Origin of the sequence: Anoxybacteroides tepidamans, from assembly GCF_014201465.1 — a bacterium.
Classification (GTDB): Bacteria; Bacillota; Bacilli; order Bacillales; family Anoxybacillaceae; genus Anoxybacteroides; species Anoxybacteroides tepidamans.
The window spans coordinates 1-57,425 of the sequence record NZ_JACHEP010000002.1 but is presented as its reverse complement, the minus strand read 5'-3'; the positions used below and the strand labels follow the sequence as shown (position 1 = coordinate 57,425).

Annotated in this window: 59 protein-coding genes and 1 pseudogene (1 of these 60 running past the window's edge); 45 read left to right on the top strand and 15 right to left on the bottom strand. The window is 42.7% G+C overall.

Going from position 1 to position 57,425, the window contains the following annotated elements:
- Positions 1-896, top strand: the 3' portion of a protein-coding gene (gene glnA, locus HNQ34_RS03175) for a type I glutamate--ammonia ligase (protein WP_183251456.1). Its footprint begins 439 nt before the window's first position; the window shows 896 of its 1,335 coding nt (coding positions 440-1,335); the start codon falls outside the window, past its left edge; its stop codon occupies positions 894-896.
- 40 nt (positions 897-936) lie between these two features.
- On the opposite strand, the gene lexA is transcribed toward glnA, so the two are convergent.
- Complete coding sequence (lexA, locus tag HNQ34_RS03170; RefSeq protein WP_183251454.1) at positions 937-1,560, bottom strand: transcriptional repressor LexA; 624 nt, start codon at positions 1,558-1,560, stop codon at positions 937-939.
- A gap of 154 nt (positions 1,561-1,714) precedes the next feature.
- On the opposite strand from lexA, the gene yneA reads away from it, so the two are divergent.
- The 7 genes from yneA (at position 1,715) to HNQ34_RS03135 (ending at position 6,302) form a co-directional block, all read left to right on the top strand.
- A complete protein-coding gene (yneA, locus tag HNQ34_RS03165) occupies positions 1,715-2,014 on the top strand; it encodes a cell division suppressor protein YneA (protein WP_183251452.1) in 300 nt (99 codons plus the stop codon).
- A gap of 18 nt (positions 2,015-2,032) precedes the next feature.
- Positions 2,033-2,677, top strand: coding sequence for a YneB family resolvase-like protein (locus HNQ34_RS03160; RefSeq protein ID WP_183251450.1), 645 nt, complete (start codon positions 2,033-2,035; stop codon positions 2,675-2,677).
- A 65-nt stretch (positions 2,678-2,742) separates the two neighbouring features.
- A complete protein-coding gene (locus HNQ34_RS03155) occupies positions 2,743-2,973 on the top strand; it encodes a DUF896 domain-containing protein (RefSeq protein WP_183252200.1) in 231 nt (76 codons plus the stop codon).
- A gap of 131 nt (positions 2,974-3,104) precedes the next feature.
- Positions 3,105-5,111 (top strand): transketolase, encoded by a 2,007-nt coding sequence (gene tkt / locus HNQ34_RS03150; RefSeq protein WP_183251447.1) that lies wholly within the window; start codon positions 3,105-3,107, stop codon positions 5,109-5,111.
- 136 nt (positions 5,112-5,247) lie between these two features.
- On the top strand, positions 5,248-5,688 hold the full coding sequence (gene sirA / locus HNQ34_RS03145; RefSeq protein WP_183251445.1) for a sporulation inhibitor of replication protein SirA: 441 nt from the start codon (positions 5,248-5,250) through the stop codon (positions 5,686-5,688).
- Positions 5,689-5,775: 87 nt separating this feature from the next.
- A complete protein-coding gene (locus tag HNQ34_RS03140) occupies positions 5,776-5,988 on the top strand; it encodes a YneF family protein (RefSeq protein ID WP_183251443.1) in 213 nt (70 codons plus the stop codon).
- 158 nt (positions 5,989-6,146) lie between these two features.
- Entirely contained in the window at positions 6,147-6,302 is a 156-nt protein-coding gene (locus tag HNQ34_RS03135; protein WP_183251441.1) for a hypothetical protein, read from the top strand.
- Positions 6,303-6,329: 27 nt separating this feature from the next.
- Here the strand turns inward: HNQ34_RS03135 and HNQ34_RS03130 are convergent, their stop codons facing one another.
- On the bottom strand, positions 6,330-6,509 hold the full coding sequence (locus tag HNQ34_RS03130; protein ID WP_183251439.1) for an aspartyl-phosphate phosphatase Spo0E family protein: 180 nt from the start codon (positions 6,507-6,509) through the stop codon (positions 6,330-6,332).
- A 166-nt stretch (positions 6,510-6,675) separates the two neighbouring features.
- On the opposite strand from HNQ34_RS03130, the gene HNQ34_RS03125 reads away from it, so the two are divergent.
- The 3 genes from HNQ34_RS03125 (at position 6,676) to HNQ34_RS03115 (ending at position 8,432) form a co-directional block, all read left to right on the top strand.
- Positions 6,676-7,383 carry a cytochrome c biogenesis CcdA family protein gene (locus HNQ34_RS03125; RefSeq protein ID WP_183251437.1) on the top strand — a complete coding sequence of 236 codons (708 nt, stop codon included), beginning with the start codon at positions 6,676-6,678 and terminating at the stop codon, positions 7,381-7,383.
- A gap of 128 nt (positions 7,384-7,511) precedes the next feature.
- Entirely contained in the window at positions 7,512-7,871 is a 360-nt protein-coding gene (locus HNQ34_RS03120) for a response regulator (protein ID WP_183251435.1), read from the top strand.
- A gap of 72 nt (positions 7,872-7,943) precedes the next feature.
- Positions 7,944-8,432: a CcdC family protein gene (locus HNQ34_RS03115; RefSeq protein ID WP_409978348.1), complete on the top strand. Its 489-nt coding sequence runs from the start codon at positions 7,944-7,946 to the stop codon at positions 8,430-8,432.
- A 31-nt stretch (positions 8,433-8,463) separates the two neighbouring features.
- Here the strand turns inward: HNQ34_RS03115 and HNQ34_RS03110 are convergent, their stop codons facing one another.
- Positions 8,464-8,892: a DUF2621 domain-containing protein gene (locus HNQ34_RS03110; protein WP_183251431.1), complete on the bottom strand. Its 429-nt coding sequence runs from the start codon at positions 8,890-8,892 to the stop codon at positions 8,464-8,466.
- 260 nt (positions 8,893-9,152) lie between these two features.
- Here HNQ34_RS03110 and HNQ34_RS03105 point away from each other — a divergent pair, with 260 nt between their 5' ends.
- A complete protein-coding gene (locus tag HNQ34_RS03105; RefSeq protein ID WP_183251429.1) occupies positions 9,153-9,809 on the top strand; it encodes a cell wall hydrolase in 657 nt (218 codons plus the stop codon).
- 400 nt (positions 9,810-10,209) lie between these two features.
- On the opposite strand, the gene HNQ34_RS03100 is transcribed toward HNQ34_RS03105, so the two are convergent.
- Positions 10,210-10,356, bottom strand: coding sequence for a small acid-soluble spore protein P (locus HNQ34_RS03100; RefSeq protein ID WP_183251427.1), 147 nt, complete (start codon positions 10,354-10,356; stop codon positions 10,210-10,212).
- Between the two features lie 119 nt (positions 10,357-10,475).
- Between HNQ34_RS03100 and HNQ34_RS03095 the strand changes: the two genes are divergently transcribed.
- Positions 10,476-10,733 carry a hypothetical protein gene (locus tag HNQ34_RS03095; protein WP_183251425.1) on the top strand — a complete coding sequence of 86 codons (258 nt, stop codon included), beginning with the start codon at positions 10,476-10,478 and terminating at the stop codon, positions 10,731-10,733.
- Positions 10,734-10,807: 74 nt separating this feature from the next.
- Here HNQ34_RS03095 and sspO read toward each other — a convergent pair whose 3' ends face one another.
- On the bottom strand, positions 10,808-10,957 hold the full coding sequence (gene sspO, locus HNQ34_RS03090) for a small acid-soluble spore protein O (RefSeq protein WP_183251423.1): 150 nt from the start codon (positions 10,955-10,957) through the stop codon (positions 10,808-10,810).
- 202 nt (positions 10,958-11,159) lie between these two features.
- Here sspO and acnA point away from each other — a divergent pair, with 202 nt between their 5' ends.
- Positions 11,160-13,871, top strand: coding sequence for an aconitate hydratase AcnA (gene acnA / locus HNQ34_RS03085; RefSeq protein ID WP_183251421.1), 2,712 nt, complete (start codon positions 11,160-11,162; stop codon positions 13,869-13,871).
- 53 nt (positions 13,872-13,924) lie between these two features.
- Here the strand turns inward: acnA and sspL are convergent, their stop codons facing one another.
- Positions 13,925-14,059: a small, acid-soluble spore protein L gene (sspL, locus tag HNQ34_RS03080; protein WP_183251420.1), complete on the bottom strand. Its 135-nt coding sequence runs from the start codon at positions 14,057-14,059 to the stop codon at positions 13,925-13,927.
- Positions 14,060-14,133: 74 nt separating this feature from the next.
- On the opposite strand from sspL, the gene HNQ34_RS03075 reads away from it, so the two are divergent.
- A complete protein-coding gene (locus tag HNQ34_RS03075; RefSeq protein WP_183251418.1) occupies positions 14,134-14,595 on the top strand; it encodes a divergent PAP2 family protein in 462 nt (153 codons plus the stop codon).
- A gap of 63 nt (positions 14,596-14,658) precedes the next feature.
- Positions 14,659-14,934, top strand: coding sequence for a DUF6123 family protein (locus HNQ34_RS03070; protein ID WP_183251416.1), 276 nt, complete (start codon positions 14,659-14,661; stop codon positions 14,932-14,934).
- Positions 14,935-14,979: 45 nt separating this feature from the next.
- Here HNQ34_RS03070 and HNQ34_RS03065 read toward each other — a convergent pair whose 3' ends face one another.
- Entirely contained in the window at positions 14,980-15,891 is a 912-nt protein-coding gene (locus HNQ34_RS03065) for a DMT family transporter (protein WP_183251414.1), read from the bottom strand.
- 24 nt (positions 15,892-15,915) lie between these two features.
- Positions 15,916-16,296: a reverse transcriptase-like protein gene (locus tag HNQ34_RS03060; protein WP_183251412.1), complete on the bottom strand. Its 381-nt coding sequence runs from the start codon at positions 16,294-16,296 to the stop codon at positions 15,916-15,918.
- A 186-nt stretch (positions 16,297-16,482) separates the two neighbouring features.
- Between HNQ34_RS03060 and HNQ34_RS03055 the strand changes: the two genes are divergently transcribed.
- Both HNQ34_RS03055 and HNQ34_RS03050 read left to right on the top strand, forming a co-directional pair.
- Positions 16,483-17,163, top strand: a complete 681-nt coding sequence (locus HNQ34_RS03055; RefSeq protein WP_183251410.1) for a ribonuclease H family protein — start codon at positions 16,483-16,485, stop codon at positions 17,161-17,163.
- The gene (locus HNQ34_RS03050; RefSeq protein ID WP_183251408.1) at positions 17,156-17,371 is read left to right on the top strand and encodes a zinc-finger domain-containing protein; all 216 of its coding nucleotides are present in this window, start codon (positions 17,156-17,158) and stop codon (positions 17,369-17,371) included. The genes HNQ34_RS03055 and HNQ34_RS03050 overlap by 8 nt, the downstream gene beginning before the upstream one ends.
- 37 nt (positions 17,372-17,408) lie before the next feature.
- Here the strand turns inward: HNQ34_RS03050 and HNQ34_RS03045 are convergent, their stop codons facing one another.
- On the bottom strand, positions 17,409-17,669 hold the full coding sequence (locus HNQ34_RS03045) for a DUF2564 family protein (RefSeq protein WP_183251406.1): 261 nt from the start codon (positions 17,667-17,669) through the stop codon (positions 17,409-17,411).
- 126 nt (positions 17,670-17,795) lie between these two features.
- A complete protein-coding gene (gene cspD / locus HNQ34_RS03040) occupies positions 17,796-17,996 on the bottom strand; it encodes a cold-shock protein CspD (RefSeq protein ID WP_027408825.1) in 201 nt (66 codons plus the stop codon).
- Between the two features lie 351 nt (positions 17,997-18,347).
- On the opposite strand from cspD, the gene HNQ34_RS03035 reads away from it, so the two are divergent.
- From HNQ34_RS03035 to glpK, 4 genes are all read left to right on the top strand, one after another.
- Positions 18,348-18,599: a hypothetical protein gene (locus HNQ34_RS03035; protein ID WP_183251404.1), complete on the top strand. Its 252-nt coding sequence runs from the start codon at positions 18,348-18,350 to the stop codon at positions 18,597-18,599.
- Positions 18,600-18,859: 260 nt separating this feature from the next.
- The gene (locus HNQ34_RS03030; RefSeq protein WP_183251402.1) at positions 18,860-19,258 is read left to right on the top strand and encodes a sporulation protein; all 399 of its coding nucleotides are present in this window, start codon (positions 18,860-18,862) and stop codon (positions 19,256-19,258) included.
- Positions 19,259-19,430: 172 nt separating this feature from the next.
- Positions 19,431-20,255 carry an MIP/aquaporin family protein gene (locus tag HNQ34_RS03025; RefSeq protein WP_183251400.1) on the top strand — a complete coding sequence of 275 codons (825 nt, stop codon included), beginning with the start codon at positions 19,431-19,433 and terminating at the stop codon, positions 20,253-20,255.
- A 15-nt stretch (positions 20,256-20,270) separates the two neighbouring features.
- The gene (glpK, locus tag HNQ34_RS03020; protein WP_183251398.1) at positions 20,271-21,761 is read left to right on the top strand and encodes a glycerol kinase GlpK; all 1,491 of its coding nucleotides are present in this window, start codon (positions 20,271-20,273) and stop codon (positions 21,759-21,761) included.
- 33 nt (positions 21,762-21,794) lie between these two features.
- Here the strand turns inward: glpK and HNQ34_RS03015 are convergent, their stop codons facing one another.
- A complete protein-coding gene (locus tag HNQ34_RS03015; protein WP_183251397.1) occupies positions 21,795-24,359 on the bottom strand; it encodes a sensor domain-containing protein in 2,565 nt (854 codons plus the stop codon).
- Positions 24,360-24,852: 493 nt separating this feature from the next.
- Here HNQ34_RS03015 and HNQ34_RS03010 point away from each other — a divergent pair, with 493 nt between their 5' ends.
- The 10 genes from HNQ34_RS03010 to HNQ34_RS02965 all read left to right on the top strand — a co-directional run bounded on the left by HNQ34_RS03010 (position 24,853) and on the right by HNQ34_RS02965 (position 37,540).
- Positions 24,853-25,839: a sugar-binding protein gene (locus HNQ34_RS03010; RefSeq protein WP_183251395.1), complete on the top strand. Its 987-nt coding sequence runs from the start codon at positions 24,853-24,855 to the stop codon at positions 25,837-25,839.
- Positions 25,836-27,272 carry a sensor histidine kinase gene (locus HNQ34_RS03005; protein ID WP_183251393.1) on the top strand — a complete coding sequence of 479 codons (1,437 nt, stop codon included), beginning with the start codon at positions 25,836-25,838 and terminating at the stop codon, positions 27,270-27,272. Before HNQ34_RS03010 ends, HNQ34_RS03005 begins: the two co-directional genes overlap by 4 nt.
- A complete protein-coding gene (locus HNQ34_RS03000; protein WP_183251391.1) occupies positions 27,265-28,506 on the top strand; it encodes a response regulator in 1,242 nt (413 codons plus the stop codon). Before HNQ34_RS03005 ends, HNQ34_RS03000 begins: the two co-directional genes overlap by 8 nt.
- 259 nt (positions 28,507-28,765) lie before the next feature.
- The gene (xylF, locus tag HNQ34_RS02995) at positions 28,766-29,848 is read left to right on the top strand and encodes a D-xylose ABC transporter substrate-binding protein (protein ID WP_183251389.1); all 1,083 of its coding nucleotides are present in this window, start codon (positions 28,766-28,768) and stop codon (positions 29,846-29,848) included.
- Positions 29,849-29,920: 72 nt separating this feature from the next.
- A complete protein-coding gene (locus tag HNQ34_RS02990; protein ID WP_183252198.1) occupies positions 29,921-31,429 on the top strand; it encodes a xylose ABC transporter ATP-binding protein in 1,509 nt (502 codons plus the stop codon).
- 2 nt (positions 31,430-31,431) lie between these two features.
- Positions 31,432-32,604 carry a sugar ABC transporter permease gene (locus HNQ34_RS02985; protein WP_183251388.1) on the top strand — a complete coding sequence of 391 codons (1,173 nt, stop codon included), beginning with the start codon at positions 31,432-31,434 and terminating at the stop codon, positions 32,602-32,604.
- A gap of 522 nt (positions 32,605-33,126) precedes the next feature.
- On the top strand, positions 33,127-33,615 hold the full coding sequence (locus HNQ34_RS02980) for a PaaI family thioesterase (RefSeq protein WP_183251386.1): 489 nt from the start codon (positions 33,127-33,129) through the stop codon (positions 33,613-33,615).
- 101 nt (positions 33,616-33,716) lie between these two features.
- Positions 33,717-34,976 (top strand): PucR family transcriptional regulator, encoded by a 1,260-nt coding sequence (locus HNQ34_RS02975; RefSeq protein ID WP_246363770.1) that lies wholly within the window; start codon positions 33,717-33,719, stop codon positions 34,974-34,976.
- 89 nt (positions 34,977-35,065) lie between these two features.
- On the top strand, positions 35,066-36,613 hold the full coding sequence (gene pruA, locus HNQ34_RS02970) for an L-glutamate gamma-semialdehyde dehydrogenase (protein ID WP_183252194.1): 1,548 nt from the start codon (positions 35,066-35,068) through the stop codon (positions 36,611-36,613).
- 12 nt (positions 36,614-36,625) lie between these two features.
- Positions 36,626-37,540 (top strand): proline dehydrogenase family protein, encoded by a 915-nt coding sequence (locus HNQ34_RS02965; RefSeq protein WP_183251384.1) that lies wholly within the window; start codon positions 36,626-36,628, stop codon positions 37,538-37,540.
- Between the two features lie 501 nt (positions 37,541-38,041).
- On the opposite strand, the gene HNQ34_RS02960 is transcribed toward HNQ34_RS02965, so the two are convergent.
- Together HNQ34_RS02960 and mscL are read right to left on the bottom strand one after the other, a co-directional pair.
- The gene (locus HNQ34_RS02960) at positions 38,042-39,394 is read right to left on the bottom strand and encodes a M23 family metallopeptidase (protein ID WP_183251382.1); all 1,353 of its coding nucleotides are present in this window, start codon (positions 39,392-39,394) and stop codon (positions 38,042-38,044) included.
- Between the two features lie 669 nt (positions 39,395-40,063).
- On the bottom strand, positions 40,064-40,444 hold the full coding sequence (gene mscL, locus HNQ34_RS02955; protein WP_183251380.1) for a large conductance mechanosensitive channel protein MscL: 381 nt from the start codon (positions 40,442-40,444) through the stop codon (positions 40,064-40,066).
- Positions 40,445-40,809: 365 nt separating this feature from the next.
- Here mscL and hyi point away from each other — a divergent pair, with 365 nt between their 5' ends.
- Both hyi and HNQ34_RS02945 read left to right on the top strand, forming a co-directional pair.
- Positions 40,810-41,604, top strand: coding sequence for a hydroxypyruvate isomerase (gene hyi / locus HNQ34_RS02950; RefSeq protein WP_183251379.1), 795 nt, complete (start codon positions 40,810-40,812; stop codon positions 41,602-41,604).
- A gap of 22 nt (positions 41,605-41,626) precedes the next feature.
- A complete protein-coding gene (locus tag HNQ34_RS02945; protein ID WP_183251377.1) occupies positions 41,627-42,523 on the top strand; it encodes an NAD(P)-dependent oxidoreductase in 897 nt (298 codons plus the stop codon).
- Between the two features lie 47 nt (positions 42,524-42,570).
- On the opposite strand, the gene HNQ34_RS02940 is transcribed toward HNQ34_RS02945, so the two are convergent.
- Complete coding sequence (locus HNQ34_RS02940) at positions 42,571-42,876, bottom strand: zinc ribbon domain-containing protein (RefSeq protein ID WP_183251375.1); 306 nt, start codon at positions 42,874-42,876, stop codon at positions 42,571-42,573.
- 400 nt (positions 42,877-43,276) lie between these two features.
- Between HNQ34_RS02940 and HNQ34_RS02935 the strand changes: the two genes are divergently transcribed.
- The 4 genes from HNQ34_RS02935 (at position 43,277) to HNQ34_RS02920 (ending at position 47,288) form a co-directional block, all read left to right on the top strand.
- Positions 43,277-43,684, top strand: coding sequence for an AbrB/MazE/SpoVT family DNA-binding domain-containing protein (locus tag HNQ34_RS02935; protein ID WP_246363765.1), 408 nt, complete (start codon positions 43,277-43,279; stop codon positions 43,682-43,684).
- A complete protein-coding gene (locus HNQ34_RS02930) occupies positions 43,671-44,015 on the top strand; it encodes a type II toxin-antitoxin system RelE/ParE family toxin (RefSeq protein ID WP_183251373.1) in 345 nt (114 codons plus the stop codon). Before HNQ34_RS02935 ends, HNQ34_RS02930 begins: the two co-directional genes overlap by 14 nt.
- Positions 44,016-44,335: 320 nt before the next feature.
- Positions 44,336-45,304, top strand: coding sequence for an Rpn family recombination-promoting nuclease/putative transposase (locus HNQ34_RS02925; RefSeq protein WP_183251371.1), 969 nt, complete (start codon positions 44,336-44,338; stop codon positions 45,302-45,304).
- 478 nt (positions 45,305-45,782) lie between these two features.
- On the top strand, positions 45,783-47,288 hold the full coding sequence (locus HNQ34_RS02920; protein WP_246363761.1) for a malate:quinone oxidoreductase: 1,506 nt from the start codon (positions 45,783-45,785) through the stop codon (positions 47,286-47,288).
- 171 nt (positions 47,289-47,459) lie between these two features.
- Here the strand turns inward: HNQ34_RS02920 and HNQ34_RS02915 are convergent, their stop codons facing one another.
- Positions 47,460-48,413: a transcriptional regulator gene (locus tag HNQ34_RS02915; protein WP_183251367.1), complete on the bottom strand. Its 954-nt coding sequence runs from the start codon at positions 48,411-48,413 to the stop codon at positions 47,460-47,462.
- A 198-nt stretch (positions 48,414-48,611) separates the two neighbouring features.
- Here HNQ34_RS02915 and HNQ34_RS02910 point away from each other — a divergent pair.
- From HNQ34_RS02910 to HNQ34_RS02880, 7 genes and pseudogenes are all read left to right on the top strand, one after another.
- Positions 48,612-48,785: pseudogene (locus tag HNQ34_RS02910) on the top strand (PD-(D/E)XK nuclease family transposase); the annotation flags it as partial.
- A gap of 160 nt (positions 48,786-48,945) precedes the next feature.
- A complete protein-coding gene (locus HNQ34_RS02905; RefSeq protein WP_183251366.1) occupies positions 48,946-50,085 on the top strand; it encodes a conserved virulence factor C family protein in 1,140 nt (379 codons plus the stop codon).
- Positions 50,086-50,501: 416 nt separating this feature from the next.
- A complete protein-coding gene (locus HNQ34_RS02900; protein WP_183251364.1) occupies positions 50,502-52,430 on the top strand; it encodes a sigma-54-dependent Fis family transcriptional regulator in 1,929 nt (642 codons plus the stop codon).
- A gap of 220 nt (positions 52,431-52,650) precedes the next feature.
- Positions 52,651-53,637: a thiamine pyrophosphate-dependent dehydrogenase E1 component subunit alpha gene (locus HNQ34_RS02895; protein WP_183251362.1), complete on the top strand. Its 987-nt coding sequence runs from the start codon at positions 52,651-52,653 to the stop codon at positions 53,635-53,637.
- Positions 53,638-53,662: 25 nt separating this feature from the next.
- Positions 53,663-54,682 (top strand): alpha-ketoacid dehydrogenase subunit beta, encoded by a 1,020-nt coding sequence (locus tag HNQ34_RS02890; RefSeq protein ID WP_183251360.1) that lies wholly within the window; start codon positions 53,663-53,665, stop codon positions 54,680-54,682.
- A 28-nt stretch (positions 54,683-54,710) separates the two neighbouring features.
- Complete coding sequence (locus HNQ34_RS02885) at positions 54,711-56,084, top strand: dihydrolipoamide acetyltransferase family protein (RefSeq protein WP_183251359.1); 1,374 nt, start codon at positions 54,711-54,713, stop codon at positions 56,082-56,084.
- A 313-nt stretch (positions 56,085-56,397) separates the two neighbouring features.
- Positions 56,398-57,336 (top strand): LacI family DNA-binding transcriptional regulator, encoded by a 939-nt coding sequence (locus HNQ34_RS02880; protein ID WP_183251357.1) that lies wholly within the window; start codon positions 56,398-56,400, stop codon positions 57,334-57,336.
- Positions 57,337-57,425: the final 89 nt, after the last annotated feature.

The window sequence follows — 57,425 nt, the reverse complement described above, 5'->3', positions numbered from 1 at the left end:
CGCTTGAATTAAACGACAACGGCGGTTATTTCGATTTAGCGCCAACCGATTTAGGGGAAAATTGCCGTCGCGATATCGTATTGGAACTGGAAGAAATGGGCTTTGAAATCGAAGCATCTCACCATGAAGTAGCGCCTGGTCAACATGAGATCGACTTTAAATATGCAAACGCAGTGAAAGCGTGCGACGACATTCAAACGTTTAAACTCGTCGTTAAAACGGTGGCGCGCAAGCATGGTTTGCACGCAACGTTCATGCCAAAACCTTTGTTCGGTGTGAACGGTTCAGGTATGCATTGTAACTTATCGCTATTTAGAAACAATGAAAACGCGTTCTTTGATCCAAATGGTGATTTGCAGTTGAGCGACGTTGCTCGCCAGTTTATTGCCGGCGTGTTAAAACACGCACCGAACTTTACCGCAGTAACGAATCCGACCGTAAACTCGTACAAACGCCTTGTTCCTGGATATGAAGCGCCTTGCTATGTTGCGTGGTCGGCCCGCAACCGGAGCCCGCTCATTCGCATTCCAGCATCGCGCGGCATGAGCACACGAATTGAAGTTCGCAGCGTCGATCCTGCAGCGAACCCATATTTAGCGATGGCGGTATTGCTTGCGGCTGGATTGGACGGAATTAAAAACAAACTTACTCCTCCTGCTCCGGTTGATCGCAACATCTACGTGATGACAAAAGAAGAGCGCTTAGAAGAAGGAATCGTTGATTTACCATCGACATTAGCGGAAGCATTGGAAAACTTAAAATCAGACGAAGTGATTGTGAACGCATTAGGAAAACATTTATTCGAACACTTTGTCGAAGCGAAAGAAATCGAATGGGATATGTTCCGCACAGCCGTTCATCAATGGGAACGCGACCAATACATGGCTTTATATTAAAAAACAAAAGGCTATCTCGGCAGCAGCGAGATAGCCTTTTTTATTGAATCATGCGATAAACACCAATCACTTTTCCAAGAATCGTCACATCGTTCACGATAATGGGCTCCATATGGGAGTTTTCCGGCTGGAGGCGAATGTAACCTTGTTCTTTAAAAAATCGTTTGACCGTCGCTTCATTTTCTTCCGTCATAGCCACGACGATATCCCCGTTATTAGCTGATTGTTGCTGACGAACGATCACATAATCCCCATCTAAAATGCCTGCCTCAATCATGCTGTCGCCCATTACTTCAAGCATAAATACGTAGTCTTCTGCAGAGACGAATCGTTCTGGAAGCGGAAAATAATCTTCGACGTTTTCGATGGCGGTAATCGGTTGCCCAGCCGTCACTTTTCCGATGACCGGAACGTTGATGATGTCGCTTGGTTGCATGAACGAAACAAAGTCAGGATCCAATATTTCGATGGCGCGAGGTTTCGTTGGATCGCGGCGAATATATCCTTTGCTTTCGAGTCGTGCTAAATGTCCGTGCACTGTGGAGCTAGAGGCAAGTCCGACCGCTTCGCCAATCTCACGAACGGAAGGAGGATACCCTTTTGTTTTCACTTCTTTTTTAATGAAATCCAAAATTTGTTGTTGGCGTTTAGAGAGTTTGGTCATGTTACACACCTCTTACTCATCGTTTTTTTCATTATAGCATGGAGGATATAAAAAAACAAACATAAGTTCGAAAAAAACGGTTGACACAAACAAACGTTCTATCTATAATAAAAAACAAAAAGGCGAACAAACATTCTTAAGAGGGGGCTAGAGGATGAAACTCATTCATTATCTCGTATTTTCTTGTCTTTTGTTTATGTTATTGGCTGGCTTTTTCTATGCAAGCGATCCGGTTCAAAAAGAAAAATATATCGAAATTACGGTTACATCTGGCGATACGCTTTGGGGGTTAGCGAATGAATATCGATCTTCACATCATCTCTCAACGAAAGAGTTTATTGAATGGGTAATGGACGTTAATCATTTATCAGACGAAAAAATTGTGGCAGGTGAAAAGTTAGTCATTCCCGTGTTAAAATCAGAAGCGGACCAAACGTTAGTCGTCAGTAAATAGCGATGGAGATGGTTTTCAATGAAAGCAATCATTTATTGCCGGGTCAGCACGACAAAAGAAGAGCAAGAAACGTCGCTCGAACGGCAGCGGGAAGAGCTCGAGCGCCTTGCTGAACAATATCGCTTTGAAGTCGTCAAAGTGATCATGGAACAAGCAAGCGGATATGAAATCGAGCGGGATGGATTGTTGGAACTTTTAGATGCATTGAAAGAAGAAAAGGTCGATGCCGTCTTGATTCAAGACGAAACACGGCTTGGCCGGGGAAATGCGAGAATTGCTCTGCTTCACTGCATTCAAAAAGAAGGAGCGAAATTATATACCGTTAGTCACAATGGAGAAATGCAGCTGTCTGAAGCGGATTCAATGGTATTAAATATCCTCAGCATTGTCGAAGAATATCAACGAAAAATACATAATTTGAAAATTAAGCGCGGCATGCAAAAAGCAGTAGAACGCGGTTATCGGCCGGAACGAAATTTAAAAAACATCGGTGAACATGCTGGGAGAGAACGGATCGAATTGCCGATCGAAGAAATTGTACGCCTTCGTCATAACGGATTGACGTTTGAAGAAATCGCTGTTACATTGCGCGGTTTCGGTTACGATGTATCGAAAGCGACCGTTCATCGCCGTTACCAAGAATATGTTCGTCAAGATGTGTAGGTTGCTAATTACTCTTTTCTCTAGTAAGATGAAAGCGTAAATTGCTAAAGAAATTAGGTGAAACGATGTTATCGAAACAAAAAATTGCGCGCATTAATGAGTTAGCGAAAAAAGCAAAAACAAGCGGCTTAACAGCAGAGGAGCGGATCGAACAGCAGCAGCTTCGGACCGAATATCTTCAAGCGTTTCGCCAAGCGATGACCGATACGCTTCACTCGGTGACGATTATCGATCCGAACGGCAACGATGTTACCCCGAAAAAATTAAAAGAAAGACAGAAAAAGCGGTTTCATTAATATTGTGAAAGAAAGAAAGAAAGCATTCTAAGGAATAGATGCTTTCTTTTTTAAAAGAAACGTTGTACATTTTTCCTCCTTTTCTATATGATAGAGATGATAGAATGTTTTGAACGAAAGGATGAATACACATGTCACAGACGATCGATCACTTAGCGATCACGACGATTCGAACATTGTCGATTGATGCAATCGAAAAAGCGAATTCGGGACATCCCGGGATGCCAATGGGCGCTGCACCGATGGCGTATACGCTTTGGACAAAATTTATGAACCATAACCCAAGCAATCCAAAATGGTTTAACCGCGACCGTTTTGTATTATCTGCAGGGCACGGTTCGATGCTTTTGTATAGCTTGCTTCATCTAAGTGGCTATGACGTATCAATGGAAGACATTAAACAATTCCGCCAATGGGGAAGCAAAACGCCAGGACACCCGGAATACGGCCATACACCGGGCGTGGAAGCAACGACAGGTCCGCTTGGTCAAGGAATTGCGATGGCCGTTGGAATGGCAATGGCGGAACGCCATTTGGCAGCTACATATAACAAAGACAACTTTGAAATTATTAACCATTACACATATGCCATTTGCGGAGATGGCGATTTAATGGAAGGGGTCGCTTCTGAAGCAGCTTCATTAGCAGGACATTTGAAGCTTGGCCGCTTAATTGTTCTTTACGATTCAAACGACATTTCCCTCGACGGAGAATTAAACCTATCGTTCTCCGAAAATGTCGAACAACGTTTCAAGGCGTACGGTTGGCAATACATTCGTGTAGAAGATGGCAATAATATCGAAGAAATTGCCGAAGCGATTGCCGAAGCACAAAAAGATTTAGACCGTCCGACATTAATTGAAGTCAAAACAACGATCGGCTACGGTTCGCCAAACAAAGCGGGCACTTCGGATGTTCACGGTGCTCCGCTCGGTGCGGATGAACTAAAATTAACGAAAGAAGCATATAAATGGACGTTTGAACAAGATTTTTATGTGCCGGAAGAAGTATATGCCCACTTCCGTCAAGCCGTGCAAGAAGCAGGCGCGAAAAAAGAAGCGGAATGGAACGAATTGTTTGCGGCCTATAAAAATGCCTATCCAGAGCTCGCTAACCAATTAGAACTCGCTATCGAAGGCAAACTTCCTGAAGGATGGGAAGCAAGCTTGCCTGTTTATCCGGAAGGAAAAAGCTTGGCGACGCGCGCTTCATCTGGAGAAGTGTTAAATGCAATCGCCAAAGCCGTTCCGCAATTTATTGGCGGTTCTGCCGACCTTGCGGGTTCGAACAAAACGCTCATTAAAGGCGCAGGCAATTTTATGCCGGAAAGCTATGAAGGGCGCAACATTTGGTTCGGTGTTCGCGAGTTTGCAATGGGTGCGGCGATGAATGGCATGGCGCTCCACGGCGGCGTCAAAGTGTTCGGCGGCACATTCTTCGTGTTCTCTGATTATTTGCGCCCTGCGATTCGTTTGGCGGCATTAATGGGCCTTCCAGTCACATACGTTTTGACGCATGACAGCATCGCCGTCGGTGAAGACGGGCCAACGCATGAGCCGATTGAGCAATTGCCATCATTGCGTGCGATGCCAAATTTATCCGTCATTCGTCCAGCAGATGGAAATGAAACGGCAGCAGCGTGGCGCTTAGCGTTAGAATCAACAGATCGCCCAACAGCGCTTGTGTTAACAAGACAAAACCTTCCAACGCTTGCAACCACAGCAGAGCGGGCGTACGAAGGTGTGAAAAAAGGTGCGTATGTCGTGTCGGAAGCTGAAAACGGCAATCCAGAAGCACTGTTGCTTGCGTCCGGCTCTGAAGTCAACCTAGCTGTCAAAGCGCAAAAAGCGTTAGCTGCTGAAGGCATTCATGTTTCTGTTATCAGCATGCCATCGTGGGATCGCTTTGAACAACAACCGCAAGACTATAAAGAGCAAGTATTGCCTTCTAGTGTGAAAAAACGTCTGGCGATCGAAATGGCTGCATCTTTCGGTTGGGAGCGCTATACAGGCGTTGAAGGTGACATTTTAGCAATCGATCGTTTCGGCGCTTCTGCTCCAGGCGAAAAAATTATGGAGGAATACGGATTTACGGTGGACAATGTTGTCAGCCGCGTCAAAGCATTGCTCAATAAATAATCAAAAAAGCTGTCCTTTCCAAAGGGCAGCTTTTGTCTTTATTCGACAAAACTAGTGAAAAATTTTTTCACTAATAGACATGTTTTTCCCCCATCTTTCCTTATAATGAAGGAAAAAGAAGAATGGGGGGCGAACTGTGGCGCATTATTGGGTTTATTTGTTTCGTGATGAAGTGGTTTCAGGCTATTATCATCGTCCTGAGAAAATTGTTGAACTGTTGCGAGAATATCAGTATCAAACAGCCCCATTAAAAAGCATCTATCGCAAACAAATCGAATTTATTACCGAGAAAATTTCGTTTTCGCGGCTGGAATTAGGAGTGAATGAACATTTTTCGGGACAAGTTGAAAAAAATTTGGAACGGAATATGTTGGTACTCAAAGATGAACAGACAAATGAAGAAGCGCTTATCATCGTTCAAAAGCGCCGTTTGCTTCTCGTTTGCGACAGCCAAGCTTTAATTGATCGTTTTTTTCAAGCACTGGCGATGGTCTCACCTTCTTTTTTAGCTGTCGACGTCCATTTTCGTCACCATCAATGGCTGACGCTTGCAGCAAACGAAAGAAAATTTGCGTAAATAAAAGATTTTTACGGGGAAATATTGTATAATCACGCATTGTTTAGTACACTGTTAGATAGACAACATGAAGGAGGAAAAGGTAGTATGTGGACAACGATTCTCGTTGGCATTCTAGCGCTCGTCGCTGGAACAGCGCTAGGATTTTTCATTGCCCGTAAAACGATGATGAACTATTTAAAGAAAAACCCACCAATTAACGAACAAATGATTCGTATGATGATGATGCAAATGGGGATGACGCCATCGCAAAAGAAAATCAATCAAATGATGAAAGCGATGAACAATCAGCTGAAATAAGCGTTGGACAGGCACTCGGCGGAGTGTCTTTTCTGTTTTTCACTTTCAAAATTTTTCAATTTTTGCTATAATGATATAGTCGGTCTGTCATACAGACGAATGAGGTAGATTAAAGGGTGTTAGCACCGTACATGTCTTTTGAGGGTAGGGGAAATTGGATGAAAATATTTCGAAGGGATGAGAAAACCTCTATCATTTCCGGTGAATCGGATGTTTTGTTTTTTTATCATCAAGAGATGTTAGCACAACGAGGGCTTTATTATAACATATACATGTTGCAGATCGAATCGGTAGATGTCGAAGAGCGCGTCTAAGAATATAAGAAAACGCCTCGTTGCTTTCTATGGAGAGGAGAGGCGTTTCTTCTTTTTGCACATATATTCGTTATATTGGTTAAGAAGCGAATCTAATTCTTGGCTTATTTGAATCGTGATCGCTGCGTTTAAGCCGCTTTTGGCCACCATCTCAATTAATTCATTTCGCTTTTTTTCAATGAGTCGGAGCATTTCTTGTTTTGACACGGGAGAACAAGTCCTTTCTTTTGTACAAAGTTATATAGGTATTGTATACTATTTTGGCAATTAATTCAAAAGAAAAACAAACCATAATTAATGAAAGAAGAAAAATTAACAAGAAAGTTCGTTTTTTGATAAAATAAAAAGGAAAATAGAGCAGGGGTTGGAGCTAATGACAGATTTGAATCTTTTTTTAGCATTTGGTGCAGGGTTTTTATCGTTTATTTCTCCATGCTGTTTGCCGTTATATCCAGCCTTTTTATCATACATTACCGGTGTATCGGTCGGGGAACTGCAATCGGAGAATGCGATGCTACAAAAACGGAGCTTATTGCATACGTTGTTTTTCTTGCTCGGTTTTTCCCTCATTTTTATCTCGATCGGTTTTGGTACGTCGCTGATAGGAGAATGGTTTAAACAATATCAAGATTTTATTCGACAAATAGGTGCCATTTTGATCATTTTCTTTGGATTTGTTATTATCGGTGTGTTCAAGCCTAGGTTTTTAATGAAAGATCATCGCATTTCTTTCCGCAACCGCCCATCGGGATATGTCGGTTCGGCGCTGATCGGGACGGCGTTTGCGGCAGGTTGGACGCCGTGTACAGGTCCGATTTTAGTATCGGTCATTGCGCTGGCGGCAACAAATCCAAGCTCCGGCGTTTTATATATGACCGCCTATTCGTTAGGATTTGCTGTTCCGTTTTTCCTTTTATCGTTTTTCATCGGCAAAATGCAGTGGATTCGCCGCTATCATGTTAAAATCATGAAAGCGGGCGGATATGTAATGATCGTGATGGGGATTGTGTTATTTTTTGATTGGATGACAAAAATTATCGTATATACGACGAGTATTTTTGGTGGATTTACAGGGTTTTGATGTCAAAAATGATCACATATTGTCACTGTATTTAAGTTGAAATTTTGTAGCAAATTCGTTACATTGTTGCATAGGACTGCCGACCGGTTATGCTCATATTATTTTTTCTGGCTAATAGGGGGATCATTATGGCAAAAATATTAATTGTCGATGATGCAAAATTTATAAGAATGACATTGTCGAACATTTTGCGAAAAGTAAACCATGAGATTGTAGGAGAAGGGGAAAACGGTAAAGAAGCCGTTGAACTATACCGAACGTTGAAGCCAGACATTGTTATGTTAGATATTACGATGCCTGTTATGAACGGCATTGAAGCAGTGAAAGCGATCAAACAAATCGATCCGAAAGCGAAAATTATTATGTGTTCAGCGATGGGACAACAAAAAATGGTCGTTGAAGCAATTGAAGCAGGAGCGATTGATTTTATCGTCAAGCCGTTTGAAGAAAGCCGCGTAATGGAAGCGGTTGCCCGTGCATTAATGTAGGAAAGATATGTGCAAACCTTTTTCGTGTTTCATTTATATTAATCGAGTAGTAAAACTTCATAGCAAAGGATGATGTGTTTGGCAGTTGTAAGTTCAATAGTAGCAGTCATAATGGCATTACTGATTTTATTTGTGCGTATGAAAGCATCTAAAAGACCGACCAATGCAAAAAAAATTATTTTGCCGCCCCTTTTTATGAGCACTGGTTCGCTTATGTTTTTAGATCCGCTTTTTCGTGTGACAAAAGGGGAGCTCATTGAAGCAATTGTGCTCGGTGCCTTTTTTTCGATTTTTTTAATTAAAACATCGAAATTTGAAATTCGCGACAACCATATTTATTTAAAGCGGTCAAAAGCGTTTATTTGGATTTTAGTGAGCTTGATCGTTATTCGTCTTGCGTTAAAATCGTATTTAGGAAGAGCGATTGACTATCACCAGCTGAGTGGAATGTTTTATTTATTGGCGTTTGCGATGATTGTACCATGGCGCGTTGCGATGTATGTTTCTTATAAACGATTAGAAAAGCAATTAAAACATAATCCAACGCTTTGGTCGACATAACAAAAAGATGGGAAAAATCCCATCTTTTTGTTTAGTTGAGCAAATGTTCGTACGGAGAGAGGTCGATTTGTTTTTCTTTTAATGCTTTCACTAAAAACTTATGGTCACGTTTTGGGGTCGCGATAATATAGCCGCGGATGACTAAATCTTTTGTAATGTGCGTAGCCTGCTCTTTGAGTGCCAGTTCGCCGATTTTGCCGGCAATCTTTTGGCGGGCCACATCACGGAATAATTGTGGCACCGGCTTCACTAAGTCTTCAAGAAGCGCTTTTTCTTCTGTCCCCCATAAATGTCGCGTTTGTTCAATGTAATACTCTTGCCAATCGAGCTCCGATTTTCCGTCCGCTTTTGGTAAACGCTTTAAAAATTTGCGAAACATAAAAAAACCGCCGATCGACATCGTCACAAGCAAAAATACGACCCAAAATAAAATAAACAAAAGAAACCAACCTGTTAGCATTTCTTCACCTCAATGAAAACTTCCATTTCTATCAACTATTATCGCTAAAACCGCGGTTTTTGGCAAGAATGGCGGTTTTTTGCCGATTGTTACGAAACTGTAATACAACTGTAAAGAAAAGCGTTTATCCCTTATATATCAATAGATTAGAGTAGTTTCTCTTGACTGAAAGGCAATGTAAACCAGTGATTCAGCTATATAAACATGCTAATCTAGTAAATGCGAGCGGGAAGCCAAAAAGCAACTATGAGGAGGAAACAATGATTAAAAAAGTTTTTGCAACACTCGCAGTAGTTTGCTGTATGGTAGTAGCGTTTACATCATATGAAAGCAATGCAGCGACCGCGTATACATATTACAAGGTGCAGCAAGGTGATTCTTTCTATAAAATCGCTCGAAAATATAAAACGACCGTTTCAGCACTAAAAACGTTAAATAAAAAAGCGAGTGATCGACTTGTTGTCGGCGAAACATTAAAAGTGCCTGTAAAGGTGAAAACGACAAAAGCAACGAAAACAATTTCAACATCGAAATGGGCAATTACCGCAGAGGAGCGAAAACTTTTAGCGCAAATTGTTCAAGCGGAAACTGGGTTTAGCGAACCGTTCGCAGGAAAAGTAGAAGTTGCGCTAGTTATTTTGAATCGTGTGAAGAACCCTGCGTTCCCTAATACGATTAAGGGCGTCATTTATCAAAAAACGAAAACAGGTTATGCGTTTGTTCCGGTCAAAACAGGCAAATTAGCAAAGATTCAGCCGACAAAACAAGATTATGCTGCGGTTGATCGCGCGTTGGCTTCATTTCCAAATAATCAACGCCGTTCGTTATATTTTTACAACCCGGCTTTTACGAAAGATCGCTGGATGCTTTCAAGACCTGTCACTATTCGTATCGGTCATCATGTGTTTACAAGATAAGACACCCATGATGCAAATGTATCAGCATCGGAAAGATGAAAATCCGTCTTACAGGCGTGTTGATTAACCAATAAAAACTAGTTGTCATCGCTCGATTCCTAGCTTTTCTGCCGTTGTCGGCAAACGTACCGTTTGCCGACTGGGCATGCTGTACGCATGCCCTCCTCGAACAATGAACGCTTTGCGGGCAAATGACATTTGCCCGCCGGCGTTCTTGTTCGAGGGAAGAGGCAGAAAAGCTTGTGTTCAACCATATGATTCTATGTTTTTTAGTAAAATAATGGATAATCAACACTCGTGTCCGTCTTATCGAATATTTTTAAATCCGCACACTTTGCGCTTTTAGTCTTTTCATGAAAAAGAGGATGTTGTACGCATCCTCTTTTTCATGCTTACGCTTTTACATATCATGGCTAGAGTTATGTTTTTGCCGTGTATGGTTCCGGTTTTTCACTTTTTTCGAACCGTCCAAAGGTTCCGGCTGCCCTAGTTGATCGTTTTTTCGTGCGTTTTTGCGCATATCTTTGCTTGTATTTTTGTTCGTCATATTCTCTGCCTCCTTTATTTAGTTAGGATAACAACGTTTCTTCCGCTTATTCATCGTATAATTTCCAACATATTTGAAATGATAATACATGCGGGATACAACGGAAGGAGGAAGAAAAAATGTATCATAAAGATAAGCAGCAAGCGTTTCAAGCAGCCGAAAAAGGAACGATGGAAGCGAAAGAATGGTATGATCATTTAGTGCGCGATCAAGCCGATTACGGAAGCCAGCTTAAACATTTAAAACAAGAAGTGAACGAAGCGTTCGAACAAATTAACAATGCGATGGAAGTTGCTTCCGAAGCGCAGCGCATTCGGCTTGAACAATTTCGTCATGACTTGCAAGGGATTGTCAATGAAGTAAACGAAATTCAATAAAAGGGAATGTCTCATTTGTGACATTCCCTTTTAACGCGCTGTTTATGGTAGTCCCGGATGGCGAAACAGCCGCCTTACTGATTCTTTTTTCTTTTTTTGTTGTTTTGGCGCTGTGCCTCTGTCAACGGTTCATTCGAAAACTCTTCATTATAGCCGGCACCTATTCCTTGGGCGCTGGCGGCGTTCATCCCCGGAATGATGTGATTCGCTTTCCGCTTTCCCACTCTCTTCACCTCCGGTCATAGTTTATAGCAGCAGGGAAAATTTATTCTTTCGCACAAGAAACTATGGAATAGTTATTTACAATTCATAGTGGCTTATAATAAGATAAAAGCGTACCAATTTTACGGGTTTTGGGAGAATTCGTACTATTTTTTCGACGAATGAGCGAAAAAGTAGTATAGTATGAACTGAGGGGGTATACATATGGTAAAGCAAGATGTATTTAACGCCCGCGCTTCATTTGAAGTAAACGGTAAAAAATACAACTATTACCGTTTGCAAGCGCTTGAAGAAGCGGGAATCGGCAACGTTTCTCGTCTGCCTTATTCCATTAAAGTATTGTTGGAATCAGTCCTTCGCCAAGTGGACGGGCGCGTCATTACGAAAGAGCATGTCGAAAACTTGGCAAAATGGGGAACACCTGAGCTAAAAGATATCGACGTCCCATTTAAACCGTCCCGCGTTATTTTACAAGACTTTACAGGAGTGCCGGCCGTCGTGGATTTAGCTTCGATGCGCAAAGCGATGGCGGATATCGGCGGCGACCCGTACGAAATCAACCCAGAAATTCCAGTCGATCTTGTCATTGACCACTCGGTGCAAGTCGATAAAGCAGGAACAGACGATGCGCTTGAGTATAACATGAATTTGGAGTTTGAGCGCAACGCGGAACGTTATAAGTTTTTAAAATGGGCGCAAAAAGCGTTTAATAACTACCGCGCTGTTCCACCGGCAACAGGAATCGTTCACCAAGTGAACTTAGAATATTTAGCAAATGTTGTTCATGCGGTAGAAGGAGAAAATGGCGAATACGAAACGTTCCCAGATACGCTTGTCGGCACAGACTCCCATACAACGATGATTAACGGAATCGGCGTTCTTGGCTGGGGTGTCGGTGGTATTGAAGCAGAAGCAGGAATGCTTGGACAACCTTCTTATTTCCCTGTTCCAGAAGTGATTGGTGTCCGCTTAACAGGAAAACTGCCAAACGGAACAACGGCTACAGACCTCGCCTTAAAAGTGACACAAGTGCTTCGCAAAAAAGGCGTTGTCGGCAAGTTCGTTGAATTTTTCGGACCAGGCGTTGCGACATTGCCTTTAGCAGACCGCGCGACGGTAGCGAACATGGCACCAGAGTACGGGGCAACATGCGGATTCTTCCCAGTTGACGCGGAAGCGCTTGACTACTTACGCTTAACTGGCCGCGATGAACATCACGTGCAAGTCGTCGAAGCGTACTGCAAAGCAAACGGCTTATTCTATACGCCGGACGCTGAGGAGCCAGTATTCACAGACGTCGTGGAAATCAATTTGTCTGATATCGAAGCGAACCTTTCAGGTCCAAAACGTCCGCAAGATTTAATTCCGCTTTCGAAAATGAAAGAGGCGTTCCGTGAAGCGGTAAAAGCGCCGCAAGGAAACCAAGGCTTCGGCTTGACAGAAGCGGATCTTGACAAAGAAATGACCGTGACGTTAAGCGGCGAAGAAGTGAAAATGAAAACAGGCGCAATCGCAATCGCCGCGATTACAAGCTGTACGAACACATCGAACCCATACGTACTAATCGGTGCTGGCTTAGTGGCGAAAAAAGCGGTAGAAAAAGGATTGAAAGTTCCGAAATACGTCAAAACATCGCTCGCACCAGGATCAAAAGTCGTAACGGGATACTTAAAAGATTCGGGCTTGCTTCCGTACTTGGAACAAATCGGCTTTAACATCGTTGGCTACGGTTGTACGACATGTATCGGTAACTCCGGTCCGCTTGCGCCTGAATTAGAAAAAGCGATTGCGGAAAACGATTTGCTTGTGACAAGCGTTCTTTCGGGTAACCGTAACTTTGAAGGGAGGATTCATCCGCTTGTAAAAGGCAACTACTTAGCTTCACCACCGCTTGTCGTTGCATATGCATTGGCCGGCACGGTCGACATCGACTTATTGAATGATCCAATCGGTAAAGATAAAGACGGCAACGACGTGTACTTTAATGATATTTGGCCGACGACGGAAGAAGTGAAAGAAGTCGTGAAACAAACGGTAACGCCAGAGTTGTTCCGCAAAGAATATGAGCGTGTGTTCGATGACAATGCGCGCTGGAATGCGATTGAAACAACGGACGAGCCGCTTTATCAATGGGATGAGGATTCAACGTATATCCAAAACCCTCCGTTCTTTGAAGGACTGTCTCGAGATGTTCGCCAAGTACAACCGCTTACAGGCTTGCGCGTTGTCGGTAAATTTGGCGACTCTGTCACAACGGACCATATTTCACCGGCTGGATCGATCGGCAAAAATACGCCGGCAGGCCAATACCTCATTTCGAAAGGCGTCGATCCGAAAGATTTCAACTCTTACGGTTCTCGCCGCGGTAACCATGAGGTCATGATGCGCGGTACGTTTGCGAATATCCGCATTCGCAACCAAATTGCGCCAGGTACAGAAGGCGGATATACAACCTACTGGCCAACAGGCGAAGTGATGTCGATTTACGATGCATGCATGAAATACAAACATGACGGTACAGGCCTTGTCGTCATCGCTGGAAAAGATTATGGAATGGGAAGCTCTCGCGACTGGGCGGCAAAAGGTACGTTCTTGTTAGGAATTAAAACGGTCATCGCAGAAAGTTTTGAGCGCATCCATCGTTCGAACCTCGTTTTAATGGGCGTGTTGCCACTTCAATTTAAAGCAGGGGAAAATGCTGAAACGCTCGGACTCACTGGAAAAGAAACGTTTGAAATTCACATTGATGAAAACGTCAAACCACGTGACTACGTAAAAGTTACTGCAACTGACGATGAAGGAAACAAAAAAGAATTTGAAGTGCTTGTGCGCTTTGACAGCGAAGTGGAAATTGACTACTATCGTCACGGTGGTATTTTACAAATGGTATTGCGCGAAAAATTGCATCAGAAATAATGTAAAAGGGTGTCCTGTTTTAGGACGCCCTTTTTGTGGTGAAAAGAAATAAGCTATTTTTTATTGCTTCGCTTCGCTGCGTTTTCTAGCTCACTTTTTGGATCAGGTGTCCAGCCGTCTTGTCCGAACCCTTGTGGATTAACGCTAGGTGCTTTCGTTCCGCGATTTTTTCCGCCGTTTTTCGCCATGATCTTCACCTCCGGGGATAGTGTTACCTATTTGTGAAAAAATATGTTTAAGGCAATGGAAAGGAGAATCAATGATGAACCGAGCGTTAAAAACGGCGTTATGGACGATCGCTTTCGCCCAATTTTTAAAAATTCCTCTGAAAAAATTAGAAACGGGAAAATGGCGTTGGGCATATTTTTGGGAAACGGGCGGAATGCCAAGCTCCCACTCAGCAGGCGTTTCTTCGCTAGCAACGTTTATTGCGTTAAAACGTGGTATGCGAACGATCGATTTTGCGTTAGCAGCTCTCTTTGGGTTGATTGTCATGTATGACGCTCAAGGTGTGCGTAAACAAGCAGGGGAGTTGGCGATCCGCCTTAACGAATTGGCAGAAGAGGTGATGCGTCTTGAGCATAATCCGAAGCAAGCGTGGTACGAAAAGAAAAAAGAACGCATTCGCGAACGGCTTGGCCATCAGCCGATTGAAGTGATCGGCGGCGCTTTGTTAGGGATGTTTACAGGCTTTCTCTCGTATTGGTGGGCGAAGAAAAAATAAGCTAGCCATTATCAAAAAAATGAGTTAAGATGAAAGCGAATACGTTATGTCGGGAGAAGGAGCATGAAAAAACAAACGGTCGCCCAATATTTTGACTTTCTCGCAAGCAAAGGGTTTCGCCTCGGGGAAGATTCATTCCGTTTTGTACAGTTTGGCCAGCAATATGCGCAAGCAAGCGACGAGTTAACTATTATGGCGCTTGAATGGACGTTAAAAATCCAAAAACAATTTGATGGGAGTTTTTTTCTCTCATTGCTTGAAGAGTTTCGAAAACAACAGCTTGCAACAAATAAACAAGTACGCTTGTTTATGAAAGAAAAAGGATTGATCGATGAATAGAAAATCCTCGAATGCGCGATTCGAGGATTTTATTGCGTCAGCTGTTTATTCGACAATCGTTTTTCGCTCCATAAAGGAGATGGGAAGCTCAGAAATGATCATTCCTAATAAAATGCCAATACATCCGATGATGCCGGCGGTCGAAAGCCGTTCGCCTGCCCATATGTAGGCCGTCACAGCGGCAAACACCGGCTCCATTGCAAAAATAAGAGCAACACGAGCGGGGGTCGTATACTTTTGAAAATTGGTCTGGATTAAAAAAGCGGCGGCCGTTGCGAGCAATGATGTAACGAGCAACGCCGTCCATACTTGTTGCTGTTGCAAAATGGCGATATCCCACATTTTAGTGCCGTCTTCAAATATAAAAGCAAAAACAGAGCACATGACAGCGACTGTAAAAATTTGCGTAACGGTCAGCAAAAATGTCGGATGATGTGACGAATATTTTCCAGTGACGATAATGTGCATCGCAAACGAAAGGGCGCAAAAGAAAACAAATAAATCGCCGCGATTGATCGACCAATCGCCGCCGTTCATCGTCAAAAAATATAAGCCAAATGTCGCAATGATAGCACCGAATACAGCATTAGCTGTAGGTTTTTGTTTTAAAAAAAGAAACGAAAAGAGCGGCACTAACACGACGCTAAGCCCGGTAATAAATCCCGCTTTTGACGATGTTGTATACAATAGACCGATCGTTTGTAACGCATAGCCGCTAAACAGCCAAAGCCCCATCCATATACCAGCAAGCAACAATGATCGATTGAATGCTTGGAGCGAGGAGCGGTGAAAGAGAAACAGCCATGCAAGCAAAAAAATCCCAGCCAGCCAAAAACGAACGGCGTTAAACGAAAGCGGTTCGAGGAATGAAATCGCATTTTGGACGACAACAAATGTCGCTCCCCACACGAACGCAACCGCAAGAAGACTGGCATCGGCGATCCATTGTTTTTTCAACGTTTAACCTCCTATCGATTCATTTTAGCGAATGGCTTGTCGCGCCAATTTATCTGCCACATGATTGTCTTTGCTCGGAATCCATTTTAGAAAAAACAAATCAAATTTTTTCGTTAATAAAAGAGCATGTTGTAAAAGAGGCGCGTATTGTTTGTTTTTGACAAATTCTTTTTCGATAGCGTGGTCAACAAGCTGTGAATCTGTTCGGAATGAAACGGTGCGATATCCTTTTTCAAGGCAAATTTCGAGCGCTTTAATGAGAGAGTGAAGCTCTGCTTCGTGATTGGACATTACGCCGAGCGGAATCGAGTACCGTTCTGCTGTTCCGTTTGCTTTAATAAAAATCCCTGCACCAGAAGGCCCAGGGTTTCCGGCACTTGCTCCGTCAATGTATACTTCAATCAACTTTATATTCCTCCAAATAAACGAAAGATTACAAATCATGGGTGGCGCATATAGATGAAACTATTGCTACTTTACCATCATTTTTAGAAAATTTCTATACTTTTTTGCGGAACAGGTGAATAGTTATTTTGAGCAGCTGTTTGTTGTATAATAAAGAAGAATGAATGGTGGAAGGATGACGAAAAAGTGGATGTGATTATTCAGTGGACATACATAACGCCAAAAAAGCAAGAAATTGTGTTAACTTCCGATGTTCTCCCGGCAGAAAAAGCGCTTCTATTAGCAGAAGACTTTGAAAAAACCGGACGCGTCAAAGAGTTAACATTTATTGATCGTCGAAATACGATATGGACGAAAAAAGAATTGGTAAAATTACTGCAAGAAATCGAAAGCGAGCCGCACGACATTATCGCTTATTTTGACGGCGGATTTGATAACGAAACGCTTGAAGCAGGGGTTGGCGCGGCCATTTACTATCAACAAAATCATCAACCGTATCGCCTTCGTGTGAATCGTCGGCTTGGACAATTGAAATCGAACAATGAAGCGGAATACGCCGCTTTTTGGTTTGCTGTGCAAATGCTTGAGGAGCTCGGTGTTCACCATTTGCCGGTCGTGTTTCGCGGCGATTCGCACGTTGTATTAAATCAGCTATCAGGTGCTTGGCCATGTTTTGAAAAAGAATACAACGCATGGCTCGACCGCATTGAGGCGAAACTAAAGGAGCTTGGAATTCAGCCGATTTACGAACCGATTTCACGAAAGCAAAATAAAGAAGCGGACCAACTTGCCCGTCAAGCGCTAGAAGGGAAAATCATTGCTAGCACGATTGAACTTGCGAAGAAAGGGATCGACAGAGATGAATAAAGAAGAGAAACTAGCGAAACGAAAAGAAATATTAGCAAAGCTAAATGACATTCACAGCACGTATTGCGAAGGGTGTTTTATTAAAAGCACGTTTCGTAAAGAAGTGGGAAAAACATATGCCCAATCGTTTTGCATCACTCATTGTACAGTTGGGGAGATGATCAAACAATATGGGGAAATGCTCCTAACTGTGTCTTCTCGTTCATAATAAAAAGGCTGAAATAACCGTCAGCCTTTTTGACTGCTTAGTGAATCGCCTCATTCAGTTGATGTTCGGCGCGCTGCAACTCTCGTTCGCACTTGGAAATAAATGAATCATCGACACCGGTTTTTTGGCTGCGGACGCGCGCAAGTTGCTCGTATGCGTTCGCGACAGCTTGTTTAGCGCCTTCTAGCATGTCAAGATCTAAGCTCATCGTGGCTGATCCGACTATTTTTTTGGCTGTTTCCACAAACATTTCGAGCTGTTTTAAATCGTTGTATCCGGAATGAAGATCACGTTCCATGAAAACACCTCCTAGCTGATAGTGTTTGTGTCGTTTGCGAAAAATATGTATATAAAAGAAAAAAACTGGCATAATGCCAGCCTTTTCGTTCGCTTTCGTCTTACTTTTATGTCAACGAGCGCTTGATTATAATTTTACTACGTTCGCAGCTTGAGGTCCGCGGTTTCCTTGAACGATCTCGAAGGAAACTTCTTGACCTTCTTCTAATGTTTTGTAGCCTTCACCTTGGATTGCTGTGAAGTGAACGAATACGTCTGCTCCGCCTTCCACTTCGATAAACCCATAACCTTTTTCATTGTTAAACCATTTTACTTTACCGTTTTGCATAATACTTAATTCCTCCTAATACCTTTAGCACCTTGCGGCTAACTTAAAAAATTTTTATCAAATAACGGAATATACTCCACAGCGGTCTAAGGTGAGCGGCTCGTGCTGTATTGCATGAGATATATTCTGTTAAATGATGTCTTTACTATACACTAATGGAACGGCAACGTCAAGGAAAAGAGCGTGAAATTCAGAAAAAATTTGCAATTTTTTTTGCAATATTCTGAATGAAAGGGAAATGCCGCTCTGTTGTCGAATAATTTTAATAAGCATAAAATAAGCATAAAAATATGTATGAATAGATGAGGAATGTCATACATTGGAAATACGAGCGTGAAGGGGGATGTACGTATGTATCGTGGAAATATTGATGGAAAAGAAGTCATTATTCATTTAGGAAAAAAAGTAAGATTACAACATATCGATGATCGGAAACTTTATCATACAGTGCTTTCATACGGAGAAACGGCTTTTAAAAAAGGTCAGCAAACGTTTTGTATTTATAACGACCATATCGGCTTAATTGTGGCAGAAGTTGAAAATCATGATATCCCAGTTATTCGTGTGGACTATGTCATTGAAAATGAAAATGTGTATGAATAACTGTTGACAAATGAACGATGATGGCATAGATTAGACAATAGGTAGTATTGGAAGCGCTATCATTTAAGGTGGTAAGCAAGCGGACCTTTGCCGAAATGTGGCATAGGTCTTTTATCTTTTTTTTCTTTGTATAGGCGAAGTAGTGAAACAAGGCGGGCTTGATCTTCGTATACTATATTAGTTTGATTTGTTAACGAAGAAAAAGGTACTACAAAATGCAACAAAAGATGTCGGAATGAAGTCAGAAGAGGTGAAGGAGAATGTTATTGCGCAAAATGATGTCGAAATTAGGAGTTGGTTCGGCGTACGTCGACTTGCTGTTAAATAAAAACGTGTTGAAACCTGGGGATGTGATCGAAGGGAAGTTGTACATTCGCGGCGGAACGGTGGAGCAGAAGATTATGAAGCTTGATGTGGATTTCGTTTGCAAAACGTTGCGCGATGGGAAGGAAGAAGATACGGTCATCGCGACGATTCCGATCGCTGGAGAGTTTATGATCGAAGCGGAGCAAAAGAAGGTTTTACCGTTTCGCTATCGCATTCCTGAACAAATCGTCCCTTCGCAACCGGGCGTTTCTTACCGTTTTATCACGCGTTTGCATATTGAAGATGCGGTCGATACGCTCGATTTTGATTATATTCAAATTGTGCCAAAATAGAGAAAAAAACTCTTAAAAATATATTGACAACGCTTACAAATACCTTTATCCTTATAATCAAGTTAATAAACGTGGCGGAGATTCGGAGACCCACACATGTTCCTCTGTTATGGAGGAGATGTGTGGGTCTTTGTCTTTTTTGCCACAAAAAACAAAAAAGGGGGAATGAGAAATGACACCATTTGTTGCCGAACTTGTCGGCACAGCTTTGCTCATTATTTTTGGTGGCGGAGTTTGCGCAGGGGTGAGTTTAAAAAAGTCGTTTGCGCAAAACTCAGGATGGATCGTGATTACGATGGGGTGGGGATTGGCTGTAGCGATTGCTGTCTATGCGGTAGGGCAATTCAGTGGAGCCCACTTAAATCCGGCGGTTACACTCGCGTTAGCTTTTAATGGAGATTTTCCGTGGGTAGATGTTCCAACATATATTGTGGCACAGTTTCTCGGTGCGATTATTGGGGCGACCGTTGTATTCCTTCATTATTTACCGCATTGGAATGAAACGGATGATCCAAGCGTGAAGCTCGGCGTATTTGCAACAGGTCCAGCTGTCCCAAATCCTTTTGCCAATTTACTAAGCGAAATCATTGGGTCATTTATCTTAATTGTAGGAATTTTAGCGATTGGGGCGAATAAATTTACTGATGGGTTAAATCCGTTTATTGTTGGTTTCCTCATCGTTGGCATCGGCTTGTCGCTCGGGGGAACAACGGGCTATGCGATTAATCCAGCTCGCGACTTAGGTCCGCGCATCGCACATTTTCTTCTTCCGATTCCAGGGAAAGGTTCTTCGAATTGGTCGTATGCATGGATTCCGGTCATTGGTCCAGCGCTTGGCGGATCGTTTGGCGGATTATTTTACAAAGCTATCTTTTTAGGAAAGATGACAACCGCGTTTTGGTATGTGCTAATTGCGACTGTTGTCGTGTTAGCGATTGTGTTGATTCAGCAAGGTAAAACAGCTGCTTATAAACAGCCGAAAAATATTTTAATGTAAATAGGGGGAGAACTCATGGAACAATACATTCTTTCGTTAGATCAAGGAACGACGAGTTCGCGGGCGATTTTGTTTAATAAAAAAGGCGAAATTGTGCATATTGCGCAAAAAGAGTTTACACAACATTTTCCAAAACCAGGCTGGGTGGAACATAATGCGAACGAAATTTGGGGTTCGATTTTAGCGGTTATTGCTGGCGTGTTGTCAGAAGCGTCGGTCAAACCGGAACAAATTGTGGCGATCGGCATTACGAACCAACGCGAAACAACCGTCGTTTGGGATAAACATACCGGTTTGCCTGTTTACAATGCGATCGTCTGGCAATCACGGCAAACAGCAGACATTTGCGAACAATTAAATCAACAAGGGTATGATGAATTGTTCCGCGCTAAAACAGGCTTATTAATTGATGCGTATTTCTCCGGAACGAAAGTGAAATGGATTTTAGACAACGTCGAAGGAGCGCGGGAAAAAGCGGAGAAAGGCGATTTATTGTTCGGAACGATCGATACGTGGCTCATTTGGAAACTGTCTGGCGGGCAAGCACACGTGACAGATTACTCTAACGCTTCAAGAACGCTTTTGTTTAACATTCACGAATTAAAATGGGACGATGAAATTCTCGATATTTTAGGCATTCCGAAGTCGATGCTTCCAGAAGTGCGCCCTTCTTCCGAAGTATATGCGAAAACAGTGCCATATCATTTCTTCGGACAGGAAGTTCCGATTGCCGGCGCGGCAGGAGACCAGCAAGCAGCTTTATTTGGTCAGGCGTGCTTTGAAGAAGGAATGGCGAAAAATACGTACGGTACGGGCTGCTTTATGCTTATGAACACGGGAGAAAAAGCGGTTCAATCGATGCACGGTTTATTGACAACGATTGCATGGGGCATTGACGGAAAAGTCGAATATGCGTTAGAAGGCAGCATTTTCGTTGCCGGTTCAGCGATTCAATGGCTTCGCGACGGCCTCCGCATGATCAAGCACGCGAAAGATAGTGAAGCGTATGCGGAAAAAGTCGCTTCTACCGACGGAGTATATGTCGTTCCTGCTTTCGTTGGCTTAGGAACACCGTATTGGGACAGCGATGTGCGCGGCGCAGTGTTCGGACTCACGCGCGGCACGACAAAAGAACATTTTATCCGCGCGACATTAGAATCGCTCGCTTATCAAACGAAAGACGTTCTTACTTCGATGGAAGCGGATTCAGGCATTTCGTTAAAAACGTTGCGCGTCGACGGGGGAGCTGTCAAAAATAATTTCCTTATGCAGTTCCAAAGCGACATATTAGGCGTGCCGGTCGAACGTCCAGTCATTAACGAAACGACAGCACTCGGCGCCGCCTACTTGGCAGGGCTTGCCGTCGGCTATTGGCGAGATCGCTCGGAAATTGCGGCTCAATGGCAGCTAGAGCGCTCCTTTGAACCGCAAATGGACAAAGAGAAACAAAAAGCCTTGTATGACGGTTGGAAAAAAGCCGTAAAAGCCGCAATGGTGTTTAAATAATAAAGAGGGGGTCCACCTAAGACCCCTTCTTTATTATTTAAGATGGCGGATTCCGGTTGACAACAAGCGCGTTGCTTCTGCCGCGTGAAGCGGTACGCTAAATAAGTAACCTTGAGCTTCTTGACACCCTTTCTCTTCTAAATAGCGAAGCTGTTCGCGATGCTCAACACCTTCCGCAATAACGTTCATTCCAAGATGATGCGCCAATGAAATAATCGTATTCGTAATCACGCTTCCATAATAAGAATGTGGACAGTCAGCAATAAATGATCGATCAATTTTGACAGTATCGACATCGAGCCGCTTTAAGTAGGCGAGCGATGAATAACCGGTTCCGAAATCATCAATCGAAAGCCGCACACCGATTTCTTTCACCCGCAACAAATTATTTAAAATTGTCGCTTCATTATATATCATCATACTTTCCGTAATTTCCAACTCTAAATATTGAGGAGCCATGCGTTTTTCCGTTAAAATGTTTTCGATTCTTTTAGAGAAATATGGGTCTTGCAGTTCTTTCACAGAAATGTTAACCGCGATTCGGATTGGCGGAAGTCCTATTTTTCTCCATTTTTGGTGTTGTTCGCAGGCTTGGCGAATGACCCACTCCCCAATGGATACGATAAACCCTGTTTCTTCAGCCAGTGAAATAAATTGACTTGGCGGGACGGTACCGTGAATGGGATGATGCCAACGAATTAGCGTTTCCATCGCACGAATTTCTTTTGTTTTCACCTCAATGATCGGTTGATAAACAATTGATAGCTCGTTTTTTTGAATCGACTTATGCAAATCTCCTAACAACATGAGATTCGGCAATTTTTGTTTTAAAATATCGTCTTGGTACACGTAATAATCGTTTTTTCCTTTTCGTTTGACCTCATACATCGCCATATCCGCATATTGCACTAACGTATCGACGTCATTGCTATGGTGTGGATAAAAAGCAATGCCAATACTTGAAGTAAGAAATAACTCAAAATTATCAATTCGAATCGGTTCCTGAAATGTGCGCAAAATATCTTTAGCCACATCCATCGCTTGATAGTGGTAATCAAGATTTGGCAAAATGACGGTAAACTCATCACCGCTCATTCGGGCGACTGTTCCTTTATGAGCGATTCGCTCCTGAATAAGCGACGAAATCTTTTGCAACACGCGGTCGCCGATGCTATGGCCGAGCGAATCATTCACATATTTAAACCGATCAATATCCATATATAAAATGGCAACGAACTTTCCATTTTGTTTTGCTTCTGAAATCGCTTTCGATACTGTTTTATAAAATAAACGTCGATTCGGCAAACCTGTCAATGGGTCGTAATAAGCGAGCTGTTGAATCCGCTTGTCCCGTTCGACTCGCTCAGTTACATCTTTGGCGATGATCGATATGCCAATAATGTTTTTGTTCACAAAAATAGGAACAGGTGTGGTATTGAAATATAAAATATTTCCCTTTTTATGACGAATGCGAAAATCAACATGGCGGGAATATCCTTCTGCTGTATTTGCCAGCGCTTCAAGCGTTTTCGGTAAATCATCTTGCACGACTAAATCATGTAACGTCATCTTTAACAGTTCGTGACGTGGATAGCCTGTGATTTGCGCAGCTGCTCGGTTAACGGCAAAAAATGTTCCGTCTAAATGAAGCGAAAAAACAGCATCTTGGTTATATTCAAACAGTGATTGATAGTGCTGACGGCTTTCTTGCAACTCTTCTTTCATGCGCGCCTGCTCAACAGCAAGACCTGCTAGAGAGGAGAATGTATAAATGATTTCAATATCTTTTTCTTGTGGTTCGCACGGCTCACGATGATAAACGACGAACGTTCCTAATACTTTTTTGGTTGATGAAAAAATCGGAACGGACCAGCATGCGCGTAATCCATGTGCTAGTGCTGCTTCCTTATAATGTAGCCATAGCGGGCTTGTTTCAATATCAGAAACGACGACAAGTTCTTGACGGAACGCTGCTGTCCCACAAGAGCCAACGTTCGGCCCGATTTCACATCCGTTAATCGTTTCAATATATTCTTTCGGCAAACTCGGTGCAGCGACGTAGTAAAGCCGATTCGTTTCGTCGTTTAGCAGCAAAATCGAACAAAAAATATTTGGCCGGATGCCTTCTGCTGTGCGAGCGATTTCATTTAATATATCGGAAAGCGACATTTCTTTAGCGATGAGTTCTAACACTTTTTTTTGCCCTGCTAATAGCTGCTTAGTCTTTTTTTCCGAGGAAATGTTGTGGCATGAAACAAGAAAAATCGTTTGTCCTTCTTCAGTTGTCGTACGATACATATTTTCTTGCACATACACCGTTTCACCGCTTTTTTTCACTTTTTTAAACTCCATCGAGTGAATGTCATCCGATTGGCAGTGAAAAAGGTTCTTTAGCTGTTTCATTACTCGTTTTCGATCATTCGGATGAACAACAATAAGTGCAGATTGACCGATCAATTCCTCTCGTCGGTACCCTAAATAGCGCGCGGCAAATTCGTTGACATCTAATATATAGCCATGTTCATCTAAAATAAACTGCATCGCAGGCATGAAAAAATAAAAAGGAAGATATAGCGATTCCGATGGATGCATATGCATGAACGAGCAACCCCAATCTATGAAAATATGTTCATTGCCAACATGATGCTACTACTATATTACCATGTATTATGCAAAATTTGTTGGGAATTAGGATATATTTTTGTATATAAATACAACTGGAAGGTTTAACTTATGGTTGCCGGAGAAGCAAGCTCTCCATTTTTTCGACTGTCGGAGGCAAGCCTTTGGCTTGCCTGCGTCACGCTTTAGCGTGACAGAGAACCGAACAACGAGCCGCCTCCCAGACAAATAAATTTGTCTGGGAGCGGTGTTGTTCGGTCGCCCGACAGTCGAAAAATAACGAGTACTCCATAAAAAAGAAAAATGTTAAAGTTTCAACGGAAGAGTTAACGGCCTCAGCACAACCGTTAAGCACCGTTTTCGATGAACGGTCCGCAAGTTTATCGTGTAACAATAGCTATTTCGGTCAGTTTTATTTTTTTGTTGTAACCGTTTCCAAAACGAATTATAGTAAAATTGGGTGAAAAATATGACGAACAAACGGTGGACAATCAGTTTAATTCTTTTATTCTTTCTGTTTCTTTATGTTCTCTTTCATTTCGTTATTACAACGAAAAAAATCGAACAAACCGTCGAACAGTTGCAGCAAACCACGCAGCTGGCCAAACCGTTGCCGCATTTTGTCTTAATTTCTCAAGAGTTTGACAACCCGTATTGGCGCAAAGTGGAGCAGGGAGCAAAAGAAGCAGCGAAACATTATCGCGTGAATGTCGAATACATCGGACCGCTCAGGACAAGTATGGATGAACAAATGAAATTGCTCGAAAAAGCGATCGCTTCCCGCGTTGATGGCATTATCGTCCAAAGTTTAAACGATGCGCGGTTCACGCCGCTCATTAATAAAGCAATCGGCCGCAATATTCCTGTCATTACGATTGATACTGATGCGCCGATGAGCCGCCGCCTTGCGTATGTCGGCACGAACAATTTTGAGGCGGGGCAACTGCTCGGAAAAGCGGTCGCTTCCCGCGTCGCAGGCAAAAAGAAAATCGGCGTCATTATTGGCAGCGACACGTCGGAAAACCAGCAGCTACGCCTGCAAGGATTTCAATCGATTATTTCTCAGCATCCGTCATTAACCGTCGTTGCTGTTGCTGCTTCGAATATTTCTCGTATCCAAGCATCTATTCAGGCAGAAAAAATGTTGCGCACATATCCTGACATTTCTGTCATGGTCGGCACAAGCGCCTTAGATGCGATCGGCATTTTAATGGCGACGAAAAACTTGGACCGGAGCGATGTACAAATTTTCGGTTTCGACGATGTCAAAGAAACATTGCAGGCGATCGAACAAGGAAAAATTGTCGCTACTGTTATTCAAAAGCCGTACGATATGGGTTTTTCCGCTGTCAAATTAATGGTTGAGCATTTATCTGGGAAACAAATTGAGAAGGAACATTTTACAGCGACCGAGATTGTGGACAAAACGAATGTCGAGCTGGAGGGAGTCAAATGAAAATCCGTACGAAATTATTTATCTTCATCCCTCTGCTCGTATTGCTTTTGAATTTAATTGCGTTTTTTATTTTTCAAAGCGGTAAAAAAGTGCAAGAAAGCTATGACGTCATGATGCAGCGCATTTTTTTGTACAAGCAGCTTTCCATTGAAACGCAAGAAAACTTGCGCTTTTTAAGCAGCTATTTAATTCATCAAGACGAAAAAAGCTATCGCTTGCTTCTTGAACACCAAAAGCAGCTTGAGCAGCTGCAAAGAACGCTTATTTCCCGCCGTTTAGAAGGAAATGATGCTTTGACATTAGAAAATTATAAAAATATGATAGACGAATTTCTCGATTTAGAACGGTCGATCGTGCAAAAGCTGATCAATAAACAGTTTGCCGATTATGCGGACCAGTATAATGAAATCGAAAAAATCTCTAGCTTTATTCGTGAAGATAGCCAAACGCTCGTCGATTTAGAGCTTAGTGCGTATCAGCCAGTGTATAAACAAATGATTATCAACATCGGACGAATGAACCAATTGGGTGCGACTCTATTCGTGCTAACAACAGTATTAAGCATCGTCTTTGCAATTTGGCTGTCGCGCACGATCGTCATTCCGATTCACCGGCTTGTCCATGCGGCGAAAAAAATATCGGCCGGCGACCTTGATGCGCATATTCCGCAAATGGATGGGAATGATGAAATCAGCCTTCTCGGCAAAACATTTCAGCAAATGATGGAAAATTTGCGCATTTTAATTTTAAAAAATATGGAAATATTAGAGAAAGAAAAACTTATGCGAGAATTAGAGTTAAAGGCGTTACAAAGCCAAATTAACCCGCACTTTTTATTTAATACGTTAAACGTCATTTCGAAGCTTGCTTACATCGAAGGGGCGGAGCGAACGAGCGAGCTGACGGTCTCGACTTCGAATTTGTTGCGTTACAATCTACGCAAACTTGATGAACCGGTCACGCTGCGTGATGAAGTGGAGCACACCAAAGAATATTTTTCGATTCAAAAAGCACGCTTTCGCGACCGCATTACGTTTCAGCTCGATATTGATGAAACGTGTCTTAATCAAGTGATCCCTTGTTTAACGCTTCAGCCGCTTTTAGAAAACGCGTTTGTTCACGGCATTGAAGGAATGGAAGAAGGGGCGATTATTCAACTATCGATTCGCCCGAAAAAAAATCACGTCCGCATTACGATCGCCGATAACGGTGTCGGCATGGAAGAAGATGTTCGCCAAGCGATTTTACAATCATCGTCCTATCCATTTTCAAAAAAAGGCCATTCGACGGGGCTTGGAATGGCCAATGTTTTGCGCAGACTCCAGCTGTTTTATGGGGTTGAAAAGCTAGTGAAAATTTATAGCGCACCAAATGAAGGAACGACGATTATTTTAACGTTGCCAAGACGGGAAGGGGGACAAGCGGATGTATAAGTTACTCATTGCGGACGATGAACCGCTAGAGAGGGAAGGATTGCAGCTTATGATCGAGCGAATGCTTCCGAATCAATTTGTGATTTTTCATGCCGAACACGGACGCAGCGCCATCCAGCAAGTCGAAGCACATCAGCCGGACATCGTGTTTATGGATATTAAAATGCCAGGTATTCACGGGCTTGAAGCGATCGCGGAAATTCGCAAAACGTATGCGGCGATGAAAATCGTCATCTTAACGGCTTACGATTATTTCACGTATGCGAAAGAAGCGATTTCGTTAGGGGTGGACGAATATTTATTGAAACCTGTAAAAAAAGAACAAATTGTTGCGGTGCTTGAAAAATTGACAGCTGAAATCGCAGCGGAAAAAAAGCTGCGCGAAACGGAACTTGAAACGCGTGAAAAGCTGGCGCAGCTTTATACGCTGAGCGAAGCGACATTTACATTGTTTTTGATGGAACGAATCGATGATCTTGATGTGAAGCAAATCATTCCAATGGACATCGACAAAGGCTTTGCCCTTGCCGTTCAATTGGAAGCGCTGCCTAAGCAGAGAGAGTCGCTCGAGCAAATGAGAGATTATGCGAAAGGAATTGGCGATTGTTTATGCAGCCCGCTCATGGACCATCATTTTGCCCTCTTTTTCCAAACCGATGATGAAGCGGATGAAAAAACAATTCCGCTTGCGCAAAAACTAGTGAAACAATTTGAAAAAACGTTGCAGACGCGAATCAAAATCGGCATCGGCACGATTCAATGCGGCATTGATGGTTTAAAACAATCATACAAAGAAGCGGCGTTGGCGCTTTACTATTTGCCATCATTTAGCCGTGTGCAGCACATTCGTGACGTTCCGTTAACCGCAGATGCTGAACAAATTAGTCCGCTTGCCATCGAAAAGCGACAATCGATGATCGAGCAAGTCGAAGCGTTTTTGCAAGAAAACTACTACCGTGATCTTTCGTTAGAAGAAGTAGCGGAGTCAGTCCATTTGACGCCGCATTACTTTAGCAAACTATTTAAAAAGCAAACCGGGCAAACCTTTATCGACTATGTCACCCAATTGCGCATTGAAAAAGCGAAAGAACTGCTTCGCGATGAGCGGCTAAACGTGAAAGAAATTTGCTATGCTGTCGGATATAAAGATCCAAACTATTTCAGCCGCGTCTTTAAAAAATGGACGAATATGACGCCGAAAGAATATCGGCAACAATTAAGCGAACGATCATGACGTTCCAACAAAGCTTTGCCAAATTGCACGCTTCCGACCGTTTCGAATAAACGCGTCTGTTGTAACCGTCACTGTGCTGATAGCACTTTTTTGTTCTAGAACAAAAAAGTGCTATCGATTTTTTATTTCCAGAAATGAAAGCGCTTTATTTGTGCAGGTGTGTGACAAAGAAGTGAAGAATGTTAAAAGAAAACGCTTTCTCTTTTCGTGTTATGCTGAACTTGTCAATACGAGATTTGATTGAAGGGGGAATATTGTAGTGAAGTGGTCGAGAAATGTAGCAAAAGGGATTGCGACGTTTGTACTCGCGTCGGCATTAACGGCATGTGGCGTTGTTTCTTCAGGCAATGACACTGCCAGCAAACCAGAGAAGAAAAAAGACGATAAAATTGTGATCGGTTTTTCGATGGACACATTGAAAGAAGAACGTTGGCAGCGCGACAAGGAGTTATTTGAAGCAAAAGTGAAAGAACTTGGCGCAGAAGTGAAAACGCTTGCGGCAAACGGCGATGATGCGGCGCAGTTAAGCCAAGCAGAGCAGCTTATTTCAGAAGGTGTGGACGTCCTTGTTGTCGTACCGCATAACGCAGAAGCATCGGCTGCGATTGTTGAAAAAGCGCATAAAGAAGGCATTAAAGTCATTTCTTATGACCGCTTGATTAAAAACGCAGAAGTTGACTACTATGTATCGTTTGATAACGTGCGCGTCGGTGAAATGCAAGCAAAAGCGATTGTGGAAAAAGCACCAAAAGGAAATTACGTATACATCGGCGGTGCGGATACAGACAACAACGCCCATTTGTTCCGCCAAGGAGCGATGAACGTATTAAAACCGCTTGAACAAAAAGGCGACATTAAAATCGTATACGATCAATTCTCAAAAGACTGGAAACCAGAAGAAGCGTTGAAAAACATGGAAAACGCCCTAACAGCTAACAACAACAACATTCAAGCGGTTGTGGCAGCGAACGACGGAACAGCAGGCGGTGTCATTCAAGCGCTTGCGGCACAAGGGTTAGCTGGAAAAGTGCCTGTTTCTGGTCAAGACGCAGAACTTGCAGCGCTTCAGCGTATTGTCGAAGGCACGCAAACGATGACCGTTTACAAACCGATTAAAGCGATTGCGACAAAAGCGGCAGAAATGGCAGTTGCGCTTGCAAAAGGCGAAAAAATCGAAACAAACCAAACGGTATCGAACGGCAAAATCGATGTTCCTTCTGTGTTGCTTGATCCAATTGCCGTTACAAAAGACAACATTTTAGATACAGTCATTAAAGACGGGTACCAAAAATTAGAAGAAGTTTATAAAAACGTACCGAAAGATCAATGGCCAAAGCAGTAAACGGGACGAGGGGCTGGCTGATATAGCCAGACCCTTGTTTTCAAGGAGATTTATACAACGGGAGTGAAACGAATGTATGCGTTAGAAATGATCGAAATTACAAAAGAATTTCCCGGTGTAAAAGCGCTCGACCGTGTCAGTTTCAAAGTGAAAAAAGGAGAAATTCACGCTCTGTGCGGTGAAAACGGTGCGGGTAAGTCGACGTTAATGAAAGTGTTGAGCGGACTTTATCCAGCCGGAACGTATTCAGGAGAAATTCGCATCGATGGACAACCGGTTATGTTTCGCAATATTGTCGATGCGGAAAAAGCAGGGATCGCGATCATTCATCAAGAGCTCGCCCTTGTGAAAGAAATGACGGTCGGCGAAAACATTTTTCTCGGCCGCGAACCGAAAAAATTTGGTGTGATTCAATGGGATGAGTTGTATTATGAAGCAGCAAAATGGCTGGAAAAAGTCGGCTTAAACATTTCTCCGCAAACGAAAATTCATTCATTAGGCATCGGGCAGCAACAGCTCGTTGAAATTGCGAAAGCGCTCGCCAAGCAGGCACAAATTTTAATTTTAGATGAGCCGACTGCAGCGTTAACGGAAAGTGAAGTCGAAATTTTAATGGGCATTTTAGAGCTGCTGCGCAAGCAAGGAGTTGCCTGCATTTACATTTCTCATAAAATGCCGGAAGTATTTCGGCTTGCTGATTCGATTACCGTTTTGCGCGACGGAAAATCAATTGCGACATTGTCGCGCGCGGAAACGAATGAGGACCAAGTCGTATCGTTGATGGTCGGCCGTGAATTAACGGAGCGTTATCCATATGTCAAGCGGACACCGCAAGAAGTCGTGTTAGAGGTGAAAAACTATTCGGTTTGGCATAAAGATAAGCCGATGAAAGTCAACCAAAACATTAACTTGACCGTACGAAAAGGGGAAATTGTCGGCATCGCTGGGTTGATGGGAGCAGGACGGACGGAATTCGCGATGAGCTTATTTGGCGCTTATGAAGGAAAAGCGGAAGGGGAAGTATGGATCGAAGGAACACAAGTGCACATTCGTTCCGTGCAAGATGCGATTCGTGCTGGAATTGCCCTTGTGACAGAAGACCGAAAACGTCTTGGATTAGTGCTCGGAATGGATGTGAAAACGAATACGACTCTCGCTAGTTTAGAAGCAATCAGCAAACTCAAAGTCATCAACCAAAATGAAGAATTAAAATGGAGCCAAAAATACGTCGATGAACTAAAAACAAAAACCGCTTCGTTAGAAACGCCGGTCGGCACGCTATCAGGCGGAAACCAGCAAAAAGTCGTGTTAGCAAAATGGCTTATGGCCAAGCCGAAAATTTTAATTTTAGATGAGCCGACGCGCGGCATTGACGTTGGCGCGAAGTACGAGATTTATCATTTAATGAACAAGCTCGCTGAAGAAGGAGTGGCGATTATGATGATTTCTTCAGAACTTCCAGAAATATTAGGGATGAGCGATCGCATTCTCGTCATGCGCGAAGGCCAGATCGTGAAACAATTGACACATGATGAGGCTACACAAGAAAACATTATGATGGCGGCGACAGGAGGGAAATAATTGTGGACATGAAAGCAGTCGTCAATGAACGTCAACGTGAAAAGAAAAACATTTTCGGAAACATTGATATTCGCGCTTATACGATGATTGGCGCATTAGTGGCGATTTGGATTTTTTTCGGATTATTAAATGATACATTTTTAAGCGCACGCAACCTTTCAAACTTGTTTACGCAAATGTCGGTCACAGCGATTTTAGCGATTGGCATGGTACTTGTCATCGTCGCGGGGCATATTGACCTTTCCGTTGGCTCAATCGTCGGGTTGACAGGAGGAATTGCGGCGATTTTAAGCAACTGGATGGGCATGCCGACGAGCGTCGTCATTGCGAGTACGTTAGCAGCTGGTGTATTGATCGGAATGATACAAGGATGGCTTGTTGCGTATCGCGCGATCCCAGCGTTTATCGTAACGCTCGGCGGAATGATGATTTTCCGCGGCGCTTTGATGGGGATTACAAAATCGACGACGATCCCGATTTCCGATGCAAATTTTATCGCGCTAGGTAGCGCCTATTTTACGAATAGTTTCGGTTTGATTTTGGCGGTAGTGGCGATTGCCGCGCTTGTGACATCGACATTGAAAAAGCGCAAATCGCGTCAACAATACGGCTTTTCTGTTGCGCCGCTCTCGTTAGATATGGCAAAAGTAATCGCGATTAGCGCTTTGATTGTTTTGTTCGTTTTAACGATGAACAGCTATAAAGGAATTCCGTTTCCGATTATTTTTGTGATTGGTCTTGCGCTTATTTTCTCTTTTATTGCGAATAAAACGACGTTCGGCCGCCACGTGTATGCGATTGGCGGCAACGTCGAAGCGGCCCGTTTATCTGGGATTCACATTCAGCGCCACACGATGATGTTATTTGTTTTTACTGGACTGTTGTCTGCCATTGCCGCTCTTGTACTAACGGCTCGCCTTTCATCGGCGACGATTTCAGCAGGACAAATGTATGAGCTTAATGCGATTGCTGCCTGCGTCATCGGCGGAACATCGCTGATGGGCGGATCAGGTACGATTGTCGGTGCCATTATCGGAGCAATGGTCATGACATCGCTTGATAACGGCATGTCATTGTTAGGAATGGAAACATTTTGGCAATATATTGTAAAAGGAAGCATTCTTGTCCTTGCCGTTTGGATTGATATCGCCAGCCGAAAAAAACAAACACATTAATTTTCGATAGCCCTCGTTTATCAAAATCATTGATGACGGGGGCATTGAGGCTGTCTCAAAAGGTCGTCTTTCTTCAAGGAAGATACAATATATAGTTTTACGAAAGTGTTTCGTGCGTATATATGGTGATAAGAAAGGGTGCCCCGTTACTTTTGGGACACCCTCTTGGCTACTTTAATAAAACTAATAAGCAGTGGAAAGGCTTTTTAAAATCTTGGAAACAGATGAAAAACGGCTGACGACGTATACGATGGACGAAACCGTTTCGCGTCACAACATTATGATTAACAAATTGCAAGATTGTTTGAGGCTGTTGAAAGATTTAAACTGTAACATTTCCCCCCTTAACATCACACGTGTTAAGGAGGGATTTTTATTGTTTTCATCGGGCGGTGATGGTCGTTGCCCAACAAATTTTTTATTACGTATAAGCCTTACTGATGCGATTCCATTATTTTTTTGTACATTGCGTTTCATATAGGCAGTCAGCTATACTTTATGTACAAAGGGGGAGAGAAGATAATGGGAGAAAATGTATTGAAGGCCATTCAAGACGAATATCCTGATGACTTCGCATGGTGCTATGGGTGCGGCCGCCTGAATGAACACGGTCATCATTTCCGCACGTTCTGGCAAGGGGATCAGACGGTGACGATTTACACACCAAGTCCGGAACATACGGCCATTCCCGGCTTTGTGTACGGCGGATTGATCGCATCATTGATCGATTGCCACGGCACAGGCTCAGCGGCGCTCGCCTTGCACCGCAAAAACGGCCATGAGCCCGGAGATGGGGAGACACCGCCGCGCTTTGTGACCGCTTCTTTGAACGTCCAGTTTCTGAAGCCGACTCCACAAGGGGTGCCGTTAAAGGCGGTCGGAACGGTTGAAGAAATTCATCCGAAAAAATGGAAAATCGAGACGGAAGTATATGCGAAAGACGTGCTTTGCGCCCGCGGCGAAGTGATTGCCGTCGTCATGCCAAAGACGTTTTTGCAGCCGTCGCAATGAAAGCGGATACATTCAAACGCCCGTTTTGGCAAAGAACGGGTGTTTCTTTTGGGCGTCATGTATAATAAAAGGAAAGGGGTTTTTACGAAGGGAGAATGCGCATGGACGTGTCAAACCGTGATTGGCCATCGAACGAAAGAAAGTTTTCTTCTTTGCACGAACTCGTCGATTTTGTTTCAGCTGTGATCCATTGCCCGGTCACGATCGAATCGCGCGATTTGGAGCTGATGGCGTACAGCGGAAACCATAATGAGCCGGATGCGGTACGCATGAGCACGATTTTAAGCAAACGGGCAGCCTCACACGTCGTTCATTATTTGCATGAAAACGGCTGGATTCAACAAATTGAAACTGCTGACGGCATCGTTAAAATCCCGCCATTGCCGGAAATCGGGCTCGGTCCGCGCACCGTCGTTTGCCTCAAAAACGGGAATCATATATACGGCTATTTATGGGTTCAAGAAACGAGCGGCGAACTTGCTGAAAAACAGAAGCAGTTTTTGTTGAAGGCGGCGCAAAAAGCGGCCGAGTTATTGGAGCAAAACATGAGCGGTTCATACAAACGGCAAGAAGACATTCATCGATGGATTATGAGCCTTATTCAACAAGGAGACCGAAATGAGCACGATGTGAAAATCGAAGCTGAATTAAGTGGAGTGAAGCTCCCGAATGCTTTTGTCGTCGCGCTGTTTCGCGTACGGCAGGCGGCGAAAAAAGAAACGATTCGCCATTATATCGCTTTTATCATGAAATCTTTGAGCGGCCCGACATTTTTTATTGAAAATAGCGACCAATGGATTGTCGTGATTGGAAGTTCGTCTGTGGCGCACCAAGCGGCGATCAATCAAGCAAAAATGTTTCTTCATAAATTAGAGCACGATTTTCATTGCGATTTACAGCACGATGTCATCGTCGGCATCGGAAACGAATATCGCAGCTTGTTAAAAATGCGGCAAAGCTATGTTGAAGCGGTCGAAGTGATCAAAATTAAGCGGCAATTTTGTGAACCGATTGCCCATTTTTATCAAGACTTGGGCATTTATCGATGGCTGCCGTCCATTTATGAACAATATAAACGGCAAGGCTATCAAAATGAGCAGCTGAGGAAGCTGCAAAAATACGACGAAGAAAATCAAACAGTGCTGTTGGAAACGTTGAAACAATATGTAAAAAACGACTGCAAAATTAAAGAAACTGCGGAATGCTTATATGTGCATCCGAACACGCTACATTACCGGTTGAAGCGCATTCAAACGATCGCCAATATCAACCTCGATGACTTTGAACAGCGGATGATGTTATACATCGATCTTCTTTTTTGTCAATATAAGGGTGATGTTGTGCTTGACACACAAATATGAAGCATGATCATTATGGAACGATGATAAAGAATTTTCATAAAGTATCGATTATAATATTCATAAAATTGACAAAGAAAGGATCGATGAAAGTGGTTGTACCTTATCAACATGAACCGTTTACTGATTTTTCCGTCGAGCAAAACCGCCAAGTGTTTCAGGCGGCGTTGCAATATGTGCAATCGCAGCTTGGAAAAGAATATCCGCTCATCATTGGAAAGGAGCGCGTAACAACTAAAGAAAAAATTGTTTCGATTAATCCTGCCAATAAAACGGAAGTGGTCGGCATTGTTTCGAAAGCGACGAAAGCGTTAGCAGACGAAGCGATGGCTGCTGCGCTTCGCGCGTTTGAAACGTGGAAAAAAGAAAAGCCGGAAGCGCGTGCGAACATTTTATTCCGCGCAGCGGCGATTTTGCGCAGAAGAAAACACGAATTTTCCGCGTATTTAGTAAAAGAAGTCGGAAAACCATGGAAAGAAGCGGATGCTGATACAGCGGAAGCGATCGATTTTCTTGAATATTATGCGCGCCAAATGATTTCTCTGCAAAACGGTGTTCCGGTATTGAGCCGAAGCGGCGAGCGCAATACGTTCCGTTACATTCCGTTAGGGGTCGGGCTTATCATTTCCCCATTTAACTTCCCGCTTGCCATTATGGCTGGAACGACAGTAGCGGCGATCGTGACAGGAAATACGGTCATTTTACGTCCGTCTGATCGCGCGCCGGTAGTGGCGGCAAAATTTGTCGAGGTCATGGAAGAGGCGGGGCTTCCGTCCGGCGTCTTAAACTATTTGCCGGGAGGAGAAGCAGAAGTCGGGGAATACTTAGTCGAACATCCGCATACAAGATTTATTTCATTCACTGGTTCGCGCGCGGTTGGTTGCCGCATTTATGAACGGGCGGCGATCGTTCAGCCGGGTCAAAAATGGCTCAAGCGCGTCATCGCCGAAATGGGCGGCAAAGATGCGATTATTGTTGACAAAGAAGCTGATTTGGAACTGGCAGCACAATCGATTGTCGCCTCTGCATTCGGTTTTTCCGGACAGAAATGTTCCGCATGTTCGCGGGCGATTGTGCTTGAAGACGTGTATGACCAAGTATTAAACCGCGTCGTGGAATTGACGAAACAATTAAAAGTCGGCAATCCGGAAGAGCAAAGCACCTTTATGGGACCGGTCATCGACCAAGTTGCATATAACAAAATTATGAGCTATATCGAAATCGGCAAACAAGAAGGCAAGCTGATGGCAGGCGGCGAAGGGGACGACTCGAAAGGCTTTTTCATTCAGCCGACGGTATTTGCCGATGTCGATCCAAGTGCGCGCATCATGCAAGAAGAAATTTTCGGTCCGGTCGTTGCCTTTACGAAAGCAAAAGACTTCGACCATGCGCTTGAAATTGCCAACAACACAGACTATGGCTTAACAGGCGCGGTCATTTCGAACAACCGCTTTAATCTTGAAAAAGCGCGGGAAGAGTTTCATGTCGGCAACCTTTACTTTAACCGTGGCTGCACGGGTGCGATTGTCGGCTATCAGCCGTTTGGCGGCTTCAACATGTCCGGCACGGACTCGAAAGCAGGCGGTCCTGACTACTTAATTCTTCACATGCAAGCAAAAACGGTGTGTGAAGCGTTTTAGGAGGGATGGGGCGTGCTAGAAGCGGTATTGAAAAATCTTTTCCTATACGCTTCCAAAAGCAAAATGTTAAACAAAGCGGCGAAAAAATGGGGGCTCCGGTTCGGGGCCTCCCAAGTTGTCGCCGGCGAAACGATTGAAAGTGCCATCGCCAAAGTAAAAGAGCTGAATGATAAAGGGCTCGTTTGTACGCTCGACCATTTAGGCGAATTTGTGTCAAGCCGCGAAGAAGCGATCGAAGCGACGCAATATAACATTCGAACGTTAGAGGCGATTTACAAAGCGGGCGTTAACAGCAACCTTTCTGTCAAGTTGACGCAGCTTGGGCTTGATATTGATTTCAATTTTTGCTTAGACAATATGCGGCAAATTGTCGGAACAGCGAAACGATACAACAATTTCGTTCGCATCGACATGGAAGATTCGGCGCATTGCCAAGCGACGCTCGACCTTTTGCGCGAACTTCGCAAAACGTATGACAACGTCGGAACGGTCATCCAAGCGTATTTGCACCGTGCCGAGCAAGATGTGAAAGATTTAAAAGGGGTTTCGCTTCGTTTAGTAAAAGGGGCGTACAAAGAGCCGCCTGAAGTCGCTTATCAAGATAAACAGCAAATCGATGAAAATTACATGAACATCATCAAAGAGCACTTATTAAGCGGAAGCTATACCGCGATTGCGACACATGACCATCACATTATTGAAAAAGTGAAACAATTCACGAAAGAACACGGTATTTCCCGGGAACAATTTGAATTTCAAATGTTGTACGGCTTCCGTACGGACATGCAGCTTCAGCTTGCGCGGGAAGGATATACGATGCGCGTCTACGTTCCGTTTGGCAACGACTGGTTCGGCTATTTTATGCGCCGCCTCGCTGAACGTCCACAAAACGTCGCCTTTGCGTTGAAAGGGTTTTTTCGGAAGTAAAGTCATAGGAAAGAGCCGTTCATCAAGGTGAACGGAAAAACATAAGAGCGGTTCAGAATGGCTGACTACAACATCCATGTTGCAGTCAGCTTTTCTTTTTGGATAAGTTGCAACAAAGATTTTCACATCTTTCTCTCTCTATATAAATACAACTGGGAGGTTTAACTTATGGCTGACGAAAAAGCAGACCCCCTATTTTTTCGACTGTCGGAGGCAAGTCTGTGACTGGCCTTCGTCACGCCTTCGCGTGACAGAGGACCGAACAACGAACCGCTTCACAGACAAATGCATTTATTTGTCTGGAAGCGGTGTTGTTCGGTTACCCGACAGTCGAAACATACCGATTACTCTATAAAAAAAAGACGAAAACGTTAAAGTTCCAAATAGAACGGAAACTTATATAGATTTAGTAGAACAAAAAAAGAGCTCCTTTCTTTAAGTGGAGTTTCCCAACTAAAAAAAGGAGCACGTTCTGACCAATTGTTCGATGCCAGCATTTGTTTAACGCAAATATTGTAAAAAATTCACTAATTTTCCGTTATTGTATAATTCAATATGCAAGTGAGTTCCGGTAGATTCTCCTGTTGACCCCATTGTACCTATTTTCGATCCTTTAGCAACCGTTTGTCCGCGTTTCACCGTAATGGAGTTCATATGGGCGTAAACCGTTTTAAATCCATTACGGTGATTGATCACTACTTTATTTCCGTAATCGCCATCCCAGCCGGCAAAAGTGACCGTTCCGTTGTCCGCTGCTAAAATAGGTGAACTGCTTGATCCAGCGATATCTGTTCCTTTGTGGAATTCGCCCCAGCGATAGCCCATTCTGCTTGAAATATACCCGCCTACTGTCGGCCAAGCGAAACGACCTGTCCCTCTAGAAGAAAGTACTTTTGTTCCTTTAATGACAATTTTCTTAACCGGTTCTTCGATGATCGTTTCGTTAATAACTTCTTTTTTTACGATCTGTCCATTTTTCTTCGTGAGTTGATAAAGAACTTCTTTTTGACCATTTTTTCCTTCTTGCGTTACTTTGATATCCCCTTTATACATCTTTTCATTAGGAATCGCTTCAATCTCATATGGGATCTCTTCGATTTGCCGGGCTTGCTCCTTGACAATGACATCAACGAGCGGTTGATAGACAGTGACATTAAGTTTTTGTCCAATTTGCAACAAGCTATCCACTTTAATGTCAGGGTTAAGTAGTAAAATTTGTTCTGTTGTTAAGTTATACTGTTTAGCAATCGTGCTTAATACTTCTCCTTCGCGAACGGTATGTATTTGCTCCTCAAGCGTTCCTTTTGCCACATAATTCACCGCATCTTCAACAGAAAGAACGTTTTCAGGCTCCACTTTTGCTTCTTTTATCACAGGCTTCGTGGAAAGCGAAACATCTAGTATATTGGTCTGTTCTTTTGGCTGAAGAGATGGGACGTATTTTGATTTTAATTGCTCGATAACCTTATTGGCATCCGTTTTATTTTTCACTGCTACGGAATGCTCACCAAACATGATTGTAACTGCATTTGCCTTAATTTTCAGTCTTTCATGAATCTGCTTAACAGACGCATCATCTGCAACTAGATGAGATGTTCGCTCCGCCTCATATGTAATTTTAGGAGCTGAAAAGGTTAACTGTGGATATTGTTTTTCGAGCTGCGTAATTTTCTGTTGAATCGCTTCTTCCACGATTTCTTTCTCGCTTACAGTACCAATCTCTTTGCCGTTTATTTTTACGTGATAAACGGTTTTTAGCGGCAGGTTGCTTTTATCCGCTTTCGCAAAGGAAAAGAAGGGAATTATCAACAAAAATACAATCGCAATCGGAACAAAATGAATTTTCTTCAACATAACCTAGACTCCTAATTTTTTTCTTATTAGTCGAGATCAAAACCCCTTCTTTATGGTAACATAAATTCGATAAGTTTCTACAAGATGTAATACAATTGTAAAGAAGTTATTATTGTTCTGTAACATTTACTTTTTTTCATGTGCACTAGACTATTTTAAAACGCATTCCTTATGATGAATTGCTTGAGTTTGCTATGCACCTTATCCAATCGAACAAAAAGTTCAAGAAAAAGCGTTTCGCTTTTTGGAAAATAAGGTTATTTAAACGATGAAGAACTGACGCGAAAACATTATAAAAATTTGTCGGAGCGGTTCATATCATTTCCGAGTTTATATAAATACAACTGGGAAGTTTAACTTATGGTTGACGAAAAAGCAGACTCCCTATTTTTTCGACTGTCGGAGTCAAGTCTGTGACCGACCTTCGTCACGCCTTCTCGTGACAGTGGACCGAACAACCAACCGCTTCACCGACAAATGTATTTGTCTGGAAGCGGTGTTGTTCGGTCACCCGACAGTCGAAACATACCGATTACTCCATAAAAGACGAAAACGTTAAAGTTCCAAATTTCATTTATGTAGCATGTACGACGGCGGGCTGGACGAACAGGAAGAGAGCGATGTCAACTAGTTTTTAATGGTTAATCAACACGCCTATTCTTTTTCAAGTTATTGTTTTTTCAACAAATCACGAATTTCCATAAGCAGTTCTTCTTGTTTTGTCAATGGTGGCGGTGCGGCTGTTTTTTCTTCTTGTTTTTTGCGTTGTTTCCATTTGTTTAGCATTTTTACAACGAGAAAAATGGAAAAGGCAACAATGAGAAAATCGACAACCGTTTGAATAAACATTCCATATTTTACAACCGCCTCGCCGATGGTAAACGATAAGTTGCTGAAATTAATTCCGCCAAGCAATAGCCCGACAAGCGGCATGACGATGTCATTAACAAGAGAAGAAACGATTTTATTAAAAGCTCCGCCGATAATGACCCCAATCGCCAAGTCGACAATATTCCCACGCATGGCAAACTCTTTAAACTCTTTTAGCATTACAAAGACACCTCCATTGCCCAAAAGTATAGCATATTTTTTGGATAAGTTCTTTTTGAAAATACAGATTATGCAAGAAATAACAGATCATTTTTTAGACTAATCGTTGAATGATCAATCAACGACCGTTTTCATAAACACCTCGTGTTTTTGGCAAGCAGGAAATAGCCGGCTACTGCTCGAAAATAAAGTATGTATCTCGTGAGGGGTAGCGTCAAAAGTTCTATGAAAACTCCACACGAACCATCCTATTGAGCATCGTGGGGCATGTCGAGAGCCGGATTCGCCCTTGACCAATACCCGCCAAAGGGGCGAAAGAGTCGTCAAGGGCGACGGGGACAAAAAAGAAGAAAGAGGGGGATTAAATGGATCAGTTTGCGGTCAACGTATCGACGATTTTTACAGAAGTGCCGTTTATCGAACGGTTTCAAAAGGTAAAAGAGTTCAGTTTTTCTCGCGTCGAATGCCAGTTTCCGTATAGTGAACGGACCGAACGAATCCGCGAAGAGCTGGAGAAACACCAGCTGTCGCTTGTGTTGATCAACTTGCCAGCGGGCAATTGGGAGAAAGGGGAACGCGGTTTGGCCATCTTCCCTGATCGAATCCATGAGTTCAAACAGTCGGTCGACGAAGGAATTCGTTATGCGACGTCGCTGAACGTTTCCTATCTTCATTGCATGGCCGGGGTGCTTCCACCGGAATTGGATAAGCAGCGCGCCAAGGAAACGTATATCGCCAACCTCCAATATGCGGCGGAAAAGCTGGCGCAGCACGGTCTGACGCTCTTGATTGAACCGATTAATCCGCATGACATGCCGGGTTATTTTTTGACAGACATTCGTGAGGCCGCTGAAATCATCAAGGAAGTCGGCATGCCGAACGTGAAGCTGCAATACGATTTTTATCATATGCAGCGAATACAAGGAAACTTAATGACGACGTTTCAGACGTATTTTTCGCTGATCGGCCACGTGCAAATTGCCGATGTTCCAGGACGGCATGAACCGGGGACGGGAGAAATTCATTACGAACGTATTTTTCAGTTTTTACAGTCATGTGGCTATAAAGGCGCGATAGGGTTAGAGTACATACCGCAGACAACGAGTGAAGCGAGCTTTGCATGGCGTTCTGCACACGTATTGGAACGTGAAAACAAATAGGTTCAAGGGGGAGTGAAGCGAGATGAAGATCGGATTTATTGGTGTCGGCGTCATGGGCGCAAGAATGGCCAAGCGGCTGCTTGCGGCTGGTTATGAAGTAGCGGTATATAATCGTTCTGTAGCGAAAACGGAGCCGCTCGTGCAATTAGGAGCGGTAAGAGAGGAAACGATTGCTGAACTAGCAAGCCGTTCCGACGTCATTTGTACGTGTTTATCGATGCCGGAGGATGTGGTGGATGTTTATTTGCGCGAAGACGGTGTCGTCAACCATGCGCGTCCGGGTTCAATTTGTCTTGATTTTACAACAGTAGGGCCCGATACAAGCAAGGTGGTGTCAGTGAAAGCGAAAGAAAAAGGAATAAGCTATTTGGATGCTCCGGTAAGCGGCGGGCCTGAAGGGGCGGAACAAGGAACGTTAACGATCATGGTTGGAGGCGAGCGCTCGGCATGGGAGCGCGTTTTGCCTTTGCTCCGCACTCTCGGGGAAACGGTCGAATATTTAGGTCCGAGCGGTTCGGGAAGCATCGCGAAGCTATTGAACCAATACCTTGTTGCCGTTCATTCGGTGGCGGCCGCGGAAGCGATGGTCACCGGCGTCGCTCTCGGTTTAGACGCCGAACAGCTTTATCGTATTTTAAAGGTGAGTTACGGGGAGAGCCGGATGTTGCGCCGGCATATGGAGCAATTCGTATTGAACCGTCAGTTTGCGCCGGGCGGAGCGGTGAAATATGTGCATAAAGACGTCCGGCTGGCGAACGAACTGCTAGAGACGGCTGGTATCACACAATTTACGGGCCAAGTCGCTGAACGGGCGTTTGCTCATGCGATCGAACAAGGATTAACCGATTTGGACATGTCTGCTGTCATTCAGCCGCTTGAAGATGTGTGCAAGGTGGTTGTGAAAAGACGGGGGATCTGATCAGAAGTAATTGTGAACGTTAAAATGGAGGCGCTTCATAGGCGCCTTTAAATATGTTTCCCGCATGTTGGACAAAAGTTAAAATCGCTTTGTACAGGATGGCCACAATATGGACAATACGAATGCTCGTGGTGCGATGAGCTTTTCCGTTTTTCGCCACTAAATTTTATATGAAGCGGATCTGGCTCTTCGTCGCTATCAACAATGCCGATGACGGACATGCGATTTTTCCCTGTCGCATTTTTATAGTGGTAGATGGCTTGAAAAATGCCGAGCCCAATAAAAACCAAACCGAATAAAGGGAAAAACTGTGTGGCAGGAAACGGCGATTCTTGCGTCATCGAGAACGCCATAATGGTCCAGAACACTCCAAATACAACGGCGGCGATACTCCCAACAAATCCTTGCAGCGAAGGTCCACGACCGGGTTTAATGCTTTTCTCTCCCTATACTTCTTTTTTACATTTATACTTCCTTAGCCGCCTTTTATCACGAGTTCATCCGTACACAAGGAAGAAAAAGAAATGGAGTAAGAAAAAGCGAGGATGTCTCAAAAGCGATTGGTCATCCTTTTCCGTGTAGCGAGTGGCAAAGCTATTTGAAGATGGTGATCTCCTTTTATTCCTTGTTAAGGTTTGGGGAAATCATTGTTTTTGTTTTTGATTAGTGATATCATAATGAGTAAAGAAATCAAGAATTTTTACAACAAAAAACAAGAAAAGTTGGTTAATTCTTTTCGAGGAGGGGAATAATATGGTACCATCAGATGTTGTGGCAAAGGGGAAGGTACCTATGGAGAATATCCCTAATCGTAAGAAGCATGCTGTGAAACGAATTGCTGTATCAAGCAAAAAACAAATTACGATACCGAAGGAGTTTTATGAACAATTAGGAATTGGGAACGAAGTATTAATTGAGTTAGCTGATAATAAATTAATTATTCGTCCGATTCACGGAGATTACTTTGACTTTTCCGATCTTATTTTAAAAGATCTTATCCAAGAAGGATACACAGGAGAAGAGCTATACAGAGAGTTTGTATACCGTAAATCGCAAATTGTTCCCGCATTAGAAACCATGATTTCTGAAGAAAGACCAAACGCCAAAACATATACATGGGATACGTTGGAGGATTTATTCAGCGAAAATGATGAAGAATAATCGCTTGCAATTACTCCCCAAGGCGGAAAAAGCCATCAAAAAGCTGACGAAAAAAGACCAAGCATTGAAACAACGTTTTAAAGAAGCCTTGCGAGAGATTCTTTCTAATCCATCTGAAGCTGGGGAAGCGAAAACAGGGGATTTGGCCGGGATTTACGGTTACGATATTCATTATCAAGGAATTTATTACGAAATTGCCTATTTTATTGATTTCGATGAGGACGGGAATGTAGTGGTTGTTGTCTTGGCGGGAACTCGCGAAAATTTTTATCATCAGCTTAAACGCTATATGAAAACGAACAACGTTAAACCACCTAAACAAAGATCATAAATACGTCTACTATGTTCCAATGTAACCGAAGCATTGGATGCGGTGCCTGTCACGCCCCGAGGATTGTCGAGATTTGTAGAAACACAGATTCATAGCATGGCTCTCTGTTTTGCATGTGTGCTCCTCAAAATCTGTTCCCTTGCCAAACAAATAAACACAAAATTCATTTTCCCCTCATTAAAAAGCCAATTTCCCTGACTTTTTTGCTTTTTATCGCAAAAAAAGAACGCTAGAAAATCCATTTTCCTCATTTGCATTTCCCTTATTCCTCTATTTTAATCAAGTTGTACTCTCCTACATTCCACGAAAGGATGATCCTCATGCAATACCTCGATTTGAAAATGGATTTTATGTTTAAGCAGCTGTTTGGCCATCCGAGCCGAAAGTCGATTACGATGGCGTTTTTAAACGCGCTGTTGCATCGGACAGGGGACGACCGAATCGTCGATGTCCAATTCGAAAACACTGAGCTGACGAAAGAAACGGAAGATGGGAAAATGAGCCGGCTGGACGTATTGGTACTAACGGATCGCGGCGAACGGATCAACGTCGAAATTCAAGTTGTTAACCAACACGATATGCCGGAACGCGTGCTATATTACTGGGCGCGGCTGTTTTCATCTTCGCTTTCGAAAGGAGAAGGGTATTTCGCGCTTCCGCCGACGATTATGATCGTCATCCTCAATTATCCGCTCTTTCCTCACGAAACCGATCGCTTTCACACTGTGTTTCATATTCGCGAAGACGAGGAACAGTTCCTCTGGAGCCCGCACCTTGAATTCCATGTGATTGATTTGTCACAATTTATGGTAAAATGGAAGAAATACCGCCGAGAAATGGAACGATCGTCCGAATGGCCGTGGCTCATGATGTTATCGGCAGTGGATGGCCAAAAAAGAGTAGCGAACGAAAATATTTTAACCGAATTGGAGGCGATGGCGATGAACGAACAAGAAATTCGCGAAGCGTTGGAAGAATGGGAAAATTTGAGCGTTAATCCGGAAAACCGGTACGAATACGAAATGCGGCTCAAGTGGCTACGCGATCAGTTATCCAACATCCAAGGCGAACGGAGGGCGGGGTTGGAAGAAGGATTGAAAAAAGGGATGGAAAAAGGTTTGAAGCAAGGTCTGGAAGAAGGGTTAAAGCAAGGAATGAAAGAAGGAATGAAAGAAGGAATGAAACAACTTGTTCGCAATATGGCGGAAAAAGGAATGACGGCGAAGGAGATTGCGAATCTTACGAATCTAACGGAAGAAGAGGTTCAACATCTACTTAAAGATTGGTAGGTGTCTGGTATTTATGAAGAGAGCCATCCTCAGCTCTCTTCGCTTTTTTGTGAGGAAACTATGCCATAAAATTCCATTTTCCCGATTTTCTTTTTTCTTCTTCCCCTGTTTTAATCAAACTGTATGTGCTAAATTTCCCACGATAGTTTCGGTTCTTTTCCCTGTCGACTATTTAAACCTCTAGGGACGAAAAAGTTTTAGAGGTTTTTATAAATCATGCTGACAAAATATACAACTATTTTGTAAAATCAATATTAAGAAACTATTGTTGGCTACTGTCATTGGAGCAACGATTTATTATGTAATAAAACGTTTAATTGTATAACTATATTTTTGAATTATAAATAATAGTGACATACTATAATGTAATTGTGTTATAATTAATCTAGAAAAGGTTATGCTAGATCGTAGTCTGAATTGCTGTGAGCGAGATCGCTTACATGCTTTTTGTAAATCTTATAGCGTAAGGATGGTAAATATGGCAAGCAAACAAACTAGAACAGATGTGATCTTAATTGGTGCTGGAATCATGAGTGCGACTTTAGGAACGCTACTAAAAGAATTAGCGCCGGACTGGGAAATTACAGTATTTGAAAGACTCGAAAACGCAGGAGAAGAAAGCTCGAATGAATGGAATAATGCGGGAACGGGTCATGCAGCACTTTGTGAACTTAATTACACAGTCGAAAAACCGGATGGGTCTGTAGACGTCAGCAAAGCGATCAAAATTAATGAACAGTTTCACGTTTCTTTGCAGTTTTGGTCTTATCTTGTGCAAAATAACCGCATTCGTAATCCAAAAGACTTTATCATGCCGTTGCCGCATATGAGTTTCGTCCAAGGGGAACAAAATGTCGCATTTTTAAAGAAACGTTTTGAAGCGTTGGCTAACAATCCGTTGTTTAAAGGAATGGAATTTTCCGATGATCCGCAAAAGCTAAAAGAGTGGATTCCGCTTATGATGGAAGACCGCATCGTAACGGAACCGATTGCAGCAACAAAAATCGAAGCGGGAACGGACGTCAACTTCGGTGCGTTAACGCGCATATTGTTTGACCACTTAAAGAGTAAAAACGTCGATATCAGATACAGACATCATGTTGATGACATCAAACGGACAAGCGGTGGCTTGTGGGAGTTAAAAGTGCGTAATTTAGACAGCGGGGAAGTCGAATATTATACGGCGAAATTCGTCTTTATCGGCGCCGGCGGTGGAAGCTTGCACTTGTTGCAAAAATCCGGCATTCCTGAAGGAAAAGGAATTGGAGGATTTCCGGTAAGCGGACTATTTATGGTGTGCAATAATCCAGAGGTTGTAAAGCAGCACCATGCAAAAGTTTACGGCAAAGCGAAGGTTGGCGCTCCGCCAATGTCTGTTCCGCACCTTGATACGAGATTTATCGACAATCAAAAAATGTTGCTATTTGGACCGTTTGCTGGCTTCTCACCGAAATTTTTAAAGAACGGTTCCATGTTTGACTTAATCACTTCCGTCAAGCCGCATAATCTTTTGACGATGCTAGCGGCAGGGGCGAAAAACATGGCGTTAACAAACTACTTAATTCAACAAGTGCTTTTATCAAAAGAACAGCGCATGGAAGAGTTGCGCGAATTTATTCCAAATGCGAAAAGCGAAGATTGGGATCTCATCGTCGCAGGACAGCGCGTGCAAGTCATTAAAGATACGGAAGCTGGCGGCAAAGGAACGCTTCAATTTGGCACGGAAGTTGTTAGTGCGGCTGATGGTTCGATCGCGGCATTGCTCGGCGCTTCACCAGGCGCTTCGACTGCCGTTCATGTCATGCTTGAAGTCATCACAAAATGCTTCCCTGAGCATATGAAAGAGTGGGAACCGAAATTGAAAGAAATGATTCCTTCTTACGGCGTGTCGCTTATGGAAAACGAAACGCTTTTGCGCGAAATTCAAACGTTAACCGCACGAACGCTTGGCCTAAAAAAAAGCTTGCCGCTACAGATAGCCTAACGATGCGTGTACGATCACACACCAGAATAGGTCGAAGCTAACAAGCGATCAAGAAGGGGAAGATGCTATACAGACGCAGCATGCTGCGAGGGAGAAAAGGAAAGCACTAGGAAAGCCTAGTGCTTTTTCTTACATGACTGTGGATGCAAGATGTGCTGCTATTTCACGTCGTTAGTTCTTTGTTTCTTTCGCCAACTCTGCCACTTCATCAATTGATAAACCTGTTCGTTTTGCAATTTCGGTAATTGGCAAAATATCAAGCAAGTTTTTGGCGATTTCTAATGCGGTATGTTTAGCGGCTTTTTTGGCTTCTTCTGCTGCTTTTTTCATCGCTTCTTCTGTTGCTTTTTTCATCGCTTCTTCTGCTGCTTTTTTCGCCGCCTCTTCCGCCGCTTTCTTTACCGCTTCTTCTTTTTCTTGTTCGAAAAGACGTAAGACTTTCGTCATTTTGATCCACTCCTTTATTTTTTTAGCATATTCTTCATCAATAAACTTGTCTGTCGCTGTCAAAATACCAGCAATCACGTGTAGTTGTGTTTGTTCATCGTTGATTTCTTTTGTGAGGCTGATCGTTTTTTCAATCATTGTTTGCCGGTCATGCTTGCTGTGCATGAGCGGAACAAGAATGAGTTTCATCGTTTCTTCTAGGGTTAACGTTTTGTTTTGTCGGATTTTTTTTTCAATGGTATGCAAAACTGCATCTCCATTATATTCACATAATAACACGGCTTTTGAAGAAACTTTAACATCTCCTGCATGCAACAGCTCTTTTGCGTTCGTGACATCGCTTGTGTAAATGACAACAATCCGAATGTGTTTGATTTGCTTCTGTTCTTTGTAGTATTTGTACAAAATGCGATAGGCATAATCGAGGTACTTTAAGTGATTTTCAACGACGCGGGAATTGCTTTCGTATTCGAGCATGAGAATGGAGCCATCTTCTAGGAGAAAGAGCGTGTCTGAACGTTTTTCATCAGCCCGCACCATCGGATATTCATTTGGTAGCAATTGCTTAATTTTTGATAGATCATGAAGTCCATACACTTCAAGAGCTTGGTTTTCATACAATTCACTTAACGATTTAAACAAAATGTCTTTCGCTTGATACGATATCCCTTCCGCCATTCTTTCCCACTCCTGGTTTTACTATATATTATACGTCTTTTCAGCAGATAGCGGAAGTATATGGATAGTGGGGTGTGGGGGTGTTTATAAATTAGCAAACAGCCTTTTTTCCAACAAAAAACTTCCTATAAGCTAGGGGAATTTATTTAGGTCGTGGCATCTGTCACGCCCCGAAGAAGGATGTTTGCGTCCGGAAGATATTGGACACGGTTGTTTTCGCAATCTCTTGCAAAAGGACAAGAATACGCAGAGCTTCCGCCGACGATTATGATCGCAAGCCTCAACTATCCTCTATTCTCTCACGAAACCGATCACTTCCATACCGTGTTTCACATCCGTGAAGATGAAGGACATTTCCTTTGGAGCCACCATTCAATCTTAAACTTTTGCTTTTCTTTCCTCATTCCGCTTTAATAAAACTGTACCGCTATTTCTCCCTAAAGCTCTCTCGAAAGAAATGCTTTTATTTGAAAAGGAAATGGGTATAGCGGAATTTATGAATATGCTTCATATTGAGAGGAGAGGGAAACTGATGAAGATTCAATCGATTGAACCGACGCCAAGTCCAAATACAATGAAAGTGCTGCTCGATGAAGAGCTTCCATTTGGAACAAGCCACAACTACAAGCCGGACCAAGTTGAAAATGCCCCGGCCATCATCCAGCAATTAATGAAAATCGAAGGCGTTAAAGGCATTTATCATGTGGCCGATTTTTTAGCCATTGAACGGCATCCGAAATATGATTGGAAAGCGATTTTAACAAAAGTGCGCGAAGTGTTTGGGGAACAGGTGAATGATCTTCCAGACAACGAGTCCGTGCGCAATGAGCATTTTGGCGAAGTGAAAGTATATGTACAAATGTTGTATGGCTTGCCGATGCAAGTGAAGTTAACGGACGGGCAAGAAGAGAGACGGGTCGGTTTGCCGAAGCCGTTTATCGATGCGGTGCTAGAAGCGCAAAAACATGCCAGCAATATTGTCGTTGAACGAAAATGGGTCGAAAAAGGTGTTCGGTACGGAACATTTGAAGAAATCGGTGCGGAAATTGTCGAGGAGTTGTCTGCCGCCTATCCGCCGGAACGGTTGGAGCGGTTCGTGCAAATGTTTAAAAGAGGCGAGCAGGCGAAAACGCAAAAACGAGTGAGTTTTCAAGTGACGGAGCAAATGCTCGATGATCCAGACTGGACAAAACGATATGCGGCTTTGGAACAGATGGCAGAGCCGACGGAAGAAGATTTGCCGGTATTGGCGAAGGCGTTAAAAGACGAAAAAGTGGCGATTCGCCGCTTGGCGACTGCTTATTTAGGGATGATTGGCGGCAAAAAAGTGCTCCCGTATTTGTATGAAGCACTAAAGGATCAAGCGGTCTCTGTGCGCCGTACCGCCGGGGACTGTCTGTCTGATATTGGTGATCCTGAAGCGATACCCGTCATGATCGAGGCGCTGAAAGATCCAAGCAAATTAGTTCGCTGGCGCGCGGCGATGTTTTTATACGAAATTGGTGATGAATCAGCTCTTCCTGCTTTAAAAGCGGCAGAAAATGATCCGGAATTTGAAGTAAGCATGCAAATAAAGATGGCGATTGAACGAATCGAGGGCGGCGAAGAGGCAAAAGGATCCGTTTGGAAGCAAATGACGGAAAGCAGAAGAAAAGGAAATAGTGGTGAATGATCAAAAAACGGCAACGAAATTGCAAATCGGTGCCTGTGCATCGAAAAGTAGACAATATAAATTCGATTTATGCAAAGGAATCAGAGCTAAATAGCGCTGGTTCCTTTCTTTTCTCGTTTATTCTCGTGGCACCCCATATTGTTAAAACAGTTTGTTTTGGAATTTATGATGGTAAACAGTCTAATCTCCAACTTCATTTGTTAAAGGTTCTTAAATGAACTTTTTGAAGGCAGTGCTTTTTATTTAGAGAGAGTAGGTTTTGATAGCATTCGAGGGTATTTTATTCGTCTTTTTTGACATGATACTAACTTTCAGTGCTACAATATAGAAAAGTAGCTCTGATGAATCTTTATACATTGAACAAAATCTTCATCGATAGACCACCAACCATTGGCATGCTGTGGAGGTGTTTTTGTGTGAAGAGCGGGCGAGAGGGTGTTAAAGAAATGTGGAAGCGCTTTATTTTCCAGGATGAAATAGATGAAAGGCTTTCTCCTATTATTCGAGACTCTTGGATTCGGTCAAAAAAATGGGAGGTCGACCCTTTCCAACGGCACGGCTGCATTAAAAAAATTGAAGCAGAACGGTACAAAAATCTTATTGATTGGTCCATGCCGTTAATGGAAGGTCTTTATTCGATAGTAAAGGGATCTGGATTTTTAGTCATTCTTTGCAATGAAAAAGGACAACTATTAAAATCAATCGGTGATGCCGACACGCTGTTAATGGCGGATAAAATAGGTTTTGTTGAGGGAGCTGATTGGAGCGAACGAGTGATGGGGACTAATGCCATTGGCACATCGATTGTGATCGATCAACCTGTACAGATATTTGCTGAGGAGCATTATTCGCAAATATGCCAATCATGGACTTGTTCTGCCGCCCCGATTCATGATTCAAAAGGCACTATTATTGGGGTGTTGAATGTTTCCGGTCCATACGAAAAGGTGCATCCACACACATTGGGAATGGTGGTTTCAGCAGTCAAAGCTATTGAGTATCAATTAAGATTAAATGAAAATACAGAAAAAAATATTATGATGCAACGATTTTTAGAAGCGACAACGAATAATATGAAAGAAGGTATTCTCATTATCGATACGGAAGGAAAAATTATAAAAGCAAACGATCAACTGAAAAAGCTTCTTTGTCTTGGACAAACACAGTTAGAAGGTAAAAAAATCGATGAATTTTTTACAAATAAATCCATCATTTCTAATAAGCCTGTTTATGTACAAAATCAAGAACTTCATTTAAAAATAGAGCCATCAAGAAATGTTCATCATGTAATGATCGATAAAATTCCCATTTATAAAGACAGCCATTGGATCGGTTCAATGATTATGATGAAAGAAATCGAAAAAGTGCGCCAATTTGTCAATCGCTTATCTGGAAACCAAGCAAAAATAACGTTTGATGATATTATTGGACAGCATCCTCATTTTATTCAAAAACTAAATGAAGCAAAACTTGCTGCGGCAACCGATTCGAATGTGTTAATATTAGGGGAAAGCGGAACGGGAAAGGAAATGCTCGCACAAGCCATCCATAATGCAAGCAAAAGAAAAAATAAGCCATTTATTGCTATTAATTGTGGCGGAATTCCGCGCGATCTTCTTGGCAGTGAGTTGTTTGGTTATGTTGAAGGCGCTTTCACCGGAGCAAAAAAGGGAGGAAGTGCCGGAAAATTTGAACTTGCTGACGGCGGCACGCTCTTTTTAGATGAAATCGGTGAAATGTCTTTGGAAATGCAGGTTCTTCTTTTACGGGTGATTCAGGAAAAAGAGGTGATGCGAATCGGTGGTCATAAAGTGATCCCGGTCGATGTTCGAATTATTGCAGCGACGAACAAAAATCTTCGTGAGGAAGTCCAAAAGGGAAGCTTTAGAGAAGATCTGTTCTTTCGACTTAATGTTATGCCGATTATTTTACCTTCTTTACGGGAAAGAAAAGAGGACATTCCTCTTCTCGCTAAATATTTTATCAGCAAACTTTGCAACAAGTTAAATAAACCGTTTCCGGAAATTAGACAGGACTTTTTGCAAGCTCTTATTCAATATGACTGGCCGGGAAATATTCGCGAATTGCAAAATATATTAGAAAGAACACTAAACAGAAACACAAAACCATTTTTATCTGCAAAAGATCTACCAGAAGAATTGTTTCAACCGTTTTTATCTCAAGCAAAAGAAGAATTGGAAATTCATAAAGACGATATCAAAAAACGATCTCTTATCCGAGCATTGCACTTATTTAACGGAAACGTAACTAAAGCAGCAGAACATTTAGGTATCTCTAGAAGTACTTTTTATCGGCAAATGAAAAAATATCAAATTTCTTATTAATCAATTTATTGTTTCATTTTGTGTCAAATTGTATCAATATGTAGCAACAAAGTGTTCCAAAATGGGACACTTTGTTGCATTTTTACTGTCTTATAACATTTTGATAGCGGAATGATGTACGTTACGGTAAATGAATATGTGCATTCGTTTATGTTGGCATACTTTTTGCATTATAAATATAAATGAAAGCGCTTTATTTTAAATAAAGGAGGAGAGGTAATTGGTAATTTCTGTGGATCATCTTACTTGGATGTACGAAACAATGTACAAAATTCGTTATTACGAGGACAAAATGGCCGAAGCGTATGCCGAAGGAAAAAATCCTGTCTTTAATATCGGTGCAGGGCCTGTACCGGGTGAAATGCATCTCGCAACGGGACAGGAACCGGCTGCCGTCGGCATATGTGTTCATCTAAAAAAAGAAGATACGGTAACGTCGCCGCACCGTCCGCATCATCACGCGATCGCAAAAGGAGTTGACTTAAACCGAATGACCGCCGAAATTTTTGGGAAAGTGACTGGACTCGGCAAAGGAAAAGGCGGGCATATGCATTTATTTGATCCAGATGTCAAATTTTCTTGCGGCGGGATTGTCGGAGCGGGCATTCCCCATGCGCTTGGCGCAGCGCTCGCCGCAAAGAAAAAAGGAACGGATTGGGTAGCGGTTGCTTTTATTGGAGAAGGAGCTGCCAATCAGGGAGCTTTCCACGAATCTTTAAATATGGCGGCACTGTGGAATTTGCCTCTGATTGTCGTGATTGAGAACAATCAATACGGAATTTCTGTCCCTAAATCCGCATCCACGTCCGTTCCATCCAATGATATAAGAGCAGTCGCTTACGGAATGAAAGGATATTATGTGAAAGATAATGACCCGATCGAAATGTACGACGTTTCAAAGGAAGCGGTGGAACGGGCGAGAAAGGGAGAGGGACCATCGATTATTGAAATTGAAACGTATCGTTATTTAGGGCATTTCCAAGGAGATCCGGAACTTTATAGAGACAAAAATGAAGTTACCTTACTAAGAGAAAAAGATCCGATTATTCGCATGCGCCAATTCCTAATCACAGAATATGGAATAGAAGAACAGCGGCTGATCGAATTGGAAAATAAGGCAAAGCAGGAAGTCGAATCCGCCTATCAGTTCGCGCGCGAAAGTGATGATCCGAACCCGGAAGACGCTTTAAACGATTTGTTTGTCTAAACCATTATAGAAAGGGGTTGTAAACATGCAAAAAACAAAGCAACGCTTATTAACGGGAAATAAAGCGATTGCCGAAGCGATTCGATTAGAAATGGAAAGAGATCCGAATGTATTGGTCATGGGAGAGGATGTCGGTATATACGGCGGGATATTCGGGGCAACGGAAGGATTATTTCAACAGTTCGGCCCTGAAAGAGTGATGGATACGCCGATTTCCGAAACGGCTTTTATTGGAGCGGCCATTGGAGCGGCGGCCGAAGGAATGCGGCCGATTGTCGAATTAATGTTCGTCGATTTTTTCGGCGTTTGTATGGACCAAATTTATAACCATATGGCAAAAATTCCGTATATGTCAGGAGGCCGTGTCAAGCTACCAATGGTATTAATGACGGCCGTTGGCGGGGGATATAGTGATGCGGCCCAGCATTCACAAACGTTATATGCCACTTTTGCTCATTTGCCAGGAATGAAAGTGGTCGCGCCATCCACTCCATATGATTTGAAAGGAATGATGATTTCTGCCATCCGGGACGATAATCCAGTTGTGTTTATGTTTCATAAAACGTTGCAAGGGTTGGGATGGATGGACCAATTAGACGCATCAGTTGGACATGTTCCAGAAGAAGCATATACCGTGCCAATCGGCAAGGCAAAAGTAGTAAGAGAAGGAACGGACATTACGATTGTAGGAATCCAAATGACGACTCATCATGCTTTAGAAGCTGCTAAAAAATTAGAACAACATGGAATTCAGGCAGAAGTGATCGATTTGCGTTCACTCGTTCCGTTAGACCGCGAAACGATTCTTCAATCGATTAAAAAGACGCATCGTTTATTGGTAGTCGATGAAGATTACTTATCATACGGCATGACGGCAGAAATCGCTGCGATCGCAGCTGAAGATGGCTTATATGATTTAGAGGCACCAGTCAAACGATTGGCTGTTCCAGATGTGCCGATTCCATACAGCCGTCCGCTTGAACAGTTTGTTTTACCAAATGCCGATAAAATTTTTCACGAAGCAATGAAACTAGTCAATGAATAAACGCGATTTCTAATATAGGAGGCAGCCTATGTTAATCGAAGTAAAATTACCGCGACTATCTGATGATCATGATGAAAGTTTAATCACCTTCTGGCATGTTTCAGAAGGGGATGCAGTCGAAAAAGGCGATACGCTTGTGGAAGTTCAAACAGAGAAAGCGGTTTCGGAAATTGAAGCTCCGGAGTCAGGGATCGTCAAAGAAATTAGAAAAAAAAGAGCGGACACGGCTGCGGTTGGGGAAGTATTGGCCATCATTGAAACAACTAATGACAGATTAATTGAAACCACTAATGAAACAACCCGTGTCGCAGAGGAACAGCCAAAAGTTGTACAAGAGGTTTTTGAGGAGAGAAAAGCGACTCCGCGTGTAAAAAAATTAGCGAGAGAACTCGGGGTAGATTGGCGCCTTGTCATTCCAACCGGTCCTAACGGCAAGGTTACAGAAGAAGATATTCGAAACGCGGTGAAGAAAAGCGAAGAAAAGGAAAAACCATCAAACCAATTTTTCATCGCAACACCATCCGTACGCAAATTTGCGCGAGAACATAATGTCAGCCTTGAAGAAGTGACGCCGACCGGTCCTAACGGAAGAATACTCAAAAGCGATATTGAGGCTATCATCGCCAAACGAAAATTAGAACAAACAGAAACGGAAAACGAAGCGGTAGCCGGTAAGGAAAGAACAAAGGAAGAGGTGAGCATGCAAGCTCAACGAACAATCCCGCTTACCGGAATTCGAAAAATGATCGCAAAGGCGATGGTTCATTCGAAATCCGTGATCCCGCATGTGACTCATTTTGATGAGGCCAATGTAACAAAGCTTGTGTCCCATCGCGAAAGGGTAAAACCATTTGCCGATGAAGAAGGAATTAAGCTCACTTATCTCGCTTATGTAGTTAAGGCGTTAACAGCTGTGCTCAAAAAATATCCGATGTTAAATGCTTCATTGGATGATGAACGAGAAGAAATCATCTTAAAGGATGAATATCATATCGGCTTTGCCGCTGACACTGACCGCGGCCTTGTCGTGCCAGTGATTAAACACGCCGACCAAAAGTCGTTATTCCAAATCGCCAAAGAAATTCAAGAGCTTGCGAAAAAAGCAAAAGAAGGTTCCATCAAAGTGGATGAAATGACGGGATCTACGTGTACAATATCGAATATCGGCTCAGTCGATGGTTCTTGGTTTACCCCAATTATCAATCATCCAGAATCATGTATTTTAGGCATTGGCAGAATTGTGAAAAAACCGATTGTCGTCCATCATTCAATTGAAATCGCACCGATGATGGCCTTATCGCTCAGCTATGACCATCGTTTGATTGACGGCGTTTTAGCCCAAAAAGCTTTAAACGAACTTAAAAAATCTTTAAGCGAGCCGGATCTGTTGTTTGTAAAATAAAAATCTCTGCATAATATTGTTCAAACTAATAGAAATTAAAGATAAGCCCCGGGGGAATACGTCCGGGGTTTTTGGTTACTTTTCATTTGTTGAGCCCCTGATTGCCAATGGATAGATAAACGCGGCTCTCTCATTGCTGAACGTATCATAAAAGCAATTTTCAAGAAATACTAAATGAAACTAAAAATATTCAAAATATTATAAATGCATATAGTATTAAAATTAATAAAAAAATAGTTGCAATTCTAAATGTAATCGATTACAATAATCTCAGAATTAAGATAAATTTCATTTTAGGAAACGGAGATATGAAATGGTAACGATCAGTGATGTTGCAAAATTAGCTAATGTTTCTACAGCTACTGTTTCCAGAGTTTTAAGCAATTCCGGAAATGTGAAAAAGGAAACGACAGAAAAAGTTTTAGAAGCGATCCAAAAACTAAATTATCAACCAAATATATTAGCTAGACAGCTGCGAAAATTGGAAACAAAAACAATACTTGTTGTCGTACCAGATATTACGAACACATTTTTCTCAAAGATATTGAGAGGAATAGAACATGTGGCAATTGAAAACGATTACGAAGTCCTTCTTGGGGACACAGGTAATAATGTAGAACGCGAAAGAGTATATTTAGATATATTGCGCCAGAAAAAAGCAGATGGAATGATTTTGTTAACAGCGAGACTTGAATCTCATTTGTTAGAGGAGATTGCAAGTGAATTTCCTGTTGTTCTCGCGTGTGAGTACTTGGAAGGATCAACAATTCCAACTGTTTCCATAGATAATGTAAGCAGTGCAAGAAAAGCTACAGAGTACTTAATCAATTTAGGACATCGAAGAATTGGTTTTATATCCGGCCCTCTAAATGTTATATTAAGTCGTGATCGATTAAAGGGATTTCGGCAGGCTATGGCACAACATAATATTCCGATAGAGTCATTTTTAGTGCAAGAAGGCGACTTTTCTTTTGAAAGCGGCTATAACATGATGATGAAATTTTTAGCACTTGATCAACCTCCAACAGCTGTTTTTGCTGCTAATGACGAAATGGCGATTGGGGCGATAAAGGCAATCAAATCTAAAGGATTACGCGTACCGGATGACATTTCGGTTGTTGGATTTGACGATATACAATTTGCATCTATTTATGAGCCAGCACTAACTACCATCTCACAGCCGATGTTTGAAATAGGAAAGAAAGCAATGGAGTTATTAATAAAACTAATTAATAAAGATCAATTACTGTAGTTGAGCAAATTTACTAACATAAATTTACATCCAAACAAAAAAGGAGACATGAACCCGACTCCTTGGTTAAAATAGATGTGCTAACCAAC

Bases quoted from the DNA above. Each gene is read 5' to 3' on its own strand.
- acnA (WP_183251421.1), top strand. From the start codon at position 11,160: ATGGTAAAGCAAGATGTATTTAACGCCCGCGCTTCATTTGAAGTAAAC.
- HNQ34_RS02960 (WP_183251382.1), bottom strand. From the start codon at position 39,394: ATGTTGAAGAAAATTCATTTTGTTCCGATTGCGATTGTATTTTTGTTG.
- HNQ34_RS03010 (WP_183251395.1), top strand. From the start codon at position 24,853: ATGACGAACAAACGGTGGACAATCAGTTTAATTCTTTTATTCTTTCTG.
- HNQ34_RS02880 (WP_183251357.1), top strand. From the start codon at position 56,398: ATGGTAACGATCAGTGATGTTGCAAAATTAGCTAATGTTTCTACAGCT.
- HNQ34_RS03000 (WP_183251391.1), top strand. From the start codon at position 27,265: ATGTATAAGTTACTCATTGCGGACGATGAACCGCTAGAGAGGGAAGGA.
- HNQ34_RS02980 (WP_183251386.1), top strand. From the start codon at position 33,127: ATGGGAGAAAATGTATTGAAGGCCATTCAAGACGAATATCCTGATGAC.
- HNQ34_RS02990 (WP_183252198.1), top strand. From the start codon at position 29,921: ATGTATGCGTTAGAAATGATCGAAATTACAAAAGAATTTCCCGGTGTA.
- HNQ34_RS03115 (WP_409978348.1), top strand. From the start codon at position 7,944: ATGTGTTTGGCAGTTGTAAGTTCAATAGTAGCAGTCATAATGGCATTA.
- HNQ34_RS03070 (WP_183251416.1), top strand. From the start codon at position 14,659: ATGAAAAAACAAACGGTCGCCCAATATTTTGACTTTCTCGCAAGCAAA.
- HNQ34_RS02885 (WP_183251359.1), top strand. From the start codon at position 54,711: ATGTTAATCGAAGTAAAATTACCGCGACTATCTGATGATCATGATGAA.
- HNQ34_RS03110 (WP_183251431.1), bottom strand. From the start codon at position 8,892: ATGCTAACAGGTTGGTTTCTTTTGTTTATTTTATTTTGGGTCGTATTT.
- HNQ34_RS03005 (WP_183251393.1), top strand. From the start codon at position 25,836: ATGAAAATCCGTACGAAATTATTTATCTTCATCCCTCTGCTCGTATTG.
- HNQ34_RS02935 (WP_246363765.1), top strand. From the start codon at position 43,277: ATGGTACCATCAGATGTTGTGGCAAAGGGGAAGGTACCTATGGAGAAT.
- HNQ34_RS02905 (WP_183251366.1), top strand. From the start codon at position 48,946: ATGAAGATTCAATCGATTGAACCGACGCCAAGTCCAAATACAATGAAA.
- HNQ34_RS03120 (WP_183251435.1), top strand. From the start codon at position 7,512: ATGGCAAAAATATTAATTGTCGATGATGCAAAATTTATAAGAATGACA.
- HNQ34_RS03025 (WP_183251400.1), top strand. From the start codon at position 19,431: ATGACACCATTTGTTGCCGAACTTGTCGGCACAGCTTTGCTCATTATT.
- HNQ34_RS03035 (WP_183251404.1), top strand. From the start codon at position 18,348: ATGTATCGTGGAAATATTGATGGAAAAGAAGTCATTATTCATTTAGGA.
- HNQ34_RS02930 (WP_183251373.1), top strand. From the start codon at position 43,671: ATGATGAAGAATAATCGCTTGCAATTACTCCCCAAGGCGGAAAAAGCC.
- HNQ34_RS03045 (WP_183251406.1), bottom strand. From the start codon at position 17,669: ATGGAACGTGATCTTCATTCCGGATACAACGATTTAAAACAGCTCGAA.
- HNQ34_RS03160 (WP_183251450.1), top strand. From the start codon at position 2,033: ATGAAAGCAATCATTTATTGCCGGGTCAGCACGACAAAAGAAGAGCAA.
- HNQ34_RS02915 (WP_183251367.1), bottom strand. From the start codon at position 48,413: ATGGCGGAAGGGATATCGTATCAAGCGAAAGACATTTTGTTTAAATCG.
- HNQ34_RS03140 (WP_183251443.1), top strand. From the start codon at position 5,776: ATGTGGACAACGATTCTCGTTGGCATTCTAGCGCTCGTCGCTGGAACA.
- yneA (WP_183251452.1), top strand. From the start codon at position 1,715: ATGAAACTCATTCATTATCTCGTATTTTCTTGTCTTTTGTTTATGTTA.
- HNQ34_RS03135 (WP_183251441.1), top strand. From the start codon at position 6,147: ATGAAAATATTTCGAAGGGATGAGAAAACCTCTATCATTTCCGGTGAA.
- HNQ34_RS02975 (WP_246363770.1), top strand. From the start codon at position 33,717: ATGGACGTGTCAAACCGTGATTGGCCATCGAACGAAAGAAAGTTTTCT.
- mscL (WP_183251380.1), bottom strand. From the start codon at position 40,444: ATGCTAAAAGAGTTTAAAGAGTTTGCCATGCGTGGGAATATTGTCGAC.
- HNQ34_RS03030 (WP_183251402.1), top strand. From the start codon at position 18,860: ATGTTATTGCGCAAAATGATGTCGAAATTAGGAGTTGGTTCGGCGTAC.
- glpK (WP_183251398.1), top strand. From the start codon at position 20,271: ATGGAACAATACATTCTTTCGTTAGATCAAGGAACGACGAGTTCGCGG.
- HNQ34_RS03095 (WP_183251425.1), top strand. From the start codon at position 10,476: ATGTATCATAAAGATAAGCAGCAAGCGTTTCAAGCAGCCGAAAAAGGA.
- HNQ34_RS03155 (WP_183252200.1), top strand. From the start codon at position 2,743: ATGTTATCGAAACAAAAAATTGCGCGCATTAATGAGTTAGCGAAAAAA.
- HNQ34_RS02945 (WP_183251377.1), top strand. From the start codon at position 41,627: ATGAAGATCGGATTTATTGGTGTCGGCGTCATGGGCGCAAGAATGGCC.
- HNQ34_RS02920 (WP_246363761.1), top strand. From the start codon at position 45,783: ATGGCAAGCAAACAAACTAGAACAGATGTGATCTTAATTGGTGCTGGA.
- HNQ34_RS03100 (WP_183251427.1), bottom strand. From the start codon at position 10,356: ATGACGAACAAAAATACAAGCAAAGATATGCGCAAAAACGCACGAAAA.
- HNQ34_RS03050 (WP_183251408.1), top strand. From the start codon at position 17,156: ATGAATAAAGAAGAGAAACTAGCGAAACGAAAAGAAATATTAGCAAAG.
- tkt (WP_183251447.1), top strand. From the start codon at position 3,105: ATGTCACAGACGATCGATCACTTAGCGATCACGACGATTCGAACATTG.
- sspL (WP_183251420.1), bottom strand. From the start codon at position 14,059: ATGGCGAAAAACGGCGGAAAAAATCGCGGAACGAAAGCACCTAGCGTT.
- HNQ34_RS03105 (WP_183251429.1), top strand. From the start codon at position 9,153: ATGATTAAAAAAGTTTTTGCAACACTCGCAGTAGTTTGCTGTATGGTA.
- lexA (WP_183251454.1), bottom strand. From the start codon at position 1,560: ATGACCAAACTCTCTAAACGCCAACAACAAATTTTGGATTTCATTAAA.
- HNQ34_RS03015 (WP_183251397.1), bottom strand. From the start codon at position 24,359: ATGCATATGCATCCATCGGAATCGCTATATCTTCCTTTTTATTTTTTC.
- HNQ34_RS02890 (WP_183251360.1), top strand. From the start codon at position 53,663: ATGCAAAAAACAAAGCAACGCTTATTAACGGGAAATAAAGCGATTGCC.
- HNQ34_RS02925 (WP_183251371.1), top strand. From the start codon at position 44,336: ATGCAATACCTCGATTTGAAAATGGATTTTATGTTTAAGCAGCTGTTT.
- HNQ34_RS03075 (WP_183251418.1), top strand. From the start codon at position 14,134: ATGAACCGAGCGTTAAAAACGGCGTTATGGACGATCGCTTTCGCCCAA.
- HNQ34_RS03125 (WP_183251437.1), top strand. From the start codon at position 6,676: ATGACAGATTTGAATCTTTTTTTAGCATTTGGTGCAGGGTTTTTATCG.
- HNQ34_RS02940 (WP_183251375.1), bottom strand. From the start codon at position 42,876: ATGGCGTTCTCGATGACGCAAGAATCGCCGTTTCCTGCCACACAGTTT.
- cspD (WP_027408825.1), bottom strand. From the start codon at position 17,996: ATGCAAAACGGTAAAGTAAAATGGTTTAACAATGAAAAAGGTTATGGG.
- hyi (WP_183251379.1), top strand. From the start codon at position 40,810: ATGGATCAGTTTGCGGTCAACGTATCGACGATTTTTACAGAAGTGCCG.